The following is a 56,352-nucleotide window of genomic DNA, read 5'->3' on the forward strand; positions in this document are numbered from 1 at the left end:
GAGGACGACTGATCGAATGTATCGCCGGTCTCGTAGGTCGCAAGATTGAAGTCGTACAGTGAGGACTCGGAGCGGCGACCGTTGACGGTCGCACGACCACCGTGCAGCACCATGCGGATGTCGCCGGAGACATATTCCTGCGTGTGCTCGATGAACGCATCCATCGACTTCTTCAGCGGGGAGTACCACTGGGCCTCGTACACGAGCTCGCCCCAGGTCTGCTCCAGCTGACGCTTGTAGCGGCGCTGCATGCGCTCCAGCGTCACCGACTCGAGGGCCTGGTGGGCCTCGATGAGCGCGACGGCACCGGGAGCCTCGTAAATCTCGCGAGACTTGATACCGACGAGTCGGTCCTCGACCATGTCGATACGACCGATGCCCTGAGCGCCGGCGCGGCGGTTCATCTCCTGGATGGCCTCGAGCGGCGTGACGGGACGGCCGTCGATAGCAACCGGGATGCCCTTATCGAAGGTGATGACGACCTCGTCAGGCAGCGGCGGGTAGGTCGGGTCGTCGGTGTAGTTGTAGACGTCCTTCGTCGGGGCGTTCCACAGATCTTCGAGGAAGCCGGTCTCAATGGCGCGGCCCCACACGTTCTGGTCGATCGAGAAGGGATTGTGCTTTGTCGTTTCGATCGGCAGGTTGTGCTTCTCGGCGTAGTCGATCGCGACGTCACGCGTCAGAGCGAGGTCACGGACAGGGGAAATGCAGTCCATGTCGGGCGCCATCGAGGTAATCGAGACCTCGAAACGGACCTGGTCATTGCCCTTGCCCGTGCAGCCGTGGGCGACTGTCGACGCACCAAACTCGCGAGCCGCCTTCACCAGGTGCTTGGTGATGACGGGACGCGACAGTGCCGACACGAGGGGGTACTTGCCTTCGTACAGAGCGTTAGCCTTGAGCGCGGGCATGCAGTATTCTTCTGCGAACTCGTCGCGGGCGTCCGCCACGTACGCTTCCACGGCGCCACAGTCGAGGGCGCGCTGGCGAATGACCTCAAGATCTTCTCCGCCCTGGCCGACGTCAACGGCGACGGCGACGACCTCGCGGCCGGTCTGCTCGCCGATCCATCCGATGGCGACAGAGGTGTCCAGGCCGCCTGAATACGCCAGGACGACGCGATCTTTGCTCGACATGTGGGTTCCTTCCAATTGTTGGGTTCGTGGTGCCCGGGCAGTGTTCGTACGAACGAGGCCGGAGCTAGTTTTCGGGGAGTGCGCCGGGTTCGGCGAGGGCCAGCAAGGATCGTTCAACCTCAGCCGCGCCTTCTTCGCTGCGGCAGATCACGAGGATTGTGTCGTCGCCAGCGATTGTTCCGGCGATCTCGTCGCGCCTCACCGCGTCGATCGACGACGCAAGGAGGTTAGCTGCACCCACCTGGGTACGCAGGACGAGCTGGTTTCCCACCTTCACGGAGGTGACAAGGAGGAGCTGGCACCAGCGCGCCAGACGGACGTTCGCGGCTTCAGCGTCGTGGGTAAGACCGCCGTCGTGGTCGGGCACCGTGTAGATGAGCGCACCGGATACATCGCGGATCTTCGTCGCGCGCAGGTCCATCAGATCGCGAGAGAGGGTCGTCTGGGTGACGTCAATCCCCCGCTCGGCCAGGCGAGCACGCAGTCCTTCCTGGCTACCGATCGACTCGGACGCCAGAAGATCACGGATCATCTCATGACGCGCACTCTTGGTGCTCGGAAACGCGGGTGTTGCACTCATATGCATGATTATACACACGAACGCATATAAATAAGCAAGCGGGCGAGGGATGTCCCTCACCCGCTTGCTCTCACAACTCTCAGGCCTTCAACGCAGCCGCGATATCGTCGGCCCACGCCTCGATCGCGTCCCAGTCGCGGAAGTCGCCCTCAACGACACCGGCGAGGCGCGCAACCGAGCGCTCGCGCAGCGACAGAAGCTCCGGCTTGTAGCGACCCGGGAAGGTACGCAGCTCACGGCAGTTGACGTGGGTGAGCAGCGGACCGACACGATTACCATCCTGCTCCGAGTGCTTCGGCACGCCATTCATGCCGACGGAGAAGGCCCACACCGGCTTGTCGCGCAGATCATCCTTGAAGCGCTCCATGAAGTCGTGCGCCTCGGGCATCCACTGGAGAATGTAGACGGCAGAGCCAACGATCACAGCGTCGTAGGGTTCAACCGTGGTCACGTCAGCAGGCGCGACACGATCGACAGTGAAACCCGCCGCTTCGAGGCGCTTAGCGATGGCGTCGGCGACCTCATCCGTCGCCCCGTGCTTTGATGATGCAGTAACAAGGATGTGCATGTATCCATCGTAAAGCGAAGACCGGTCGAATCGATGGGCACAACGCCCCAAATGAGTGGGGTGCCACACCGCCGATTCGACCGGCCTGTCGCTTCGTGGGCCTTATGCGCGCAACGACGCCCCCAGGACCTTGGATGCCTTCGCGACGACCTGCTCGCGTACCTGCGAGGATTCCTTCGCGGTCAGCGTGTGGTCAGCCGCGCGCAGACGCAACGCAAAGGCGAGAGAACGGTAGCCCTCGGGCACCTGATCGCCCTCATAGATGTCGAAAAGCGTCACGGACTCGGCAAGCTGGCCGGCCCCCTGGCGCACAATCTGCTCGACGCGCGACGCGGGGATATCGGAGGGCACGACGAGAGCAATGTCTTCCTTGGCCAGTGGGAACGTCGAGACACCCTTGACCTGGATGGGCGCCTCGCTCATCTGAGAGATCAGCGCATCCATGTCGATCTCGAATGCGCACGAACGGGACGGCAGGCCGAAGGCGCGGCAGGCCGCGGGCGACAGCTCGCCAGCAAGAGCAACATCGACGAGGTCACGACCAGCGCGCACGAAGACGCGTGCGACGCGGCCGGGGTGGAACGGTGCGACCGCTGCGGGATCCGTCGCCGGAGCAGGCATCGGAGCACCCTTGTGCGCGGGCACCTCGTCCATCCAAGCGCGGGTCACCTCAACGCGTACGCCGAGCCCCGAGGCCACACGACGCACGTACTCGAGGGCGTCGGCCCAGTCGTAAGCGCGGGCGTTCGCCAGGACACCGGCCGGAACAGCCTGTCCGGTCAGGACACCGCCAATGCGCCAGGGCTGCGCGGGAATACCAGCTTCAAGCGCCGCGATCACCTCGTCGGAGGGACGTTCCTGAGCGCTGGGCAGGTCCGCCGGGACAGTGCCCGCGGGACGGGCAACCTTGGCGACCTCGAAGATCGCGACGTCTGCGTTGGAGCGCGACACGTTACGGCCGGCGACGTCGAGAAGGGTATCGAGCACCGTGGTGCGCAGCCAGGGGGCGTCATCCGCCATCGGGTTGCGCAGGCGCAGGGCCTCGCGACGCGGATCGTCGGCGGGAACACCCTGACGATCCCAGGTGTCGGACACGAACGGGTAGGACTCGACCTCGACCAATCCGCCATCGGCCAGCGTAGCGGCGGCCAGACGGCGCGCCTTCTGCGCGACAGTCAGACCGTGGCCAGCCGGAGCAGTCGGCATCACAACGGGGATATTGTCGTAGCCGTCGAGACGCGCGACTTCCTCGACCAGGTCTGCCGGGAGCGTGAGATCGGGACGCCACGAGGGAGCCGTCACCGTGAACGCGCCATTATCGGGGCCTTCGACGACGCAGCCGACCGTGCGCAGTAGCTCGGCGATGCGCTCGGGGGCGTGGGCCACGCCGGTCAGGCGTTCCACCTCACCGACGGGCAGCGAAATGACGACAGCCTCGCCGCGCTGATCTACATCCGTGACGCCCGGATCGAGCGTGCCGCCACCGTATTCGACGAGGAGCTCAACGGCACGCTGGGCAGCCACCGCGGGAAGCTGCGGGTCCGTGCCGCGCTCGAAGCGCTTCGCGGCCTCCGAGTGCAGCTTGTGTCGGCGCGAGCTGCGGGCGACGGACACCGAATCGAAGTGTGCAGCCTCGAACAGCACGTCAGTCGTTCCTTCGCCAACCTCGGAGTAGGCACCACCCATGACACCGGCGATACCGATGATGCGTGATCCCTCTCCCTCGGGAGAGTCGGTGATGAGCAGATCCTGCGGGTCGAGCTCGCGCTTTTCCTCGTCCAGGGTCACCAGCGTCTCGCCCGCGCGAGCGCGGCGCACGACGATCGGGGCGGCCAGGTCGCCCAGGTCGTAGGCGTGCATCGGCTGACCGAGGTCAAGCATGACGTAGTTAGTAATGTCAACGGCCAAAGACAGCGAGCGCATGCCTGCGGCTTCGAGACGCTCGACCATCCAGCGCGGAGTCGCAGCGTTGGGGTTCGTGCCGCGCACGACGCGAGCAACGAAACGGTCCACACCGACGCGGCCGCGGATCGGGGCGTCGTCGGAGAATACGACCGGGAAACCGTCGGCGTTCGCAGCAGGCGGCTCAGCCGCGATCACGCCGGGCAGCCCCGGATCGCGGAACGCGGCGCCCGTCGAGTGCGAGTACTCGCGAGCAATGCCGCGCATCGAGAAGCAGTAGCCGCGGTCCGGGGTCACGTTGATCTCGAGGACCTCTTCGCCCAGCCCCAGCCAGGAAACAATGTCCGTACCGACGGCAGGAATCTCGCGGTCCGGGAAGTACTTCGGCAGCACGATGATGCCGTCATGGTCCTCCCCCAGTCCGAGTTCGCGCGCGGAACAGATCATGCCGTCAGAGACGTGACCGTAGGTCTTGCGCGCGGCGATCTGGAAGTCTCCGGGCAGAATTGCCCCGGGCAAAGACACGACGACCAGGTCGTCGACGTCGAAGTTGTGGGCACCGCAGATGATGCCGCGGCTCGGCAGCTCCGAGGGCTCCTTGCCGGTGCCGGGAGCATCGTTGTGCTCGCCGACATCCACGCGGCAGTAGTTCACGATCTTGCCGTTCGAGGCGGTCTCCTCCACACGGGTGAGGACGCGACCCACCACGAGCGGGCCGGTGACTCGCGCCGGGTGAATCTCTTCCTCTTCAAGGCCGACCTTCACGAGGGCGGCGGCAAGCGCCTCGGCATCCGTGCCCTCGGGAACATCAACGTGGTCGGACAGCCAGCTCAGCGGAACCATAGGCATGTCAGTTACCCCTTCCATTCACTCCGAACTGCTGGGAGAAACGAACGTCTCCCTCAACGATGTCATGCATGTCGGCGATGCCGTGACGCAGCATCAGCGTGCGCTCGATACCCATGCCGAACGCGAAGCCCGAGTAAACCTCGGGGTCGACGCCGTTGGCGCGCAGCACGTTCGGGTTGACCATGCCGCAGCCGCCCCACTCGATCCAGCCGGGGCCGCCCTTCTTCTGCGGAAACCATAGATCCATCTCGGCGCTGGGCTCCGTGAACGGGAAGTACGAGGGACGCAGACGGGTCTTCGCCTCGGGGCCGAACATGGCCTTGGCGAAGTGGTCGAGGACGCCCTTCAGGTGAGCCATCGTCAGGCCCTTATCGACGGCGAGGCCCTCCACCTGGTGGAACACCGGCGTGTGCGTCGCATCAAGAGCGTCGGAGCGGAACACCTTGCCGGGGCACGCCACGTAGAGAGGCACGCCACGCGACAGCATCGCATGCGACTGGACCGGAGAGGTGTGCGTGCGCATCACCAGGTGTGCACCATCCTCGGTCTCGGCGCCCACACTACGGCCGTCGATGTAGAGCGTGTCCTGCATCTGGCGAGCGGGGTGATCGATGTCGAAGTTCAGCGAGTCGAAGTTGAACCACTCGTGCTCGATCTCCGGCCCCTCGGCGATATCCCAGCCCATCGCCACGAAGAAGTCGGCAACCTCTTCCATCAGGGTCTCGAGGGGGTGGCGAGCTCCCACCGCGCGACGCGCAGTCGGCAGCGTCACGTCCACGGACTCCTCGACCAGCATACGAGCCTCATGCTCAGCGGCGAGAACGGCCTTGCGCGCCTCGAGCGCGTCAGTCAAAGCCTTGCGCGCCTGTCCAAGGTTCTTACCGGCGAGACCGCGCTGCGCGGGTTCGAGTGAGCCGATCGTGCGATTCGCCGTGACAAGGGGTGCCTGATCACCGAGGATCGCAGCTCGGACGGCCTTGAGAGCGTCGAGTGAATCCGCGGCTTCGATATCGGCGAGGCCGGCCTCGCAAACGGCGTTGACGGCTGCCTCGTCAAGAGGATCAAGGTCAGGGGCATTGCCAGCCATGTCCTGCTTCCTTCTTCTTTCCATCTGGGGTCATTACTGCGCGCATGACGCGCACCGCCCACTATCCTACCCGTTCACCTATCCTCACAGCTCACCGGATCCACGGGCGCGCTACCCTGTAAGACGTGAATGCGCTCTCGCGCGCTCCAACAGCTCACCGAAGGAATCCCGTGTCTCACATCACGCAACCGGAGAACGCGGCCACGGCCTCGTCCCAGGCGCCCGCCCTCTTTTCTGCCAAGCGTGTGCGTATCCAGCACATCGCGCGCGCCAAGGCCGAGGGCATTCCCCTCACGATGCTCACCGCCTACGATGCGCTCACTGCGCCCATTCTCGAGGCAGCGGGCGTTGACATGCTGCTCGTTGGCGATTCGCTCGGCAACGTGATTCTCGGCCACTCTTCGACACTGCCCGTGACCCTGGAGGACATGGAGCGCGCCACCGCCGCCGTCGCTCGCTCGACCTCGCGCGCCATGATCGTCGCCGATCTGCCCTTCGGCACCTACGAGGACACGGTCGAGCACGCTTTTGCCTCCGCAACTCGCCTCATGAAGGCCGGGGCACACGCGGTGAAGCTTGAGGGCGGGCAGAGCCGCGCTCATATTATTGCTGGCCTCGTCTCGGCCGGTATCCCCGTGTGCGCACACCTGGGCTACACGCCCCAGTCGGAAAACACCTTGGGCGGGCCCCGCATGCAGGGCCGTGGAGCCGGCGCCGATGCGCTTCGCCAAGACGCCGAGGCCGTCGAGAAGGCCGGCGCCTTCGCCGTCGTCTTCGAGATGGTGCCCGCTTCTATCGCCACGGAACTCACTCAGACGCTCTCAATCGCAACGATCGGTATTGGCGCTGGTCCCAACACGGACGGCCAGGTTCTCGTCTGGTCCGACATGGCGGGCTACTCCGACTGGACGCCGTCGTTCGTGCGCACGTTCGGCCAGCTCGGAGCGGCCCTCCGCGAGGCTGCGTCCGACTACGTGGAGGCCGTGCGCGAGCGTTCCTTCCCCGGACCCGACAACTACAAGAACGACTGACGCTACCCGCTGAGAAGAGGAATACACATGGAAGCATCCGCACTCGCTCGTCGTGCACCCCTCGGCACGCTAAAGCCGGGACGCGTCTCACCAATGCGCGCGGTCCCCGAGCACATCGAGCGCCCCGAATACATGTTCCACGACGGCCCCGAGCGCGTCACTGCCTCGGAGATCAAGAGCCCCGAGACTATCGCGAAGATCCGCGAGGCCGGACGTATCGCGGCGGGCGCCATCGAGGCCGTCGGCGCGGCCATCGCACCGGGCGTCACCACCGAGGAACTCGACCGCATCGGCCACGAGTTCCTCATCGCGCACGACGCCTACCCCTCATGCCTGGGCTACATGGGCTTCCCCAAGTCCATCTGCACCTCCATCAATGAGGTCATCTGCCACGGCATTCCCGACGACCGTCCGCTCGAAGACGGCGACATCATCAACATCGACATCACCGCCTACAAGGACGGCGTGCACGGCGACACGTGCGCGATGTTCGAGGTTGGCACCGTCGACGAGGAGTCACACCTGCTCATCGAGCGCACGAAGAACGCCATGATGCGCGGCATCAAGGCCGTCGGCCCCGGCCGCGAGATCAACGTGATCGGTCGCGTCATCGAGGCCTACGCGAAGCGCTTCGACTACGGCGTGGTGCGCGACTACACCGGACACGGCGTCGGCGAAGCCTTCCACTCCGGTCTGATCATCCCCCACTACGACGCAGCTCCGGCGTACGACACGGTCATGGAGCCCGGCATGGTCTTCACGATCGAGCCGATGCTGACCCTCGGCACGGTCGAGTGGGAGCAGTGGGACGACGACTGGACGATCGTCACCGCCGATCGTTCGCGCACGGCCCAGTTCGAGCACACGATCGTCGTCACCGAGGATGGGGCTGAAATTCTCACCCTTCCGTGACGCTGATTCTTCGAGGCCCGCCTTCGACTCTCACAGTCTGAGGCGGGTTTCGCTATTAGTCGTGACATCCCATACAATTCGGGTACGGCGGGCTTCAGGGGCCCGCCGACAACAGGATTTCATTACCCGAGGAGGGGTCATGGCTCAGGTCGCATGCGGCATCGATATCGGCGGATCGGGCGTCAAGGGCGCGCTCGTTGATCTGGAAACCGGCGAGTACATCGGCGATCAGGTTCGAATTCCCACCCCCACCCCCGCGACGCCCGACGCTGTCGCAGCGGTGTGCCGCGAGGTCATCGATCAGCTCGGCGTCACAATCGGCGTTCCGATCGGCGTCACCTTCCCCGCCCCCGTCTTTGACGGCGTCATCCCCTACATGGCGAATCTCGACCAGTCGTGGGTCAACGTCAATGTCGACGAGCTGATGGAGCGCTACCTGGGACGCGCTGTCGTCGCACTAAACGACGCGGACGCGGCGGGTATCGCCGAGGTCGCATTCGGCGCAGCCAAGGGCCGCGACGGCGTCATCGTGTTCACCACCCAGGGCACCGGAATCGGCTCGGCGATTATCGTCAACGGCACTCTCCTCACCAACACCGAGCTCGGCCACCTCGAGATCGACGGCACCGATGCGGAGAAGAACGCCTCCTCGGGCCAGAAGACCCTCCAGGGCCTGAACTGGGAGCAGTGGGCGCAGCGCCTCCAGCGCTACTACAGCCACGTCGAGTTCCTGCTCAACCCCGACCTCTTCGTGGTCGGTGGCGGCGTGTCTGAGAACCACGAGAAGTTCATGCCGCTCCTGGATCTGAAGACCCCGATGATCCCCGCGAAGCTTCTCAACACCGCCGGCATCGTCGGTGCCGCCTACTACGCGGCGCAGCACAGCGCCTGATCGCGGACGCACCGAGCACGCAGAAGGACCCCGACGCGAGTCGGGGTCCTTCTGGCATCTGTCGGCCTATACGCCGGGTTCTGTCACGCACGCCGTTACCGGTCGTGCGGTGGCGACCATCTATCTAGGACCGTCGTTACCGACGGCCTCCAGCAACCTACCCGCAGGCATTGGACGGGCCGCCCTGCCTGCTGCTCGGTCTTGCTCCGGGTGGGGTTTACCTAGCCGACGCAGTCACCTGCGCCGCTGGTGAGCTCTTACCTCGCCTTTTCACCCTTACCGCCGCATACGCGCCGGTGGTTTGTTTTCTGTGGCACTGTCCCGCGGGTTACCCCGGGTGGCTGTTAGCCATCACCCTGCCCTGTGGAGCCCGGACGTTCCTCGAGCGTTTCCGCGCGCGGCCGCCCAGCCGGCAGATCCGCATCGATCATAGCGCGCATGTCCGCGCCCCCGCGATAGGGTGGTCACCATGCTGATCTGGTTGCCCCCGTCGGAGGGAAAGAACGCGCCTGCGCAGGGCCCGTCTTTGGACGTCAACGCACTGTCCCGCGCTAGCCTCGCGACAAGCCGTCGCACCGTCTGCAACGCGCTCGCGGCTCTCGGAGACGGCCCCGAAGCGGCTGCCGTCCTGAAGGTCGGCGCACGCATCGACCTCTCCGTGAACACCGCACTCGATTCTGCTCCCTGCGCCCCGGCCTCGTCCCTGTTTACCGGAGTGCTGTACGAGGCGATTGAGGAGTGCGCACCGAACGCCTGGACAAGCGCAGGTGCGGCGAACGTATCGATCTTCTCTGGACTCTTTGGAGTCCTCTCCCCTAGTGACTTCATTCCGGACCATCGTCTTGCGATGGGTGTATCCCTGCCTGACCTCGGCGTCCTGTCGACCTGGTGGGCGCCGCGACTCGACGAGACTCTGTCCGCTGAGGCATCGGAGCGCATCATTATCGATGGACGATCCGGACCCTATCGCGCCGCGTGCAAAGCACCGTGGGCGCGCGTCTGGGAGCTGCGCGTCGAGCGCGAGGCGGACGGCAAGCGCTCGGTCATCTCCCATGATGCGAAGCGTTGGCGCGGCGCCATCACCGGGCTGCTGCTGGCCTCTGACGGCTATCGCGCCGAGGAAACCTCGGCAGCGGAAAAGGCCCTGGAGGAGGCCGCGTACTCGCTGTCACTGGGTGACGCGAAGGGACACGAACACCGCGTGACTGGCGTGGAATATGGCCCTGAAAAGCAGACGAAAAAGGGCGGATCAACACGCACAGTCACGTTGGTTACGCACTGATAGGTAGGCTATCCTTTTTCCGGAACCTGCAGGGTGCAGGACCGGCCGACACATCGGCCATCAAGCGGAAACCATAGGCATGATCAACGAGGACTACCTGGCCAATATTCGGCCCACCCACCGTCAGCTCCAGTGGCAGAAAATGGAGATGTACGCGTTCATCCACTTCGGTATGAACACGATGACGGACCGCGAGTGGGGCGAGGGCCACGAGGATCCCGCCCTGTTCAATCCGGGCAACGTCGATGTCGATCAGTGGATGCGCGCCCTCGTCAGCGCCGGCATGACCGGCGTAATCCTGACCTGCAAGCACCACGACGGGTTCTGCCTGTGGCCGTCGGCTTACACGAAGCACTCGGTGGAGTCTTCGCCGTGGAAGGGCGGGCGCGGTGACCTCGTGCGCGAGGTGTCCGACGCGGCCGCGCGTCACGGTCTCAAGTTCGGCATCTACCTCTCCCCCTGGGACATGACCGAGCCGACCTACGGCCAGGGCGAGGCCTACAACGACTTCTACATCAACCAGCTCATCGAGCTGCTCACCCACTACGGCCCGGTCTTTTCCGTGTGGCTGGACGGCGCGTGCGGCGAGGGCCCCAACGGCAAGGTGCAGGTCTACGACTGGCAGCGTATCTACGACACGGTCCGCGCGCTGGCCCCCGAGGCCGTCATCTCGGTGTGCGGCCCGGATGTGCGCTGGTGCGGCAACGAGGCCGGCTCCGTTCGAGCCAACGAGTGGTCGGTCGTTCCGGCATCCCTGCGCGAGGCCGAGCGCACCGCAGAGAAGTCCCAGAAGGCCGACGACGGCGAGTTCTCTCGTCAGGTGGCTTCCGGGGACGAGGATCTGGGCTCGCGCGAGGCGTTGGCCGACTATTCCGGTCCCCTCGCCTGGTACCCGGCCGAGGTCAATACCTCAACGCGCAAGGGCTGGTTCCACCACGACGTCGAGGACTCGCAGGTGCGCAGCGTCGAGGAGCTGTTCTCGATCTGGAAGGGCTCGGTCGGCGGGAATGCCACCTTCCTCCTGAATGTTCCGCCGAACCGCGACGGCCTGATCGCAGACGCTGACGTCGAGGTCCTGGCGCGCCTGGGCGAGAAGATCGCTGACTTCCGCTCGCGTCGCATCACAGCATCCCGCGAGGACGACGGCGACGTCGTGACCCTGCGCTTTGATGAGCCTCACGCGCTTGGCGCGATCGTCCTCGAGGAGGACATCTCCCAGGGGCAGCGCATCGACGAGGCCGTGGTGACCGCGTACGTCGACGGCGACGTTGAGCGGGAGATTGCTCGTGTCCAGTGCGTCGGCTACCGCCGCATCGTCACCCTGGAAAAGCCCGTGACCGCCACCCGGGTGCGGGTGACGGTCACGAAGAGCAGGCAGGGCTTCTACCTGGCGGACGCCTACGTTATCGAGGCCTGAGCCTCAGCGCGGCGTGTTCGCCGCCGTGCGCACGACGATCTGTGCCGTGTCCTCGGTCAGGTAGAGCTCGTCGGCGGGCGTCAGGCGAATACGCTCGAGTTCCATCGGGCTCAGGTCGGCGGCGACACCGATTCCGTAGCCATCGCGGACCTCAATGACGGCGAGAGCGCCGTTGCGGCGGCGCGCGTCCTCGTACTCCTCGAGAAGGTCCGCGGGCAGACGATCGGCGAGTTCACGACGTTTTGCGATGATGCGACGCAGTTCCTCATCGGAATCGGCGACGTCGGCCTCGAACTGGGCCTTGAGCGCCTCGATGTCGGCGGCGATAGCCTGAGCCTCGGCCTTCATCTTGTCCTGGGCCGCACGGGCGGCCTCGACGCGTTCCTCGGCCTCCACCTGATCGTCCTCGAGCTTGGCGAGGCGGCGGTCCATCTGGGCGATCTCGTGTTCCATGGCCGAAATGTCCCGCAGCGGCACCTGGTTGTTGTCGATGCGGCTCTGCTGGCGCTTGCGACGCTCAGTGACCTTCGCAATCTCATCTTCGATGCGGGTCACCTCACGCATCGTGTCCGCGATAACGGCACTCTGGCTGATCGCGGCGCGCTGGAGGTCAGCAACGCGTCCGGCGAACTCGCGAACCGTCGCGTGCGCGGGGTGAGAATCGCGCTTGTGGCGCAGCGCCGACTCCTTCTGGTCGAGCTTCTGAAGCTCGAGAAGTTCGAGCTGGTCGGTGTGCGATGCTTTCACGCTAGTTCTCCCTGGGTGACTCGGTGGCTGGTCCATGGCTCGGTGACAATCGTAGAGACTTCCACGCGAAGTTCCACATCGGCGGTGCGAGCGGCCTCGCGCAGCTTTCGTGCGAGGACGGGAAGCCACGGGGACTCTGTCGCCCAGTGGGATCCGCACAGCAGCGCGGGGGCGCCGCCCTCGAGGTGCTCGGAGGCGGGGTGATGGCGCAGGTCCGCCGTGAGGTACACGTCAACTCCGGCGGCGCGCGCCGCTTCGAGCGCGCTATCCCCAGCGCCGCCCAGAACGGCTACACGCTGCACCGGGGCAGTTTCGTCGCCACCGACGAAGAGACCGGAGGGGCCCGCAGGCAGCACGGATGCGACGTGGTCAGCGAAGGCGCCGAGCGTGGTCTCGTCGACGGTGCCGACGCGTCCCAGGCCGATCTCGTGTCCCTCGGCGTCGGTGCCACACGGCTCCAGGGGCGCGGTATCGCGCAGGCCGATCAGATCGGCGAGCGCCGTCGCGACGCCGTCGCAGGCCACATCCGCGTTGGTGTGCGCGTTAAACAGCGCGATACCGGAGCGGATCAGGGTCGTGACGACGCCGCCCTTCGGGTCGGTCACCGGCAGGAAGGACGCGCCGCGCAGGAGCAGCGGGTGGTGCGTGATCACCATGTCGTAGGATTCCCCGTCACCGGACGGACCGGCGACAGCCTGAGCGGCAATAGCCGCGGTGGGATCAAGCGCGAGGAGAATCGACCGAACGGGAGCGAAGGGGTCGCCAACGATAAGCCCGACGCGGTCCCACGGCTGGGCCGAAGCCGCCGGATACCAGGACTCCATGAGGGCCATGACGTCGCCGACAGTCCACGTCGATGCGGACGTATCGGCCGTGATAGAAGGGCCATTGAGTTGAGACGAAGACTGCATGCGTCAAGCATACCGGACCCCCATCTGGCAAGGGACCATGCCCGCGACTATGATCACAACGTGCAGATTTTGAGTCTACTCGACCAGGGGTTGGTCGAATACACGCAGGTTGACGCGCTCCAGCGCTCCCTGCACGAGGAGGTCCTCGCCGGCGGCGAGGACACGCTCATCGTTTCTCAATTTACGCCCACGTGGACGGCGGGTCGCCACACGAAACCCGAGGATATTCCCTCCACGACCGTACCCGTAATCCGTACCGATCGAGCGGGCTCCGCCACGTGGCACGGCCCCGGCCAGGTCGTCGTCTACCCCGTCGTTCGCCTGCGCGAGCCCGTCGACCTCGTGCAGTGGATCCGCGCGGTCGAGGCCTCGGTCATCGACACCGTCCGCGAGGTCTGGGGCCTGCCCGTGCACCGCGTCGAGGGCCGCGCGGGTGTGTGGCTGACCGAAGAGGGTCGCCGCGACCGCAAGATCTGCGCGATCGGCCTGAAGGTGGCGCGCGGCGCGACCCTGCACGGCATTGCCCTGAACGTCGACATCGACCCGGCGCACGCTTTCGAGGGCATCATCCCCTGCGGCCTCACGGACGCCGACGTGACCTCCCTGTCGTGGGAGGGCATCCACACGACGGTTTCCGACGCCGCATCCGAACTTCTCCCGCGCATGGTGGAGCACATCTCCCCCTGCCTGGCGACCACTCCCACTTCCGTTTCCTACACGATGAGGTCAACGCTATGAGTACCCTGCCCGATCCCGAAGGACGCAAGCTCCTGCGCATCGAGGTGCGTAACTCGCAAACTCCGATTGAGAAGAAGCCCGAGTGGATCCGCACGACCGCCAAGGCCGGCGAGAACTACCAGGACATGCGCTCCCTGTCGCATGCCAAGGGTCTGCACACGGTGTGCGCCGAGGCCGGCTGCCCCAACATCTACGAGTGCTGGCAGGACCGCGAGGCGACCTTCCTGCTCGGCGGTGCCCTGTGCACGCGCCGCTGCGACTTCTGCGACATCGCGACGGGCCGTCCCACGGAGTACGACAAGGATGAGCCGCGTCGTATCGCCGAGTCCGTGCGCGACCTCGACCTGCGCTACGTGACGATCACGGGCGTGACCCGAGACGATCTGCCCGACGGCGCGGCGTGGCTCTATGCCGAGACGTGCCGCCTCATCCACGAGCTCAACCCGGGCACGGGCGTGGAGCTCCTCGTGGACGACTTCCGTGGTCAGGCCGAGTCGATTGACATGGTCATCGAGGCGGGTCCGCAGGTCTTCGCGCACAACCTCGAAACGGTGCCGCGAATCTTCAAGAAGATCCGCCCCGCCTTCAACTACGACCGCTCGCTCGCCATGATCAAGCGCGCCCACGACGGCGGCATGGTCACCAAGTCGAACCTGATTCTGGGCATGGGCGAGACGCGTGAGGAAATCAGCGCCGCCATGCGCGACCTGCATGCGTCGGGCTGCGACCTGCTGACCCTCACGCAGTACCTGCGCCCCTCTCCACTCCACCACCCGATCGACCGCTGGGTCCACCCCGAAGAGTTCGTCGAGCTGGCAGCGGAGGCCGAGGAGCTTGGCTTCGCGGGCGTCATGGCCGGCCCCCTCGTGCGTTCCTCGTACCGCGCGGGCCTGCTGTGGGCCAAGGGCATGCGTGCCCGTGGCTTCGAGATCCCCGAGCAGCTGCGCCACATTGAGAACTCCGGGTCGACGCTGCAGGAGGCCGGCTCCGTCCTGGCACGCCTGAAGGAGCGCTCGGAGCGTCACGCGGCGATGGCCGCGACGGCCGCCTCGGCCTCGTGATCCCCGACTATTCTCCCGCGCGGGCGCTCCTCGCGGCGGCGCGTCGCCATCCGAACCGGCTGTCCCTGGTGGACGCGGCGACCGGCGAGGAGTGGCGCGTGCGCGAGGCGGCCGACACTGTGGCTCGCCTCGCCGCCGCCTTTGAGGATGCCGGTATCGGCGAGGGGACACGCATCGGAGTCATCGGGGCGAACTCGCCGTGGCACTACATCGCGTTCGTCGCGGCCTCGTGGCTGCGCGCGGTGACGGTCCCGCTGTCCCCGCGTATGCCCTCGGCTGCGCTCGCCTCGATGTGCGAGCAGGCGGGCGTCTCGTGGGTGTTTCTCGACGGACCCTCTTCCACCCACGCTCCCGCTCTGTCCGGGGTGGGCGCGCAGGTCGCGTCCTTTGCGGACTTGGCGGCCTGGGTGGATCGCACCACACCCATCGGCAGGGCCCCCGCGCGCTGCGGGACCGAGCTCGCCGCCATCTTGTTCACGTCGGGTTCCACGGGCACTCCTCGTCCCGTCGAGCTCACGCACGAGGTCATGTGGTGGGGATCGACGAACTTCCGCGAGGGCTTCGATTACGCGCCGACGTCGTCCGTCGTGGGTGTGTGCGCGCCCGCGAGCCACATAGGAGGCTTCAACGGCACTTCGATGGACGTGTGGACGCACGGCGGAACCCTCGTGACGCTCGGTTTTCCGGGCTCCTTCGACGCGCGCGGCGTCATCGACGCGATCGAGCGCTACGGGATCACGATGATGTTCGCCGTACCCGCGATCGTCCGTGCAATCCTCGACGAGCATGAGCGCGCCGGCGGCGACCTGTCGTCGTGGATCCGTCCCCTCATCGGCGGCGACGCGATGACGGCGGACCTCGCGGATGCAATGCGAGCGGTCGGCCTGTCCCCCATTCACGTGTGGGGCATGACCGAGACCTCCGGTGCGGGCACGGTCGCGACTCCTGATTCCTTGGCGCCAGCCGGATCGCTGGGGGTTCCTTTCCCCTACGTGGACCTGCGCGTCATGGCCACCGACGAGCGCGAAGCAGCCGTCGATGAGATGGGCGAGATCTGGGTGCGCGGTCCGGGTGTCGTGAGCGGCGAGGAGTGGCTGCGCACCGGCGACCTGGCGACGCGAGACACGGACGGCTGGCTGCACATGGTGGGACGCGCCCACCGCATGATCAACACGGCCGGAGAGCTCGTCGCTCCCCCGACGGTCGAACGCGCCCTGCGCTCCCTCGACGAGGTGTCGGATGCGCTCGTCGTGGGACTGCCGGATGGGCGCTGGGGGCAGATCGTCGCGGCGCTTATCGTGCCTTCTGTGCAGGGCCGGGCCCAGGCCTCGTCCATAAGTGCTGATTCACTGTCCAATGCCCTGCGAGATTCCCTCGCTCCGTGGGAGAAGGTGCGTCGAGCCCTGGTCGTCGACGCGCTGCCGACCACGACGACGGGCAAGCCGGATCCGGTCGCGGCAGCACGCCTCTTCGACGCGTGAGGACATTGGGCCCTAGTGCGCCAGACCTCACAAAGTGCAAGCACCATATTTAGGTAAGATTAGCCTTGCTTAATTGAAGGAGAGTCTTATGTCCCGCCACCGCATTGTCATCATCGGTTCCGGCTTCGCAGGCCTGACAGCAGCTCGTCGACTGAAGAACGCCGACGCCGACATCACCATCCTGGCCCGTACTTCGCATCATCTCTTCCAGCCTCTGCTGTACCAGGTGGCCACGGGCATTCTCTCCGAGGGCGACATCGCCCCGACCACGCGCGAGATCCTGCGCGGCCAGAAGAACGTGACCGTCCTGCAGGCCCTCGTCGAGGAAATCGACGTCAAGACTCGCACTGTCAAGTGGCGCAACCACAACAAGCACGAGCGCACCGAATACGACACGCTGATCGTCGCGGCGGGTGCGGGCCAGTCCTACTTCGGCAACGACCACTTCGCGGTGTTCGCCCCCGGCATGAAGACCATCGACGACGCCCTCGAGCTGCGCGCGCGTATTTTCGGCGCCTTCGAGCTGGCCGAGATCGAGACCGACCCGACTGCGGTCGACAAGCTCCTGACCTTCGTCGTCGTGGGCGCCGGACCGACCGGCGTGGAGATGGCCGGACAGATCCGCGAGCTCGCCTCGCACACGCTCAAGGGCGAGTTCCGCAACATCGACCCGACCAAGGCGCGCGTCATCCTGGTGGACGGCGCAGAGCACCCCCTCCCCCCGTTCGGCGAGGAGCTCGGCCTCAAGACCGAAGAGGCCCTGGCCAAGCTTGGCGTCGAGATGAAGATGAACGCCTTCGTCACCGGCGTGGACTCCGAGGGAGTCACCCTCAAGTACAAGTCGGGCGAGGAAGAGCGGATCGAGTCCGTGTGCAAGGTGTGGGCCGCTGGCGTCGCGGCGAGCCCGCTGGGCCGCGCGCTGGGTGAGGCGACGGGTGCCGAGGTGGACCGTGCGGGGCGCGTCACCGTCAACAAGGACCTCACACTGCCGGGCCACCCCGAGATCTTCGTGCTCGGCGACATGATGGCCTTCCCGGGCGTCCCCGGCGTCGCACAGGGCGCGATCCAGTCCGCGCGCTTCGCCGCCGACACGATCGCCGCTCGCCTAGCGGGCCGCGCCCCCAAGACCACCGAGTTCGTCTACAACGACAAGGGCTCGATGGCGACCATCTCTCGTTTCCAGGCCGTCGTGAAGATGGGCAACAAGAAGCTGACCGGCTTCGTCGCCTGGGTGGCCTGGTGCTTCCTGCACCTGCTCTACATCGTCGGCTTCAAGTCCCAGGTGGGCACACTGGTCAGCTGGTTCTTCAGCTTCCTGTCCGGCGCACGCCCCCAGCGCACGACCACGAACCAGCAGCTGGTGGGCCGCCTGGCCCTGGAGCAGCTCGGCGCTGGCGCATCCGGCAAGCTTGTCGTCGGTGAAGACGTCGCCGAGGAGCGCGCTCAGGAGGACTGACGCGCGTCGCGCACACTGCTCGAAGCAAACACTGAGGGGCCGGAAGCTGCTGCTTCCGGCCCCCGAGCGTTTTGTGGGCCCTACCGGGCTCGAACCGATGACCTTCTGGGTGTAAACCAGACGCTCTAGCCAACTGAGCTAAAGGCCCCACGCACGCGCCAATCTACCAGAAGCGACGCCTACGGTCACGTTCGAGGCAGAGCGTCACAGCACAGAACAGCGCTGGCCCGCCCATGCCTCGTCGAAACACTAGCGGCGCGAACGCGGACGCGCGGTCAGGCGCACGCCCGCCCAGTTGTCCCCGAGCGCCGTCGACGTCGTCGCGTGCAGGCCTGCGATCTCCGCGGACTCCTCTACATCGCCCACGCGCACGGAGTTGGGGCGTCCCGGCTTGGGGATCAGCACCCAAATCAGGCCGCCGTCGTCCAGGTTCGACATCGCGTCCACGAGCACGTCCGCGAGGTCCTCTTCCTCGGCGTCGTCTGCGCGCCACCAGACGATCGCGCCGTCCACGACGTCCGCGTAATCGACGTCGACGAGCGGATGCCCCGTCTCCCCTTCAATCGCATCGCGCACGGCCTGATCGACGTCATCATCGACGTAGAACTCCTGCACGATCGCATCGGACGCAAAACCCAGGCTCACTGCCATCACGCAGCACCGCCCATCAACGAGCTGGCGCTCAGTGTCTTATCAACGTTCACGCCTTCATCCTAGGGCATTGGAGCTACTCGAATGCAAGGGATGGACCACGATAGAAGACTCCTACGAACACTGCCCCGTCTGAACAGGGGAATTACCCGACGGTACCCGCCCGCAGTCCGGTGATACGCACCTCATAGTGGATACGCAAGGCAAACACTCGCAAAGACACCCCAATAGTGGGACAATGGTCCCGATATGTGCGGTGTCGCTAGAGGACACCGCTCACGCACGCTGCGCAAGCAGCACTGAGTCAAGCGAGAAGGTACACCGTGAGCCAACTCCACGAGTCCCACCCCGTCGTCAACGGCCTGATTCCTCAGGTTCCCGACAACGACCCCCAGGAGACCGCCGAATGGGTTGAGTCCCTGTCCGGGCTCATCAACGAAAAGGGCGGCCCCCGCGCACGCTACATCCTGCTGCACATGCTGGACGAAGCGCGCCGCAACGGCGTTCAGCTCCCCCAGGAATACACGACCCCCTACGTCAACACCATCCCCGTTGACCAGGAGCCGTACTTCCCCGGCGACGAAGCCATGGAGCGCGAATACCGCCGCTGGATCCGCTGGAACGCCGCCGTTCAGGTGACGCGCGCCCAGCGCCCCGGCGTCAAGGTGGGCGGACACATCTCGTCCTACGCCTCGGTTGCCACCCTCTACGAGGTCGGCCTCAACCACTTCTTCCGCGGCAAGGACCACCCCGGCGGCGGCGACCACGTCTTCTTCCAGGGTCACGCCTCCCCCGGCCCCTACGCCCGTGCCTTCCTCGAGGGTCGTCTCTCCGAAGAGGAGATGGACGGCTTCCGTCAGCAGGTCTCCACGGAGCACGGCCTGCCCTCGTACCCGCACCCGCGCCAGCTCGATCACTTCTGGGAGTTCCCCACGGTCTCGCTTGGCCTGGGGCCCGCCGAGGCCATCTACCAGGCCTGGTTCGACCGCTACCTGCACATGAACGGCATCAAGGACACGTCGCAGCAGCACACGTGGGCCTTCATCGGCGACGGTGAGATGGACGAGCCTGAGTCCCGCGGCATGCTCCAGCTCGCCGCTCAGCAGCGCCTGGACAACCTGACCTTCGTCATCAACTGCAACCTGCAGCGTCTCGACGGCCCGGTGCGCGGCAACGGCAAGATCATCCAGGAACTCGAGGCTTTCTTCAAGGGCGCCGGCTGGAACGTCATCAAGGTCATCTGGGGCCGCGGCTGGGATCAGCTGCTGGCCGCCGACAAGGACGACGCCCTCGTCCACGTCATGAACGAGACCCTGGACGGCGACTACCAGACCTTCCGTGCGAACGACGGCGCCTACGTGCGTGAGCACTTCTTCGGGCGTGACCCGCGCACCAAGGAAATGGTCAAGAACTGGACCGACGAGCAGCTTTGGGAGCTCAAGCGCGGCGGCCACGACTACCGCAAGGTCTACGCCGCCTACAAGGCCGCCATGGACCACACCGGCCAGCCCACGGTCGTCCTCGCGCACACCATTAAGGGCTACGCGCTGGGCACGCACTTCGCGGGCCGTAACTCGACGCACCAGATGAAGAAGCTGACGCTCGAGGACGCCAAGCAGCTGCGCGATCGCCTGCAGATCCCGATCACTGACGAGGAACTCGAGCGCGATCCCTACATGCCCCCGTACTACATGCCGCCGGCCGATCACCCGGCCCTGCAGTACATGAAGGAGCGCCGCGAGATCCTCGGCGGTTGGGTGCCCGAGCGCCGCGCCGACCGTCAGCCCAAGCTCCCCGCCCTGCCCACGCGTCCCTTCGAGGCGCTGTCCAAGGGCTCCGGCAAGCTCGAGGTCGCCACGACCATGGCTCTCGTGCGCCTCATCAAGGACCTCCTCAAGGACAAGGAGGTCGGCAAGTACTTCGTGCCAATCATCCCCGACGAGGCCCGTACCTTCGGCCTGGACGCGATCTTCCCTTCGGCGAAGATCTTCAACACGACCGGCCAGTCCTACACGCCCGTCGACGCGGACATGATGCTGTCCTACCGTGAGTCCGAGCAGGGCCGTATCCTGCACACGGGCATCACCGAGGCCGGCTCCTCCGCCGCCTTCCAGGTCGTCGGCACAGCGTACGCCACGCACGACCTGCCGATGGTGCCGATCTACATCTTCTACTCGATGTTCGGCTTCCAGCGCACGGGCGACCAGTTCTGGGCCGCGGGCGACCAGCTGACCAAGGGCTTCGTCATCGGCGCGACCGCCGGCCGCACGACGCTTGCGGGTGAGGGCCTGCAGCACATGGACGGCCACTCGCACGTCCTGGCTGCCACCAACCACGCGTTCGTCTCCTACGACCCGGCCTACGCGTACGAAATCCGCCATATCATGGCGGACGGTCTGGAGCGCATGTACGGCGACGCGGGCGACCGCGACCCGAACGTCATGTACTACATCACCGTGTACAACGAGCCGATCCACCAGCCGGCCGAGCCCGAGAACGTGGACGTCGAGGGCATCATCAAGGGCATCTACAACCTCGATGAGCACCAGAACTTCGGCGGCCCCAAGGCTCAGCTGCTCGCCTCCGGCGTCGGCGTGCCGTGGGCGCGCGAGGCCCGCGAGCTGCTCGCCCGCGACTGGGGCGTGGACGCCGCCGTGTGGTCCGTGACCTCGTGGAACGAGCTGCGTCGCGACGGCCTGGATGCCGAGGAGCACAACTTCCTGCACCCGTCCGAGCCCCGCCGCACGCCCTACGTGTCGACGAAGCTCGCGGGTCGCGAGGGTCCGTTCGTGGCTTCCTCCGACTTCGACCGTATGCTGCCCGACCAGATCCGTCAGTGGGTCCCCGGCGACTACCACGTGCTCGGAGCGGATGGCTTCGGCTTCTCCGACACCCGTCGCGCTGCCCGTCGCTGGTACCACATCGATGCCGAGTCGATGGTCGTGCGCACGCTCGCTGCCCTGGCCGACAAGGGTCAGGTTGACCCGTCCGTCGTCCAGCAGGCGATCGAGAAGTACGACCTGTTCAACTACTCGATCCAGGGCAACGACCACGCTGGCGAGGAGTGATCGTCGCTAGGCCCGCGCTCCTCCATCGCGGTGCCCAGCGGTCATGAGAACGAGGCCGGGGATCCCCACGCGGGGTCCCCGGCCTCGTCGTTTGGGCCAAGCAATGGGATCGGCACTGCCTGCCCGCCGTATCCGGCAGACAATAGACGCATGCACGTTCCCTACGAAACCGAGAAGTTCTACTACGGCTTCCCCGTCTACATCCTGGCCTATCCGGACGAGACCGTCGGCGTCGGTATCACGACGGGTTCCTCCTCATACTCGCTGGGGCAGATGGTCATGATCGGCTGCGACTCCACCACGCATGCCGCCCGCTCGATCAAGCGCTTCGGCGTCTGTTCCCTCAATCTGTTCGGCGCCGAGGCCATGGGACTCTTTGAATACGCGGGAACAGTCTCGGGCGGCGACAAGCTCCGCGACGCGCACGTGCCGTCAAGCGATCACGATGGCATCCCCGTACTCGACGGCTCCCAGATGAGCCTGCTGTGCCGTGTCCTGGAGGCCACGGACGACGGCACTTACACACACTTCCGCTGCGAGATCACTCAGCGTCTGGTCGACTCCGCGCTCATCGATGACCGCGGTCGCTTCCGCTACGAGGACCTGCGCACCGTGGAGTACGTGGGCGACGCTCGCAGGCGCATCTACCGATATTTCTCGGACAGGGTGGAGCGTTTTGGCACTTTCGTGCGCTCCTTCAAGGAGTCTCTACTCCCCTAGCGGAGCCAGCCCACAACGAAGGCCGGGGCCCCACGCGGGGTCCCCGGCCTCGTCGTTAGCGAGCTTCAGGCGCTCAGTCTTCCTCGGTGCCCGCGTACTTCGGGTTCGCGAGGTTCTCGGGCGAGAGGATGCGCTCGACCTCTTCCTCAGACAGAAGCTCCATGTCGTGGATGACCTCGCGGACCGTCTTGCCCTCGGCCGCGGCGCGCTTACCCACGACGTCGCCCAGGTGGTGACCAATGACGTCGTTGAAGTACGTGACGATGCCGATCGAGTTCTCCACGTAGCCGCGGCACACCTCTTCGTTGGCGGTGATGCCGGTGATGCAGCGCTCACGCAGCGTATCGCAGGCATTCACGAGGAGGTTGATGGACTCGATGAGCGCCTGCGCGATCACGGGCTCCATGACGTTGAGCTGAAGCTGGCCCGCCTCGGCCGCCATGGTGACGGTCTGGTCGTTGCCGATGACCTTGAAGCACACCTGGTTGACGACCTCGGGGATGACGGGGTTGACCTTGGCAGGCATGATCGAGGAACCCGCGGCCATCTTCGGCAGGTTGATCTCATTGAGGCCGGCGCGGGGGCCCGAGGCCAGCAGACGCAGGTCGTTGCAGACCTTGGAGAGCTTGACGGCGCTGCGCTTGATCGTGGCGTGCATGGACACGTACGCGCCCGTATCGGACGTGGCCTCGAGGAGGTTCGGCGAGCCGACGACGCGGGCACCCGTGATGCGGCGCAGGTGGCGCACGACGACCTGCTGGTAGCCGTCCGGGGTGTTCAGGCCGGTGCCGATCGCGGTCGCACCGAGGTTCGTCTCCAGGAGCAGCTCGGCGTTGTTGACGAGGCGCTCATCCTCCTCGCGCAGCGTGTGCGCGAAGGCGGAGAACTCGCTGCCCAGCGACATCGGAACGGCATCCTGCAGCTGCGTGCGGCCCATCGTCAGAATGTGGCGGAACTCGGCGCCCTTCTCATCGAAAGAGTCGGCGAGCTCGTCGATGGCCTTGCGCAGCCGGTTAACCTTGCGCCACAGGGCGATGCGGAACGCCGTCGGGTAGGCGTCGTTCGTCGACTGGGAGCGGTTGACGTGATCGTTGGGGTTGATGATGTCGTAGCGGCCCTTCTCCTCCCCCAGGATCTCGAGCGCCAGGTTCGCGATGACCTCGTTCGCATTCATGTTGACGGAGGTGCCGGCACCGCCCTGGAACTGGTCCACGGGGAACTGGTCCATGCAACGGCCGTTTTCGATGATCTCGTCGCAGGCTGCGATGATCGCCTCGGCCTTGGCCGGCTTCATGGCCTTCAGCTGCATGTTCGCCATGGCGCACGCCTTCTTCACCTGCGCGAACGCGCGGATGAGTTCGGGTGCTTCATTGATCGTGCGACCCGAGATCTGATAGTTCTCGATTGCTCGCAGCGTATGAATGCCCCAGTACGCATCCTCGGGTACTTCGCGGGTGCCGAGCAGATCTTCTTCGGTGCGGGTCAACGTTGTTCCTTCCGTCTGTTCGCCCGCCGGTTCATTCCGGCAGGTGCGCCTCCATGGTAGGCCCTGTAGGCCCGAAATTCCGGCACTTTACGAACATTGGAAGCGTCGTTGAAGCTCCGCTGAGAAGGTCTTTCGCTAGTGATTGGACGCGGCGTCAGAAACGGCGTCAAGCAGGTCCGCGAGCGTCACCCATTCCTGGACCTGAGCGTCATTCAGCGTCACCTTCGCCTCGCGTTCCACGCGCGCGACGACGGCGTAGAGGGACACGTCGTCCATATCCAGATCGCCGCGCAGCGTGAGCTCTCCGCGCGCATCGGCGGGATCGAGCTCCGCCTCGTCGAGCACGGCCTCCATCGCGGCCTCCCGGGCGCGGTCCTGGGCGGTCTCAGCGACACTTTCGGACGAGGCAGGGGCCGCGTCGGGCGCCTCGTCGGACGCATCGGAGTCGACCAGCTGCGCTAAGCCTGCACGCAGCTGGTCACCGAGCAGGTCGGCGATGGAGCCCATCAGCCAACCCGATTGTTGAGCCAACGCACGGGCGCACCGGCACCGGCGTGGCGGAAGGACTCAAGTTCATCATCCCAGGCCTGGCCGAGAGCCAGGTCGAGACCCTCGCGCAGCTCCTCGTACGTCGTGGCGGACTCCAGGGCCGCACGGATGCGGTCCTCGGGCACAACGACGTTGCCGATGGTGTCCATCTGGGAGTGGAAGATACCGAGGGAGGGCGTGTGGCACCAGCGGCCACCGTCGCTCGAGGCCGTTGCCTCCTCCGTCACCTCGTAACGCAGGTGCTCCCAACCGCGCAGAGCGGACGCCAAACGGGCGCCCGAGCCGATCGGTCCGACCCACGAGAACTCGCAGCGAACCATGCCCGGCGCCGCTTCCTGGTCCGACCACTGGAGGTGAACCTCCTGGCCGAGCGCGGTGCCCAGCGCCCACTCGATGTGCGGGCACAGAGCGGGCGGTGTTGAGTGCACGAAAAGTACACCGCGGGTGTATGACCCTCTCATTGTTCCTCCTGTTGGCTTTGTCAGGATCGTCTTCCCCTACGCCCTAAACTGCCGTGAGTCGCAATGATCTGCGCCGAGACGGCGCACACGATGTGGTTACAGGATAGTCGAACGCGCCTGGGAATGCACTCCATTCCCCGGCGCGTCCACGCCTGCATGTGGCCAGATGCTCAGAAGCCAGCGTTGCGGATGTCGCGCAGCGCCTTCTTGCGGGTCGGGCGATCAAGACGGTCGATGTAGATGTGGCCGTCAAGGTGGTCGCACTCGTGCTGGATGCAGCGCGCCATGAGCTCCTCGCCCTCGACGACGACCTTCTTGCCGTCCAGGTCCGTGCCCTCGCAGCGCGCGTACCAGGCGCGCTCGGTCGGATACCACAGCTCGGGCACCGACAGGCACCCCTCGTCGCCGTCCTGGTACTCGTCTTCGCTCAGCGCGACGATGCGGGGGTTCAGCACGTAGCCGATCTCGCCGTCGATGTTCCAGGAGAACGCGCGCAGGCTGACGCCGATCTGGTTGGCGGCCAGGCCGGCACGGCCGTCCATGTCGACGCCCTCGAGCAGGTCCTCCACGAGTGCCTTCACGTTCGGCGTGATCTCCGTGATGGGATCGCAGACGGTACGCAGGACGGGGTCACCGATGATGCGGATGGGACGAATAGCCATGTCACTCCCCCTTCAGGGCTGCAGCGTGGAGCTCGCGCAGGCGCGCGACGGCTTCCTCAACGGGCACGACGATGGTCTCACCGGTGGCACGCACGCGGATCTCCACCTCGCCGTCGGCCAGCGAACGACCGACAACCAGGCCGAAGGGCACGCCCACGAGCTCGTAGTCCTTGAACTTCACGCCGGCGCTCACCTTACGGCGATCGTCGACGAGAACGTCCAGGCCGACCGCGTCGAGCTGCTCGCCCAGTGACTGCGCGGTCTCGAAGACCTCGTCGCCCTTGCCGGTGGCCAGGACGTGCACATCGAAGGGAGCGATCTGTGCGGGCCAGCTCAGGCCCTTGTCGTCGCAGTTGGCCTCGGCCAGCGCTGCCATCACGCGGGTAACACCGATGCCGTACGAGCCCATGGTGACGACCTGGGTCTTGCCGTTCTCGTCGAGGACGGTGAGGCCCAGGGCCTTGGCGTACTTGCGGCCCAGCTGGAAGATGTGGCCGATCTCAATGCCGCGCTCCAGGTGGAGGGGGCCCGAGCCGTCGGGCGCCAGGTCGCCCTCGCGCACCTCTGCGGCCTCGATCGTGCCGTCGGCGGTGAAGTCGCGACCCATGACGAGGTTGAGGACGTGACGCTGCTCGGCGTTCGCGCCTGTCACCCAGGCGGTACCCTCGACGACACGCGGGTCCACCAGGTAGCGCACGGAACCGGAGGCGTTGCCGTCCTCGTCCACGACGCGCTTGGGCGAGTTCGGTCCGAGAACCGTGGGGCCGATGTAGCCGCGCACCAGCTCGGGGTGCGGCTCAAAGTCGGAATCCGACGCCATCTCGACCTCGGCGGGGGCCACGGAGGCCTCGAGACGCTTCATGTCGATATCGCGGTCGCCGGGGATGCCCACCACGAGGAGCTCGCGCTCGCCATCCGGGTGCGTCAGTGTGACGACGACGTTCTTCAGCGTGTCGGCGGCGGTCCAGGGGCGGTCCTCGCGCGGGTACTGCTCGTTGAGCAGGTCAACGAGCGACTCGATCGTCGGAGCGTCGGGGGTGGGCACCTCGAGGGGCGCGGGCACGCCGGACGCATCCTGAGCCTCGGGCACGGGGGTGGTCACAGCCTCGGCGTTGGCGGCGTAGCCACCCGGGGACGCCACGAAGGTGTCCTCGCCGATCGGTGAGGGGTGCAGGAACTCCTCGGAGCGCGAGCCGCCCATCGCGCCGCTCATCGCGGAGACGATGACGTAGCGCAGGCCCAGGCGCTGGAAGATGCGCTCGTAGGTGTCACGCTCGGCCTGGTAGGAGGCGTTCAGGCCCTCGTCGTCAATGTCGAAGGAGTAGGCGTCCTTCATCACGAACTCGCGGCCGCGGATCAGGCCGGCGCGCGGACGAGCCTCGTCGCGGTACTTCGTCTGAATCTGATACAGCGTGGCGGGCAGGTCCTTGTACGAGGAGTACATGTCCTTCACCAGCAGGGTGAACATTTCCTCGTGCGTGGGGGCCAGAAGGTAGTCGCCGCCCTTACGGTCGTTGAGCTTGAACAGCGTCGGGCCGTACTCTTCCCAGCGGTTCGTGGCCTTGTAGGGTTCTGCGGGGATTAGGCCCGGGAAGTGAACTTCCTGAGCGCCCATCGCGTCCATCTCCTCGCGGACGATGTCCTCGATCTTGCGCAGGGTCCGCAGACCGAGGGGCAGCCACGTGTAGATGCCGGGTGCGGAGCGGCGGATATAGCCGGCACGCACCAGAAGCTTGTGCGAATTGACCTCGGCGTCGGCCGGGTCTTCACGCAGGGTTCGCAGGAAGAAAGTCGAGAGATTTCGAAGCATGCTCCAAGAGTACGGCACGCACAGGGCCCGGGGCCACCGGCACAGCCGCGTAGCCCCTCATCGGCACGTCAGCGAAACTCTCAGATAACCGCGCGGGTGCCGAGCTCGCGTTCACGGGCACCCGGGTGCGACGCGTAGTAGCGGCGGGCCATCCAACCCGGGTATGCCCACGCGGGCAGACCACCGAAGTAGAGGGCCTGAACAGCGGCAGCACCCATCAGGGCGAGCACACCGATGACGAGGCCGAGCGAACCAAGCGTGTCGAGGCCGCGTGCCTCGCGCGCCATCAGATCCGCGGTCAGGAACCACAGGAGAGACAGGAGCGGCATCAGGGGCCACACGACGCGCCCCATCTCACCGGCCGCGTGTCCGGCACCGAGCTCGAGACGCACCGAGACACGGCGCGCGCTGGCGCCAATGCCGAACCAGGCCCACGCCCACACGAGAGCGATAGCGAGACCGACGAGTGCGATCAGAGCGGTGGAGTTGGACACAGCGTCCCCCTTCGGACAAAGCAACATCCCCGTTGGCGTTGCGTACTAGGTGATACTACAACATCAACGGGGATTGCTGTCCAACCGAAAAGGCGGGAACGAGACTAATCAGGCATCAACGAGGCCACCGACGCACGCATCGCGCAGATCGCGCAGCATGGACAGCGACGACAGCGACTCGGCGGCGACGCCCGCCCACGCGAGCGCACGGTCGCGCCCCTCGGCCACGTGACGCTCGCGGATATGCAGAAGCGTGCGCGAGGGCGAGAGCGGCAGGAGGGCAATGACGCAGGTGCCCGAGGCCTCGGCCCCTTCCGGGGCGGCCGGAGGTGCGACGCGCATCAGGATGTGGTCCTCATCCTCGATGTCGATGATCGTGGACTCGTCCTCGGGCTCAAAGACGTGGCCAAGCACATCCCAGACGACCGACGCGGGTGCGTCGATCGCGATACCGCGGTCGACCACAACGTTGGCTCCGGGGAGAATCAGGTCGCCGGGCAGCGACACGTCCGCCTGCGAAGCCGTCAGGCCGATACGACGAGGAAAACCAGTGGCCGCGACGGCGCACACGCCAGCAACCAGGGACAGGCACGCGAGAGTACGAATACGCATGGATTGCTCCTCAAAAAGCTCAGAAGTCGATGCCCGGGAGCTTGACGTCCGGGGCGGTAATCGGGGCGACCTCGACGCTGCCGGAACCCGGCTCGAGGCCAAGCTCCTCGGCGAGGGCGTTTGCGCGGCGGATCAGGGTCTCAACGATCTGATCCTCGGGAACGGTCTCGACGACCTCGCCGCGGATGAAGATCTGGCCCTTGCCGTTGCCCGATGCGACACCCAGGTCGGCCTCGCGCGCTTCACCCGGGCCGTTGACAACGCAGCCCATGACGGCGACGCGCAGCGGAACGGTCAGGTCCTTGAGGCCCTCAGTCACGTCTTCGGCAAGCGTCCACACGTCCACCTGCGCGCGACCACAGGACGGGCACGAGACAATCTCGAGCGTCTTCTCGCGCAGGCCCATGAACTCCAGCATCTTCGTGCCCACCTTGATCTCCTCGACGGGAGGAGCGGACAGCGAGACACGGATCGTGTCGCCGATGCCCTCAGCCAGCAGAACGGAGAAGGCGGACACGGACTTGATGGTGCCCTGGAACGCGGGGCCGGCCTCGGTCACGCCGAGGTGCAGGGGCCAATCCCCCGCCTCGGACAGCATGCGGTAGGCCTGAATCATCGTCAGCACATCGTGGTGCTTGACGGAGATCTTGAAATCGTGGAAGTCATTCTCCTCGAACAGCGAGGCCTCCCAGATCGCGGACTCGACGAGGGCCTCGGGTGTCGCGCGACCGTACTTCTTGAGCAGTCGCGGATCCAGAGAACCGGCGTTGACGCCAATGCGCAGCGACACTCCGTGGTCAGAGGCGGCCTTGCAGATGTCCTTCACCTGGTCATCGAACTTGCGGATGTTGCCCGGGTTCACGCGAACCGCACCACAGCCGGCCTCGATCGCCTGGAACACGTACTTCGGCTTGAAGTGGATGTCAGCGATCACCGGGATCCGCGATTGCTTGGCGATGATCGGCAGCGCGTCCGCGTCTTTATCCGTCGGGCACGCCACACGCACAATGTCGCAGCCAGCGGCCGTCAGCTCTGCGATCTGCTGCAGCGTCGCACCAATATCGTGCGTCTTCGTGGTCGTCATGGACTGAACGGATACGCGGGCGCCCCCGCCCACGGGCACGTCACCGACCATGATCCGACGCGTCTGCTTGCGCGGGAACGGCGACGCCGCGACTTCGGGCATACCAAGGTTGATTTCACTCACCGATTCATTATCGCGCACTGTGCGCATCCTTCCCACACGGACCACGCACGCGTGGTCAGGCTCGCTTTCGTCGGCGGCTCCTCCGCCCACCTCACTACCGGGTCGTCAGCCCAGCGACACCGGCTTGACGATATCCGCCACGATCAAAATGACACTCATAGCGACCAGCAGACCGCCCACCGCCCACGTCAGGGGTACCAGGCGAGCGGTATCCGCCGGACCGGGATCCTCTGCCCCGCGCACACGAGCAATCATGCGTCGCACCCCCTCATACACGGCACCGAGAATGTGCCCGCCGTCCAGGGGCGGCAGCGGAATGAGGTTGAAAACAAACAGGGCCATGTTGAGCGATGCCAGCAGGCTCAGCAACACCGCAACAACCTGACGAGTATCCTGCAGGCCCAACGCCTGAGAATCGCCCGTGACCTCCCCAGCCAGGCGGCCGACGCCTACCACGGACACAACACCCGAAGAGTCCCGCTTTTCGTCGGTAAACACCGAGCGGCCCACCTGCCACACCGCCTGCGGCAGCCGCGTCACGACCGCCGTCGTCCCGGTAAACATCTGCCAGTTGGCGGCGGCCACGTCAGACAGTGAGGCCGACACATACTCGTAACCGGCGGTCACGCCGACAATGCGCGCCCCCTGAGATCCCGTCACCGGAGACACCCTCAGGTCGACGGTGCCACCGTCGCGCTCGACCGTCAGTACAGCGGACTCACCCTCCTGGGTGGCTCCCACAGCGCGCTGCAGGTCAGCGAAAGTGGCCACAGGCTGCCCGTTCCACGCGACGACCGTATCCCCGGGACGAACCCCGGCCTCGTACGCGGGAGAGGACACCTCCCCCGACGCGCTCGTCACCGTCGTCGGCACCTCCGCGATGGTGCGTGACGCCGTCGGGGCACCAATACCCATCATGGCGATGGCGGAGAGCACGAAGCAGATGAGCAGGTTCATCAATGGACCACCGAGCATGACGGTGATCTTCTTCGGAGCGCTCAAGTGATAGAACGCGCGGTGCTCCTGCCCTTCTGGGATCTCCTCGGCCGAGGCCTCGCGCGCCTCTTGGGCGAGAGTCGGCTTACCGCCGCGGCCCACGAGCCGCGTGCCCGGGCGCGCGGGTGCGTACATGCCGACGATCTTCACGTAGCCGCCCAGCAAAATTGCGCGCAGGGCATACGTCGTGTCGCCGATCTTCTTCTTCCACAGCGCAGGCCCAAAGCCCACCGCGTAATCGGGAACGAGGACACCGAACTTCTTCGCGGGGACCATGTGCCCCACCTCGTGAAGGGCGACAGACGCCAAAATTCCGATGACGACAACGACGATACCGACGAGAGAGCCCACGCTCACATATCCTTCCACTGGCCGACGCGAACAATCTCGCGTGCGCGCTGATCAGCCCAGCGCTGCGCGGCCACAATATCTTCCAACGAGGGATCGGCAACACCCTCGTGCTCGTGCACGACCGTCGAGACCGTGTCGACAATCGCCAGCCACGGGACGTCCCCAGCGATGAAGGCATCAACCAGCACCTCGTTCGCGGCGTTGAGCACCGCGGGGTGTGTCGCCGACGCGGCGACCGCGAAGCGCGCGAGGTCGATGGCGGGGAACGTCTCGTTATCAACCGGCTCGAACGTCCATTCGGAGGCCGCTGACCAAGTCAGAGGCTTCTCCACGCCCTCCAGGCGCTCGGGCCACGCCAGCCCGAGCGCGATCGGCAGACGCATATCCGGGGGCGACGCCTGAAGCGTCGTCGCGCCATCGCACCACGTCACCATCGAGTGCACGATGGACTGGGGGTGAACAGTTGCGACAATGTGTTCGGGTGCCACATCAAAGAGCAGGTGTGCTTCGATGAGTTCCAGTCCCTTGTTGATGAGCGTCGACGAATTAATCGTGACGACGGGACCCATCTGCCACGTCGGGTGCGCGAGCGCCTGCTCTGCACGCACACCCCGCAGCTGGTCGCGCGTTCGACCACGGAACGGACCCCCCGACGCTGTCAGCACGAGGTCGGCAACCTCGGAACGCCCCGACACAACAGGAGAGGTCAGACCACGCTCGTGCACGCCCGAGGCCAGGGCCTGAGCGATCGCCGAATGCTCGGAGTCCACGGGGACGATCTGCCCCGGGAAACGCATGGCGTTCTTCACAAGGGCGCCACCAACGACGAGAGACTCCTTGTTCGCCAACGCCAAACGAGCACCGCACTGCAGAGCCGCAAGCGTCGACGATAGGCCCACTCCCCCAGTGATGCCGTTGAGCACCACCGGCGTCGCGCTCGGGTACAACTGCGTTGCACGTTCCACCGACGCACACACGACCTCAACCGACGCATCGTCACCGACGAATACCTCGGGGCATGTACCGCCCAACGACGCGACGGCAGCCGACAGCTCCTCGCGCACGTCGCGAGCCACACCCACGTACGTGGGATTCAAAGCGACGATCTGCGCGGCAAGCTCAGTAATTGATGCACCGCCCGCGCTCACACCGATCACATCGAAACGCCCGCTGTGCGCTTCGATCACCTCACGCGCCTGGGTACCGATCGATCCCGTCGACCCCAGCAGGACAACGGGAATTGTGGTCGCGTATTCCTCCACCGACACGGGCATCAGTCAACCGCGAGCAGGATCTCGACCGCACGGCCCAAATACGCGTCGACCGGGCCTTCCGCGTAGGCCTTCTTGCCTCGCTTGGGCCGGAAAGTCGCCGTACGGATTTCCTCGGCGGTCAGCTCCCCCGCCTCGTCGAAGTACGCGGCGATACGATCCAGAAGATCATCAACCTCGTCGCAGGCGTAACCGCGGCCCGAGGTCGGGTGCGAGAAGCGCTCACCGCGCGGACGCTGGAGGCGCGGGTACAGCGTCGTCGCGCGGTCCGCCACGCGGTCGTACCACGCGGCCTCCCCCTCGGCGGCGACGGAATCCGCGCGATCACGGTTGACGAACGCTGCTTCCAGACGGTTCATCGCCCCATCGACGGCTTCGATGTCGTAACCGCGGCTCTTCAGCTCGAACGTCGCCAGACGCACCTGCTCAGAGCTGAACTGCTCCGGAGGGACGCCACCCTCGTAGGCGCGACGCGCATCCTCAAAGAAAGCATCGACCTGTGCGCAGTCGTAGCCCTTCGAGAAGAGACCAACCCTAGGAAACTCAGTCATGACTACTCCTTCTCCTGTGTCATGGAACGAAGAATCTGATCGACGGCCTCAGGCGTGCCGAAATCAGCATACTCAGAGGAAGCGGGAGTCGGCTCCACACCTGGAAGCCTCGCAGCGTGAACGTCACTGCCAGCACTATTCTCATCCTGCGTCACCCGCCTGCGCTCGGCATGACGCAGCATCTCAATGAGACGGTCGATCTCCGCGTCGACCTCCTCGTCATTGAAACCGCGCAGCTTCACAGAAAACTCCACATCCAGAGCCTTCTGAGCCGTCACGACCCTGTCTGGGTCCGTCTCCTCGCCCATCAGTGTGCGTTCAACGTCCGCGAGAAACGTCAGGACCTCGTTCGCGTCGTAACCCATGCGCAAGAAACTGCGAGAAAACTCTGTCCTGATCACGCGCGCGCCTCCCTGACCGGTCGCTTGCCCTCAGCAACCGCTGTGGCCAGCTGCCCGCACGCCCCATCGATATCCGAACCGCGCGTATCGCGAATCGACGTCGCAATGCCGTTGTCACGCAGGCGCTTGACGAATGCCTCCTGAGCGCTGCGCGTCGACGCCGTCCAAATAGAACCCGGCGTGGGGTTGAGAGGAATCGGATTGACGTGCACCCAGCCGTGGCCTCGTTTATTCAGCTCGTCGGCCAACAGCTGCGCGCGCCATTCCTGATCGTTCATGTCCTTGATCAGTGCGTATTCGATCGACACACGTCGCCCCGTGGCCAGGAAGTAGGCACGAGCAGCATCCAGGAGTTCGCCGACTTTCCATCGCGAGTTGATCGGGATCAGTTCGTCACGCAGATCATCGTCGGGGGCGTGCAGCGAGACCGCGAGGGTCACAGGCATGCCCTCCCCCGCCAACTTCTTGATCGCCGGAACCAGGCCAACAGTAGAGACGGTGATGTTGCGAGCGCTCATGCCGAAGCCCTCGGGCGCCGGATCGATCAGGCGATGCAGGGCAGCGACAACGGTCTTGTAGTTGGCGAGAGGCTCACCCATGCCCATAAAAACAACGTTCGACAGGGTCGTCGGCCCGCCCGCCAGCTTACCGTCACGGCACGAGGCCTGGGCCTCGCGCACCTGATCGACGATCTCGGCGGTCGACAGGTTACGCGTCAGGCCCATCTGGCCCGTCGCGCAGAACGGACACGCCATACCGCAGCCCGCCTGCGAGGACACGCACAGGGTGGTGCGCTGCGGGTAGCGCATGAGAACAGACTCAACCTGCGCGCCGTCGTACAGCCGCCACAGATCCTTAATCGTGCGACCGCCGTCAGCCTCGAGAGAGACCACCTTCGTCACGAGGCCGGGAAGGAGCGCCTCCGACACCGCGTCGCGCATTCCCACTGGGATATCGCTCATCTTCGCGGGATCCGCTTCGAAATGCGTGAAGTAGTGACGCGAAAGCTGATCGGCGCGGAAACCCGGCAGGCCAAGATCCTTCAGCACCTGCTTGCGGCCTGCCGCATCCAGGTCGGCGAGGTGCGACGGCGCCTTACCCCGCCGCTTCGCAGTGAACGACAGAACCGGCTTTGCGTCCTTGTGCGTCGCGCCCTCCGGCGGCTGGTCCGTCGGGCGCACCTCACGGCGCGAGCTACGGCGCTGAAGGTCAGCCAGGCTCGTCGCCATACGTTCGTGAGACCCGCGAGGTTCCTTCGTCGATTGACTCAATGGCTAGACTCCCAAGAAATACCCGGCAGCGCCCACGCGAAAATAAAGTAGGCAACCGGCGCGCTCATGAGCAGCGCGTCCACTCGGTCGAGAACGCCGCCGTGCCCAGGCAGGATCTGCGACATGTCTTTCAGACCTGCCTCACGCTTGATCAGCGACTCTGTCAGGTCCCCCATCGTCCCCACGAAAGCAATGGCGATACCGGCGATGAGGCCCCACCACCAGGCGGCGCCGAGTAGCCACAGACCCACCGAGCCGACAGCCATCGCGGTAATCGCGGAACCGGCGAAGCCCTCCCACGACTTCTTCGGAGACAGAGCGGGAGCCATCGGGTGCTTGCCGAACATGACGCCGGCAGCCCAGCCACCCGTGTCGTTGGCAATCACCATCAGCTCGAAGACAACGAACACCCACGGGTTATGCCATGCCGCGAGCATCAGGACAACGAAAGACGCGAGGAAGGGAACGTACACGGCCGCAAACGTCGAGGATACGACGTCACTCATGCGCGATTCCTGACGATGATCGAGCAAACGCCACGCCGCACACACAAACACCGTGATGTACAGAGCGAAGAGCATACCTTCGCTGCCAAGCCACCACGCGCAGGTCACCATGCCGATGGAGCCGACGTACAGCGGCGTGACCGTCAGGGTGACGCCCATGCGCGCAAACGCACCCGCCAGCTCCCAAATACCAACGAGGCACACAAAAGCGATGACGCCAACGAACGCAGGCAGCGACGTAAACAGCGGTACCGCAACTGCGGCAATCAGGACAACCGCAGTGGTAATTGCCTGCGGCAGGTTACGCCCGGCCTTCCCCGTCGACCCACTCGCGGGATGATTGTCGCGAGTGGGCCCCGGGGAAAAGACTCGGGCAAGAATCGAACGATCAGTTGATGCCATCAGATCGTCAGCAGTTCGCTTTCTTTCGTGGCGAGCATCTTGTCGATCTGCTCGGTGTGAGCCTTGGTCATGGCGTCCAGCGACTTTTCAGCGCGATCGACGTCGTCCTCGGAGGCCTCGCCATCCTTCTTCAGGCGGTCGAGCTGATCCTTGGCCTTACGGCGCACGCCACGCACGGACACGCGACCGTCCTCAGCCTTGCTCTTGGCCTGCTTGACGTATTCCTTGCGGCGTTCCTCCGTCAGGGCGGGCAGAACGACGCGCACAACGTTGCCATCGTCGGTCGGGTTGACGCCGAGGTCGGACTCGCGCAGCGTGCGGATGATCTCCTGCGTCGCGGTGCGGTCGAAGGGCGAGATGAGAACAGTACGGGCCTCGGGAATCTGGAAGCTCGCAAGCTGCTGCATCGGCGTGGGGGCGCCGTAGTAGTCAACCATCAGCTGCTCGAACATCGAGGAGGTCGCACGTCCGGTGCGAATATTCGCAAACTCGTGGCTGGCCGCGTCCACGGCCTTGTCCATCTTTTCCTCGGCTTCGAGGAGAATATCGTCGATCACTATGTGCTCCTTATAAGTCAGTGGTCTGTGAAGGTTATATCACGCCGTCACTAGGGTACCGATTTCATCGCCCATCAGCGCGCGGGTGACCGCACCGTCGCCGCCCATGCCGAAGATGCGGGTGGTCAGCCCGTTGTCGCGGCACAGCGCCAGCGCAGATCCGTCGATCACCTTCAGATCGCGGCGCAGAGCCTCCGAGTACGTCAGCGTGTCGAATCGGTGGGCATCGGGGTTCTTGTTCGGATCGTCGTCGTACACGCCATCCACGCCGTTCTTGGCAACGAGGAGTTCGTCGCAGTGAATCTCAAGGGCGCGCTGTGCTGAAACGGTGTCCGTGGAGAAGTATGGGAGGCCGGCACCTGCGCCGAAGACGACCACGCGGCCCTTTTCCAGGTGACGAATCGCTCGAAGCGGCAGGTAGGGCTCGGCAACCTGCGCCATCGTGATCGCGGTCTGCACGCGGGCGGGGACACCCGACTGGTCGATGAAGTCCTGGAGTGCCAGAGCGTTCATCACGGTACCGAGCATGCCCATGTAGTCTGCTCGCGAACGCTCGAGGCCCTCTCGCGCAAGCTGAGCGCCACGGAAGAAGTTACCGCCGCCCACGACGATCGCAACCTGCACGCCCTCGCGCACTGCCGTCGCGACCTGCTCCGCAATGTTGCGGACGACCTTGGGGTCCAGGCCAATCGATCCACCTCCGAATGCCTCTCCGGACAGCTTGAGCAAAACGCGGCGGTTCGTCGACATGACGCTTCTCCTTTGTAACGGCCCGGGAAGGGCGGAACGGTTAAGAACCATACTACCTGGTAAAAGGGAAGCGGCCCCGCCGTTCGGCGGGACCGCTCCCATTTGTCAGCAAGCTGACGACGTGGCCAGATCAGGCACCGACGTGCACGCGCACGAAGTTGGTGACCGTGGCGCCGGCCTCCTTGAGGACCTGAGCAACGGACTTCGAGGGGTCACGCGCGAAGGCCTGGTCAACGAGGCAGTTGTCCTTGTAGAACGCGTTCAGGCGGCCCTCAACGATCTTGGGAACGATGTTGGCGGGCTTGCCTTCCTCAAGCGTGATCTTCTCGAGGGTAGCGCGCTCCTTCTCGAGCACGTCGGCCGGAACCGAATCGCGATCGAGGTAGGCGGGCATGTAGGCGGCAACGTGCATCGCGATGTCGTGGGCAACGGACTTGCCGGCGGCATCGGTGACGACGAAGACGCCAACCTGCGGGGGCAGGTCGGGGTTGGTCTGGTGCAGGTAGAGGTCGACGTTCTCGCCCTCAACGCGCACGATGCGGCCAACCTGCAGCTTCTCGCCAATGATGGCGGCGAAAGCGTCCAGGCGGTCCTTGACGGTGCCCTCGCCCATGGGGGAGGCGAGCAGCGCGTCCAGGTCGGAGGCACCAGAAGCGACGGCGGCGGCCAGGACCTCGTTGGAGAAGTCGATGAACTTCTGGTTCTTGGCAACGAAGTCCGTCTCGGAGTTGACCTCGACCAGCACGCCGACGGTGCCGTCGGTCTGCGCGGCCAGCAGGCCGGCGGAGGCCTGGCGGCCCTCGCGCTTGGACAGGGACTTCAGGCCCTTCAGGCGGATGATCTCGAGAGCCTTCTCGGCGTCGCCGTCGGCCTCGGTCAGAGCCTTCTTGACATCCATCATGCCGGCGCCGGTCTGCTCACGCAGCGCCTTCACATCTGCAGCGGTGAAATTCGCCATCGGATGATTCCTCTCAGTTAAAAGTTCAGTCCTGCTTGGTGGTCGACTCTTCGGCGACCTCAGCGGCGGCAGCTTCGTCAGCCTTGACCTCGCCCTCGAGGAGCTCGCGCTCCCACTCAGCCAGCGGCTCAGCAGCGGCTTCTTCGCCCTTCCCCTTGCGGACGTCGGAGCGAGCGATCAGGCCCTCGGCGACGGCGTCGGCGATCACGCGGGTCAGCAGCGCGACGGCGCGGATGGCGTCATCGTTGCCGGGGATGCGGTAGTCGACCTCGTCGGGATCAGCGTTGGTGTCGAGGATGGCGACGATCGGGATGCGCAGCTTGCGAGCCTCGGAGACCGCGAGGTGCTCCTTCTTGGGGTCGACGATCCACACGGCCGAGGGAACCTTGGTCATGTCGCGGATGCCGCCCAGGGTGCGCGAGAGCTTGTCCTTCTCGCGGCGCATCATGAGCAGTTCCTTCTTGGTGTGACCGGAGGAGGCCACGTCGTCGAAGTCGATCTGCTCGAGTTCCTTCAGGCGCTGCAGACGGGTGGCAACGGTCGAGAAGTTGGTGAGCATGCCGCCGAGCCAACGGTGGTTCACGTAGGGCATGCCGACGCGCTGGGCCTGCTCGGCCACGGCTTCCTGAGCCTGCTTCTTGGTGCCAACGAAGAGCAGGGTGCCACCGTGGGCGACGGTCTGCTTCACGAAGTCGAAAGCGATGTCGATGTCAGCAATGGTCTGCTGCAGGTCGATGATGTAGATGCCGTTGCGCTCGGTGAGGATGAAGCGCTTCATCTTCGGGTTCCAACGGCGAGTCTGGTGGCCGAAGTGGACACCGGACTCGAGGAGCTGACGCATGGTAACGATTGCCATGGTTCGTCCTTTCCCCGCAAGTCGCGAGTGATCAGTGGGGTTTCCCCCGGGGTTATCGGTTTGCTGTGCGCGTTACGCACCCTGGTGCCATGACCGGCGACCATCCCCGAAGGGACCGAAGCCGCCGCGCCTCGCTCCCCTGGCGGTTTCCCGTGGGTCGCGATAATGGCACGCGAAGTCACCTGCACAGAGCAAGTGCCCGGCTATCTTACCTCACAAGTGCACACATGTCCGACACCAGGCGGATGAGACGTTGCCTACTGGATTAATCTTCGACGAGGCCGGGGCCACCTGTCGCGTCCGCGTACCGACCACTCGTTATCCACAGGACCAATTCCGAAGTCACCCATATCCACAGGTGCCTCACAACAGCTGGACGAACAGTGCTGCAGCTCCCAGTCTGTAGTCATGACTCCACCACAGCCGTCACGCACCCGTTTCTTCGCGGCGTCACTCATCTTCTTCGTCGTTCTCGCACTGCTTGTCCCTGATGCAGCGTACGCAGATGCAACGCCACGCGACGAGCGGTGGCAGTGGCCCACGGGCACACCGGTGCCCGTCGTCGCAGGATTCGCACCACCTGCCCACGATTGGCTGCCCGGGCGTCGTGGAGTCACACTGCAGTATCCGGCAGGCTCCCCGGTCTACGCCTGCTCCGCGGGAACGGTCACCGTCGCTGGACCGGTTGCGGGCCGCAGTGTTGTCTCAATCCTTCACAGCGTCGGAGGGCGGGACATCTGGTCGACGTACCTTCCCATCACCCCCACCGTTGTCGTCGGTGAGCACGTGGAGAAAGGTGACATGATCGGGGTCATCGAAGGGGACTCCCAGACACTGCACTGGGGGGCGAAAACTGGGCGACGAACGTACATCAACCCGATACGCATGACGCTCGGGCATCCGCGGCTGTTGCCATGGGATGACGCGCCATAACGAATGCCCAACCGCAGGAGGTGCTAGTAGTGATACAAGAATCATCGGAAGCAGTGCCAACACCTCCAGATCAGAGCGCTTACGCGCGCGGGTGTGCCCGCTGGTAGATCGCGCTGAGCCGGGCGGTATCCACGTGGGTGTAGCGCTGGGTAGTTGACAGCGACGAATGCCCCAGCATTTCTTGCACCGCGCGAAGGTCGGCACCTCCCTGCAGCAGGTGCGTCGCCGTCGAGTGCCTCAGCCCGTGGGGCGCAACGTCGTGCACACCGGCGTGTGCCGCCATCTTGTGCACCATCGAACGCACAATGCGCGGATCGATGCGTCCACCCTTATCTCCGAGGAAGAGAGCCTGTCCGCTCCGTTCTCCGGCCAACTGGGGACGGCCTCGCACGAGCCAATGATCGAGCGCATCGGCTGCGGGAGGCCCGAAGGGAACCACCCTCTCTTTGTTGCCTTTACCGACGACCCTCACGGTGAGGGCCTCACGGTTCAGGGACGAGATGTCGAGGCCGCACACCTCGGAGACGCGCAGTCCGCAGGCGTACGTCAGCTCGAGGATCGCCCAATTGCGGATCTGGGACGCGCCACCCATCGCTGCCTCATCCCGAGCGGCGTTGAGAAGCACCCTCGCATCGGATTCGTCGAGTGGAGACGGCAGACGCTGATCGGCACGTGGAGATGACAGGAGCGCCGCGGGGTCGCTCACCAGGATTCCTTCACGCATTGCCCAGGAGGTGAAGTTGCGAATCGCGGCGGTGTGGCGCGCGATAGTCGAGCGCGCTCCCCCATCCGCGAGGGAGCGAGCCAGCCAGGAACGCACTGCGCGCTGCGTGAGCGCCTCTCGCAACTGCTCAGGGGTCGCGTCCGCGTCGAGCGAGAGGAACTCCATGAGCGAGTGAAGATCCCCGAGGTACGCGGAAACTGTGTGGGGGCTCATCCGCCGCCCAAGGCGCAGGTACTCTTCCCAGCGCTCCCCCACGTTGCCTGTCATATCGATATCCTATGGCCTGCCTCCGCCTGTTCGCGTCCAGCCACGCGTCGTTCCGGCCACTAGGCCCGCAACCGAGAGCTCCATGAGCGCGTAGTTCACTTCTTCGCGCGACAGGGCCGCGGCGACACAGATCGCTTCGACCGACGCGGGAGCACTCCGGGGAAGTGCCTCCCACACCCGACGTTGAGTCGGCTCCAGGGCATCAACCCCGTGATCGTCGTCGACGGGCATACCGAACAGAGGCTGGGTGGCGTCAACGCTCACCGGGCGCACGAGTTCGAGGGCGTCGCGCCCATCGCGGATGATCGTCGCTCCGTTGCGCGCAAGCTCGAGGCACCCCACCGACATCGGCGCGTCGACCGCGCCGGGGACTGCGCCTAGCTCACGCCCGTATTCCATGGCACGACGCGCCGTCGCAAGGGCACCGGAGCGCGCTCCGGCCTCGACAACCACGGTTGCTCCGCTCCACGCAGCGATCAGCCTATTCCGTGTCAGGAACCGCCATTTCGCTGGCCTGGCGGTTGGCGCAACCTCGGAGATCAGGGCGCCACCGCCATCAAGGACGGCGCGAAAGTCGCCACCGTGGCACGCGGGGTAGGGATTGCACACGCCCCCTGCGAGGATGCAGATCGTGCGCCCACGCGCGGACAGTGCACCCCGGTGAGCTTCTATGTCAATGCCTATCGCACCCCCAGACACCACCGTCACCCCTGCCGTAGCAACGAGTGCCGCCATGTTGCGTGCGCACCTGTTTCCCGCGCCGGTGGAAGCGCGAGCTCCCACGATAGACAGATGATGATCCGCCTGCGGAGCCTCGGGCAGGTCGCCGAGGAACCACAATCCCATTGGCTCCTCCTCCCCCAGGCATGCAAGGTGCTCTGGCCAGCGTGGATCGCCGGGTGTCATGAATCCGCCGCCCGCACGAGCGACGCGTGTCAGCTCACTGTCGATGTCAACCGAGAGGGCGCGCTGCCTCCACCGATTCCACTGCGTGTGCCAGTCAATCCTCGAGTGACGGGCAAGCGCCAACGGCGGTGCCGACCAGCTCCCGATCAGCCACGCGCGCGCATCTCGATCCCCTAAGGACTGACGAAGAATGCGTGCGCACGGATCAGCCGGCTCAGCGACGGCAGACCACCAGGCGGCCTCCCACAGTTCAGTGTCATTCATAGTGATCCGCTCCGTTCCGCAGCTGCTGCGCTGCAACAATGTGGTCAAAGGTGGGCCGAGGCGCAGCCTCGAGATCGGCGAGCGTCCATGCCAGGCGTAGCATCCGGTCGATTCCGCGCATAGACGAGTGACCGGAATCGACGAGCCGATCAAGTTGATGAATGAGAGAAGCATCGATGCCTGAGTGGTGTCGCAGCCACGCTCCCGGAAGCTGCGCGTTCATGGTCCACGGTGTGTCCTTAAGACGCGTGCGTGCCCGCGAGCGAGCCTCGATAACACGCCCACGTATCGACGCGGAATCACGTGTCTGTGTCGACGCCAGGTCCGCCCGGCTGGGGGTATGCACGTCAATGCGGATGTCCATTCGATCCAGCAACGGCCCGGACAAACGCGCGAGATACCTGCGTCGATTCATCGACGAACAGGTGCACCGACGTCCTCCGTATCCGCCTCCGCACGGGCAGGGATTTGACGCCATCACCAGTTGGAATGCGGCGGGATATCGCGCCTGAACACCGGAGCGGTGCACATGGATGACGCCCGATTCAAGGGGTTCACGCAGCGAGTCAAGGACGGAGGGAGCAAACTCGGCAGCCTCGTCCAGAAAGAGGATCCCCCCATGCGCCAGCGAGGCTGCCCCGGGGACGAGCGTGCGTGTGCCGCCACCGATCAGTGCCGGCATGGTCACCGAGTGGTGTGGGGCTTGGAATGGAGGCCGCGTCATCAGCGATATCGAGGAGGGCAACAGGCCCGCCACCGAATGCAACGAGGTGGTGACGAGAGCGGTGTCGGCGTCGAGATCTGGAAGTATCGTCGGGAGTCGGGAGGCGAGCATCGTCTTGCCGGATCCGGGCTCTCCCAGAAGAAACACGTGGTGCCCACCGGCAGCGGCAACTTCCAGAGCCGCAATTGCTTCCGGCTGACCGCGCACGTCGGCCATGTCTGCGAGGGTCGTATCACCGTCACGTTCCCCCTCGCGGTGCACACCCATCCTCCCGTGGAACGGAGCCTTCACAGCCTCTCCCCCGGCCCACGCGATCAGGTCAGCCAGATGCGCGAAGTCCAGGACATCAATGCCGCTGACCAGACGCGCTTCCTGGGCGCATGCCGACGGCACAATCACCCGGCGAACGCCCCGCGAACGCGCCGCGAGGACAGCCGGCAGCACCCCGCGCACCGGCTGAATACTTCCATCCAACGCAAGCTCACCAACGAGGACCGCATCCTCAAAAGCCACCGGTGAGACAAGGCCCGTGGCCAGAGCAATGGACGCCGCGATCGAGAGGTCAAAAGCCGACCCCGACTTCGGAATGCCCGCAGGGGACAGATTCACGGTGATGCGTTGGTCCAAGACGTCCAGGCCGCACGACTCGAACGCAGCGCGCACGCGATCGCGTGCCTCGCGCACGGAGGTGTCGAGCAGGCCGACGAGCGTGAACGCCACGAGGCCCGACCCCGCGTATGTCTCCACGTCGACAAGGTGCCCCTCGATACCGACGATGCTCATGGAATACGTGCGCGCAAGCCCCGGCCCTCTCATTGCACACCCCGCAACCACACGACCTCTGCCCCCAGAGCGCGAAGATCCACGGCCTCGTCCATGGGAGCCGGCCACGATTCCAGCATCCGCGCGTCCACGGTGATGGCGACGACGTCGATACGCACACGCGAAGCAAGATGACCGTGGGCCCTGCACCACGCACCCGTCAGCGCTCGAAGCCGCGCCACCTTGCGATGGTCGACCGACGCAAGCGCACTCCCCTTCCTGCGCCCGACCCTGGTGCGCACCTCCACGATCACGGTCCACGAACGCGACGGATCGGTCTCGTCACGCGCGATGATATCGAGCTCGCCCCGGCGACCATCACGCCAGTTAGTGTCAAGAAGGCGCAGACCAGCCTCTTCGAGCGCCAGTCGAGCGGTGTATTCGCCCGCAGCGCCAATGGCCCGACGATCGGGCCGTGTTGAGCATTCCATCATGGATCACCTCCACACCCACAGTGCGCCAACCAAGGACAGCGGCACAACGCGAAAACCGCCCCCTGTGGATAGGGAGCGGCTCGCACTATGGCCTGTGGATAACCGCGCGCGGCGGTGTCACTGAAAGTTTAGGGGATGTCGAGCTCAGGCTTGGAGAGCTCCTCGACGTTCACATCCTTGTAGGTGATGACGCGCACCGAGCGCACGAAGCGCGACGAGCGGTAGATGTCCCACACCCACGCGTCACTGAGCGTCAGTTCGAAGAACACGTCGCCGCCGACCGGGCGTGCCTGCACATCAACGTGGTTGCACAGGTAGAAACGCCTTTCGGTTTCCACGACGTACTTGAACAACCCGATGACGTCGCGGTACTCCTTGAAGAGTTCCAGCTCCAGATTGTTTTCGTATCCTTCGATTTCTTCGCTCACGCAACCATCATGCCGGGCCGCGCGCCCAGCCGAGCCACGCCACCCCGGCGCGCCCTACTTTGTGGCCTGCGTCGGCATCTTCCACGACCGACGATGCTGATCCGACACGCCGAGCTCCGCGATGGCTCGGGTATGCGCGGCCGAGCCATACCCCTTGTTCGACGCCCATCCGTATCCGGGATCGTCAATCTCTTGCATGAGGTGATCGCGTGCGACCTTCGCAAGGACCGACGCGGCAGCGACGACTGCGCACGACGCATCGGCCTTGACCTGCATATGAACGGGGAGCTCACGCCCGAAGGGATCCTCCGGTCCATCAACCAAGCCGAATAGATCATCGGGAGCGGACAGCCAGTTGTGCGAGCCATCCAGGAGCACACCACCGGGCACGAGGCCATCGCTGGCAACGTCGGCAAGTGCGCGGCGCCCGGCCAGACGCAGGGCCGCGATAATACCCCACTGATCAATTTCCTGCGGCGAGGCGTAACCGACGGATGAGGCGAGCGTCCACGAGCGGACGGGCTCGACGAGTGCCTCGCGTCGACGCGCCGTCAGCGCCTTGGAGTCGGTGAGTCCTTCCGGGACGGGAGGCGCATCGATACCGATCACAGCGACACCGACCGCGACGGGACCCGCGAGAGCCCCGCGGCCCACCTCGTCCATGCCGGCGACGGTGCCCCAGCGCTGTGCCAAGGAGACCTCAAGATCACGCGACGCGGTCGTCATGAGGCGGCGGGAACGGAGGCAAAAACTTCGTGGTGCGCGATGTCGGTCGTCCACCGGGAAGTCGGCCAGATGACGGCCTGAACGGTGCCCACAACCGACGACACCGGGACGTAGGGCGACTGCCCAGAACCCATGTGATAGCGCGAATCAGCGGAATTCGAACGATTGTCACCCATCACCCACAGGTGTCCCTCGGGAACGACCACGTCGAAGGTACGTTCACCGCAGGGCACCTGGCCGTCGGGAACGTATGTTTCGTCGAGTTCAACCCCGTTGACGTTCACCTTTCCGTTCGCGCTCGTGCAGGTCACGTGGTCGCCACCGACGCCGATGACACGCTTGACGAGTGTCTGTTCGCCGCCACCCGGAATGAAGCCGGTGAACTCGCCGAGCTGGCGCAGAATCGAGGGCGATGTCGTTTGCGAGCCGCCGAGCCAGCCGAGCGTGTCGTCAAAAACAACGACGTCGCCGCGCTGAACGTTCGATGTCAAGGCATCGATGCGCGACACAGCGATGCGGTCATCTTCGACGAGCGTGTTGTGCATCGACGGGGATGGGATCCAGAAGACCTGAACGATGAATGCGCGCAGCAGCGAGGAAATGACAAGAGCCACAACGATGATGATGAGGATCTCGCGCAGCCACACAAGCGGGTTACGCCGTGCCCGAGCCTCCGCGCGGTCACGATCCCGAAGCGACGGCGAGTGCAGCGGTCCGAGCGTCGAACCTGCAGTCGGGGGCATGCAATCTCCTTGTCGTTGTGTCAACCATCCAAGGATACGGCGAGGCCCGACACCGGCGCGCGGTGTCGGGCCTTTCCGTGAAAAATGCCAAGGCTTGCGCCCGGCTGGCCTCACTCGGCCTTGCCGGAACGGTGCTCCTTGATCTTCGCGGCCTTGCCGTGACGCTCACGCAGGTAGTAGAGCTTGGCGCGGCGCACGTCGCCCTTGGTGACGACCTCGATGTGGTCGATCGTGGGGGCGTGCACAGGGAAGGTACGCTCGACGCCCACACCGAAGGAGACCTTGCGGATGGTGAACGTGGAGGACACACCGTGGCCGCGACGCGCGATCACGACGCCCTGGAAGACCTGGATACGAGAGCGGTTGCCTTCGATGACCTTGACGTGCACCTTGAGGGTGTCGCCGGCTCGGAACGAGGGGATGTCATCGCGCAGCGAAGCCGCATCAACGGCGTCCAGCTTCTGCATTTCTTCTCCTTGACGCATCTGCCGCAGGTCGGAAGCGCCTGGTTGGGCGGGTCGAACCCGCTCATTTGACGTGTGATTGTGCGCCTTGGTGTCCCCCTGCGGCAGGATGAACCGCGCACAATCTCGGCTATTATCCCACAACAAAGTACGCTGGGGCTAGTGTGAGCGCGCCTTATGCGGTGAGATCACGCACCATAACGACGTCATAGTTGGTCACTCCACCGACGTCGAAGGTTCGCGTCGAACGCTTGCGGAAGCCGTGGCGCTTATAGAAAGCCTGCGCGTTCTTATTGCCTCGGTTTGTGCCCAAGACAACGGCCTCATGCCCCATGTCGCGGGCATCGGCAACAGCACGCTCGATCAGCGCATCCGCAACACCGCTTCCCCGCCACGCCTCGTCCACGTAGCACTTCGACAGGTACGCGCTCCCCTCATCGACGCGTCCGGGACGTACGAGGTCGCTCGGCAGCGCATCGGGTCCGACGTGGGTGAGTACGTAACCGACGAGCCCGCCCGGGACCTCGGCAACGAACAGGCGGTGACGCTTGGGATCGGAAATAAGAGCGTCAAACACGTCGGCGCTGAGCTGCGTGGCGACATGCTCCACAATCGCTTCCTGGGACAGGTTCTCCGGACAAGCATCCGGGAACGTGCGCGCCGCAAGCTCACAGACTGCGACGACGTCCTCAAGCTCAGCCTGTCGTACGTTGAGGCGTTCCGCCGCGCCAGCTCGCGGGTAGGCAACACCGCAGCGAGCCAGCATCGCGCGGTCCTCGCCCGACAGGGAAGCGGCGTCCAGCGACAGCGCGAGATCGGGGCGAACGCGAGCTGTCTTCTCGATCGCTCGGTCACGACGCCAGCGTTCAATCGCCGCATGATTGCCGCCAAGGAGCACCTCGGGGATTTCGAGCGAGCGAAACTCTCGCGGCTTGGTGTACACGGGGTACTCAAGAAGTCCCGCGCCCGAGTGCGACTCTTCAACAAGAGAGTCCGGGTTGCCCATAAAACCCTCGAGGAGACGCGCGACGGCCTCGGTCAGAACCATCGCGGCAACCTCACCGCCGTTGAGGACGTAGTCGCCGATAGAGAACTCGACGACCTCAACCCCGGCGCCACGGTAGTGCTCAGCGACGCGCGCATCGATACCCTCGTAGCGCCCGCAAGCGACGACGATCTGATCGGCGTGCGCGAGTTCCTCCACTCGTGCCTGAGTCAGCGGTGTTCCCGAGGGTGTCGGAATCGCGAGAATACGACGTGACGAGGCCTGGGCCCCGCCTCCCTCACGCTTGGTGAGTGGCATGGCGAGGACCTCGTCGAGGGCACGCGCCCACACATCCGCGCGCATCACCATGCCTGCGCCACCACCGTAAGGGGTGTCATCGACGCTGCGATGCTTGCCGGTCGCCCACTCTCGCAGGTCGTGCGCCTGCAGCTGCACAAGCCCGGCGTCCTCCGCTTTGCCCATGAGGGACAGCCGCAGTGGCGCGAAATAGTCAGGGAAAATAGAGATGAGATCGAAACGCACGAGCTTAGTGATCCTCGCGCTCCGAGACGGCCTCGTCGTCAAAAAGCCCCGGAGGGGCGTCAATGATGACGACACCGCCCTCAACGTCGACTGTCGGGACGAGCGCCGTCACGAAAGGAACCATGACGGTGCCTCGATCAGTAGCGACGAGCAGGAGATCCTGTGCCGCCCCAGGCGTCAGCCCACTCACCGTTCCAAGGACGTCACCGGAAGGCGTACGCGCCTCAAGTCCCTTGAGTTCGTGGGGATACCAGGCGTCCTCTTCGGGATGGGCGTCGACGAGCAGACGCGCACCGCGCAGAGCCTCGGCCTCCTCGCGCGTACCGCACTCGTCAAACGAGGCCAGCACGCGATCCTTGTGTACCCGCACGGAACGCACCGTGAGCTGACGCTTCTGTCCTGCAACATCCAAGCGCGCGCCCGGTGCCAGGACCTCCGGGTCGTCGCTGCGCACGTCCACGATGACCTCTCCACGCAATCCGTGGGCGGGTCCGACGATAGCGGCTGTGAGCTGCATGTGTTCTCCTGACGATAAACGGGGACTCCCCCGAAGGATACAACGAAGGGGCCCGGCGATGCCGGACCCCTTCGCGACGTGTGCGAGTCTTACTCGCGATCCGTGTCGACGACGTCAACTCGGACAGTGCCACGCGTGGACAGCGCACCCATGACGGTGCGCAGCGCGCGAGCCGTCCGACCGCCGCGTCCGATGACGCGACCCAGATCCTCGGGGTTCACACGAACCTCAAGAAGCTGGCCACGTCGCATGGAACGAGGCGTCACCTCGACATCTTCGGGGTGGTCAACGATGCCGCTGACCAGGTGCTCCAACGCGTCGGCGAGCATGCTCAGGCATCCTCTCCGGCGGCCTCTTCGGAAGCCTGCTCGCCGGCCTCGGCCTCAGCAGCGGCTGCGGCAGCGGCGGCCTCTTCCTCGGCCTTCTTGGCGGAAGCAGCGGCCTTGGACTTCTCGGCTGCAGCCTCGGCATCCTTGATGGCCTGCTCGGCCTGGGCGGCCTTGTCAGCCTCGGAGACGACGACGCGGGAAACCGCGTCGGCCTTGCCGTTGAACTTGGCGATGTCACCGGTCAGGACCAGCAGGTTGCGGACCTGGTCGGAGGGCTGAGCGCCAACGCCGAGCCAGTACTGGGCGCGCTCGGAGTCAATGCGGATGATCGACGGGTTGGGCTGAGGATCGTAGTAGCCGACCTCTTCGATGACGCGGCCGTCACGCTTCTTGCGCGAATCGACAACGACAACACGGTACTGGGCGGCGTGGATCTTACCCACGCGCTTCAGGCGAATTCGAACTGCCACTTGAGTGGTCTCTCCATTTCAGATTGGTGTGGACCTTTGCGTCCCAAGGTGGGAAACACAGGGGTCGCATTGGACCGGGACACGACGGCACGCAGTGAGAGGGTCTACGAACCGCCGGGTACAGCTAGCGATTATGCCATATTTCGCGCCTGAATCCCAAGTCAGGGACGTGCGCTGTGTCGCTCGAATCGGTTAAATCGATCACTGCGAACACGTCAGGCGGAAGGACGCTCCCACGCGCTCACTCCATCGAGGAATACCCGCACGGGCTTGGACAGCGCCAGTGGGTCTTTTCTCGGATCCTCGTCCAGGATCAGGAAGTCGGCGCTCCCGCCGTCGACGAGGCCGGGGTAGCCGAGGTAGCGCTGGCTCACCCACGTGGCTGCATCGATGGTGAACTCGCGGGGCGCACCCCACTGGAGCCACAGGTCGATCTCACCGCCGATAGTTCCATGATCTTGGTAGCCACCCGAGTCAGTGCCCATCAGGAGCTGGACGCCGGAGTCAACGAGCATCTGGAAGTGTTCGCGCCGCATGTCGTACATCCCTTGCATGGTGGCCGCGTAGACGGGGTACTTCTCCCCCGCCTGAGCCGCAAACTCCTTGAAGAGCTCAACCTGTCGCAGCGTCGGCGTCACCGCGATACCGCGAGCGGCGATCTCGCTGGCTTGATCCGCATCGATACCGCTACCGTGCTCGATGTCGTCGACGCCGGCCTCGATGAGCGAGTCAATGACACCATGCGAGAAGGCGTGAACGGCGATCCGTGCCCCGGCCTCGTGCACGGCGGCAACCGCATCGTTCAGGACGGCGGGGTCCCACAGGGGCATGAGGTCCGAGTCTGCACCGCCGCTGCGGTCGATCCAGTCTCCGACAATCTTGACCCACCCGTCGGAGGAGTGAGCCATCGACGCGAGGACCGCGGGCAGCTCGCGCTGATCGCCGACATCCAGCGGTAGGTCGCGCATGTAGCGCTTCGGGCGCGCAACATGGCGACCACAGCGGATCAGGTGCAGGCCGGTCGCGCGAGCGGCAGGCGAGTTATCGACCGGCACGCCACAGTCACGTACGACGGTCACGCCGCTCGCGAGCGTCGCGCGCGCCTGCTCGACCATCTCGGCCTCGTCTACCGAACCGGTGTCCGAGTACCCGATGTGGCAATGCGTATCCACCAAGCCGGGGACAATAAATCCCACCGACGGCGCGCTTTGCTCCTCGCTGACACGACGGATAACTCCCCCGTCGACACGCCAAGTGCCACGCACCCACGACGGGCGCTCGGCTGCGCTATCCGCCCACAGGGCGAGGCCGGAGAACTCCATGCCTCAGAGCTGGCCAAGCATGCGCTTGACGTCATCCGGCAGATCGTCGATCGTCGGACGCGGAGCGGGGGCCTCCTGGGCAACACCGAAGGAGGAACCCTGGGGCGCGCTGCGCTCAGACGGAGGCAGCATGGCCTCCAGCTCCTGCTGCCGGCGCTTCGCGGGGTTACCGGAGCGTGCGCTCTTCTTCATGCGAGCACGCTGGGCCTGAGCCTTGCGGGCGTTGGCCTTCTGCTTCGCCTTGCCGCCGCGGCCGGGCAGTGCGCCCATACCGGGCACGCCACCGCCCATCTGGCCCATCTGCGCCATCATTTCGCGCGCAGCCTCGAAGCGCTGGACGAGCTGGTTCACCTCGGTGACAGTCGTGCCGGAACCGCGTGCGATACGCGCTCGACGCGAGCCGTTAAGGATCGACACGTCCTCGCGCTCGGCCGGGGTCATCGAGCGGACGATAGCCTCCACACGATCGACCTCGCGCTCATCGAAGTTCTCGATCTGCTCGCGCATCTGGGCGGCGCCCGGGATCATGCCGAGCATCTTCTTCATCGAGCCGAGCTTCTTGATCTGCTGCAGCTGGCTCAGGAAGTCGCCAAGGGTGAGCTGGCCGGCCATCGCCTTGGCCGCAACCTTCTCCGCCTCCTCGGCATCCATCTTCTTTTCGGCCTGCTCAATGAGGGTGAGGATGTCACCCATGTCGAGGATGCGACCGGCCATACGGTCGGCGTGGAAGCGCTCAAAGTCGTCGAGGCCCTCGCCCGTCGAGGCAAACAGAATCGGCGCGCCGGTCACGCCGCGAACGGACAGTGCGGCACCACCGCGCGCATCGCCATCAAGCTTGGACAGGACGACGCCCGTGAAGCCGACGCCATCGCGGAAGGCCGTGGAGGTGGAGACCGCGTCCTGACCGACCATGGCGTCGAGGACGAACATGATCTCGTGGGGGTTCACGGCATCGCGGATGGCGATCGCCTGCTCCATCATCTCCTGGTCGACGCCCAGGCGGCCGGCCGTATCGACGATGACCACGTTGATGCCGCTCTGGCGGGCGAACTCGACGCCACTACGCGCGACCTCGACGGGATTACCCACGCCGTTACCGGGCTCGGGTGCCCACACCTTGACGCCGGCTCGCTCACCGACAACCTGGAGCTGCTGGACGGCGTTGGGGCGCTGGAGGTCGGAGGCGACGAGGAGGACGGTCTTGCCTTCCTCGCGCAGCCACTTACCCAGCTTTCCGGCGAGCGTGGTCTTACCGGCGCCCTGGAGGCCGGCGAGCATGAAGACGGTCGGGCCGGACTCTGCGAAGTTCAGCTCACGCGTGGCACCACCGAGGATCTCGACGAGTTCCTCGTGCACGATGGAGACGACCTGCTGGCCCGGGTTGAGCGCCTTGGAGCGGGCTGCGCCGTAGGCCTTTTCGCGCACCTGCGTGGTGAACTGGCGAACGACGGGGAGCGCAACGTCCGCGTCGATGAGGGCGCGACGAATGTCGGAAATCGCGTGATCGACGTCCGACTCGGTCAGGACGCCGCGGCTGCGCAGGCTACGGAACGACTGGCTCAGACGATCTGACAGGTTTCCAAACACGTGTTTACTCCCAAGATGGCGGCTGTACTAGGCACAGGTTAGCGCACCTCGGCCCCGGGAGTCGTCTCACCGGGGCCGAGGTACGCGTCATGGTGGCGGGGTTCAGCCCTGCGCGGAACCCACGATCGCGTCGACGAAGCCCTGCGGATCGAAGGGGGCCAGATCGTCGGCACCCTCGCCGAGGCCGACGAACTTCACGGGAACGCCCAGCGCACGCTGGACGGACACAACGATGCCGCCCTTGGCGGAACCGTCGAGCTTCGTCAGAACGATGCCGGTCACGCCGGTAGCTTCCGCGAAGACCTCGGCCTGCTTCATGCCGTTCTGGCCGGTGGTCGCGTCGAGCACCAGGAGGACCTCGGAGACCGGGGCCTGCTTGGTCATGACGCGCTTGATCTTGCCGAGCTCGTCCATCAGCGTGGACTTGTTCTGCAGGCGTCCCGCGGTGTCGACGAGAACGACGTCGACGTCACGCTCAACACCTTCGCGCACGGCTTCGAAAGCAACAGAGGCAGGGTCTGCACCCTCGCGGTCGCTGCGCACGACATCGACACCAACTCGCTCGCCCCACGTCGCCAGCTGATCGGCGGCGGCCGCGCGGAAGGTATCGGCGGCACCCAGAATCACGGACTTGTCTTCCGCGACGAGGATGCGCGCGAGCTTGCCAACGGTCGTGGTCTTTCCGGTACCGTTCACACCGACCATCAGGACGACCGCGGGCTTGACGGAGCCGTCGACCTCGGGGCGTTCGAGGTTGAGAGAGCGATCCATGGAGGGATCGACAAGGGCCAGGAGCTCCTCGCGAAGGATTTCGCGGATGCGCGCTTCGTCAGTCACGGACTCGACCGCGACGCGACGCTTGAGGGCGTCCATCAGCGTGTCAGTGGCCTCGAGGCCAAGGTCAGCGATGAGGAGGGATTCCTCGATCTCCTCCCAGTCGGCGGCACCGAGCTGGCCGCGGCTGAGAACGCCGAGGATCGCACGCCCAAGCGAGCCGGAAGACGCGAGGCGTTCGCGCAGGCGCTCCATGCGGCCGCGCACGGGTTCGGGGCGCTCGATGGACGAGGCCGGGGTTGCGGGAGCCTCAGGGCTCTGCTCGGGGGTGGGCTCGAGCTCATCTACCGGACCCGCACGAGGCTGGTCCGTGTCATCACTCGGTGTCTCGGCGGGAGCCTCAGACGGAGCACCAGCCGGGGCCTGAACCTGTGGCTGAAGGGTCACGTCATCGGAAGAACGGCGCCGTGACGTCACGGCGACGCGAATAAGCACACCGATGAGCACGGCGACCGCCAGGGCGATAACAACCGCCCACGGCGACTGAAGGGAGGAAATAAAAGCGTCCATAGGGCCATTATCCCCTATGGACGCTCTTCACAGAAAACCTGAGTGCGGCATCACGAACTTAGGCCTGCGCTGACTCCTGTGTCGCCTGTGCGCCGCCATCAGCATGGCGACGTCCGCGGTCAAGACGCTCGCTGACACGGTCGGTCACAGTTTCGAGGCGGTCGATGCCGGGTAGGCGGTCAGCGTCAAAGTAGGCGCTCTTCGAGTCAGCGCTTTGCAGGAGCGAGTGCAGGGACGCCGTACGCGGTACCACGGGTCCGTCTGGTGAGGAGGAGGCACGCTTGGGTAGCGAGTGATGGGTCTTCACCTCATCGGCGATCTCTTCGCTCTCTCGCTTGATGACGCCCTTCCACTCGTCCGCGCTACGGCGCGACAACGCCAGGACAGCGACAACGCCGCCAGCGACGACGAGTACCAGAACGACGGTCAAAACGAGAATCAGTGCACCCTCAAGCATGTGATTATCCTGCCCTACTAAAGCCTCACTACGCGACGATGCCACCCGCACATGCACGCATTGTGACGATGTTGTCACGAGGGCCGGGAACGTTTGTTCCCGGCCCTCGAATGTGTCAATAGCGCGTCAGTCGAGGTAGTCGCGCAGAACCTGCGAACGCGAGGGGTGGCGCAGCTTCGACATGGTCTTGGATTCAATCTGACGGATACGCTCGCGCGTCACGCCGTAGACCTTGCCGATCTCATCGAGAGTCTTCGGTTGGCCGTCGCCCAGGCCGAAGCGCATCGACACAACGCCGGCTTCACGCTCGGACAGCGTGTCCAGGACGTGGTGGAGCTGCTCCTGCAGCAGGGTAAAGGACACGGCGTCCGCAGGCACGATGGCCTCGGAGTCCTCGATGAGGTCACCGAACTCCGAGTCGCCGTCCTCGCCGAGAGGCGTGTGCAGCGAAATCGGCTCGCGACCATACTTCTGAACTTCGACAACCTTCTCGGCGGTCATGTCGAGTTCCTTTGCCAGTTCCTCGGGAGTGGGTTCGCGACCCAGATCCTGGAGCATCTGGCGCTGGACGCGCGCAAGCTTGTTGATAACCTCGACCATGTGCACAGGGATGCGGATCGTGCGAGCCTGGTCCGCCATCGCGCGGGTGATTGCCTGACGAATCCACCACGTGGCGTAGGTCGAGAACTTGTAGCCCTTCGTGTAATCGAACTTTTCGACAGCGCGAATAAGGCCCAGGTTACCTTCCTGGATCAGGTCCAGGAACTGCATACCGCGACCGGTGTAGCGCTTGGCAAGCGAAACAACGAGTCGAAGGTTCGCCTCGAGCAGGTGGTTCTTCGCCTGCTGACCGTCCTGCGCCAGGAAGTGCAGTTCACGTCGCTCGCGGCTGGTCATCTCATCGGCCTGGTTCTTCAGCTTGTACTCGGCGTATAGACCAGCCTCAATACGGCGCGCCAGGTCAACTTCCTGCTCGGCGTTTAGCAGCGAGACCTTGCCGATCTGCTTGAGATAGTCCTTGACCGGGTCCGCGGTCGCACCGGCAACCGTCACCTGCTGGATAGGCTCGTCGGTCTCGTCAGAGTCGGAGACGACGAAGCCGCCCTTCACGTGAATGCCGGCGTTGGTCCGCTCGCGCAGAGCAGCGCCCTCGGAGACCTTGGCGTCTTCGTCCTCGGAATCTTCCTCAGCGTCAGCCGTTTCCTCGTCGTCGGTGTCAGCCTCAAGCTCCGGATCCTCAAGGTCTTCACCCGTGGGTTCGAAGTCCACGCCCTCGGTGTCCTCGATCTCAGGAACGACCTCTTCGACGACCTCTTCTTCCTTCTTCTTGCGTCCGCGAGGCTTCTTGGCAGCCTTCTCCTCGGTGTCGGCCTTCTTCGTCGTCTTCTTCGCAGCTGCCTTCTTGGCCGGGGCCTTCTTCGCGGGAGCCTTCTCCTCAACGACCTCGGCGGCGGCGTCCTTCTTCGTCGTCTTCTTGGCAGCTGCCTTCTTAGCCGGGGCCTTCTTCGCGGGAGCCTTCTCCTCGGCGACCTCGGCGGCGGCGTCCTTCTGGGTTGTCTTCTTCGCGGGAGCCTTCTTCGCGGCAGACTTCTTCGCGGCAGACTTCTTCTCGGCGGGGGCGCTAGCCGCGTCCGCCGTGGCCTTCTTGGCGCGCGTCGTCTTCTTCGCGGGGGTCGTCACCTCCGTGGTTTCCTCAGTCGTCGCGGAGTCCTTTGCCGAAGCGCGAGATGCACTCACACGGGTCCCTTTCATTGATGGGCATGCACAACAGAGCCGATTGCAAATCGGCATACCATCGCCAGTCTAGTGCCTTACCACGTAGTTTTCCTGGCGGTAGGTGTGAGGATGCCCCACCTTGAGACCACGCTGCCCCCGGCTCCTCGGTTAGAGTGGCCTCATGACTCTGAGCGACAGTTTCGCAACACTGCGTCCCCATATCGACGAGGCGACGGCCACAAGCCTCGCCACCCTCCTCGCTCGCGCCGGCGCTTCAGGTAGATCCGAAGAGTTTTCGCGCGCTGTTCTCGCTTCCGTCTCCGGCGGCAAGCGCTTCCGCGCTCTGATGGCGCACGTCGGCTACGCGCTCAGCTCCGGCATCGCGCTCGACCAGGTGTCACTCCCCCACCTCAGTGCGGCTCTCGAGCTCTACCAGGCCAGTGCCCTCGTCCACGACGACATCATTGACAAGGCAGACGAGCGACGCGGGATGCCCACCCCGCACAGGACGCTTGCCCATCATCACGCATCCTCGTCGTGGATCGGGTCATCAACAGACTTCGGCCGTCACGCCGCCATCTTGGTCGGGGATTTCCTCTTTTCAGCGGCGACTGCCGCGGCGGATGAACAGGCGCTCACCCTGCGGCAGGACTGCGCGCGCGCCTTCGCGAGGCGCTTCGCGGACATGCACGCGGAAGTGGCGCTCGGCCAGTACCTAGATATCACCGCCGAACAAAGCCCGCTGGACCCGCAGCGCACGGACGCGTTGAGCACGAGCGATTCCCTCGAGGTCGCACTGCACAAGTCGGCACGCTACTCGGTCGTTCACCCCGCCATTCTTGGCGCGATCTGCGGAGCGCCCTCGATTGACGGTGTCGCCGAGCTATTGAATGTCCTCGAGACGATCCTCACCCCGTGGGGCCTTGCGTTCCAGCTGCGCGACGACGACCTGGGCGTCTTCGGAGATCCGGCCGTAACCGGCAAACCCGCAGGCGATGACCTGCGCG

At 65.1% G+C, this 56,352-nt stretch carries 56 protein-coding genes, 1 tRNA gene and 1 other RNA gene (1 of these 58 running past the window's edge); 13 read left to right on the plus strand and 45 right to left on the minus strand.

Annotated features, from left to right (window positions below; all coding sequences use genetic code 11):
• The 5 genes from CYJ22_RS04085 to pheS all read right to left on the minus strand — a co-directional run.
• A partial coding sequence (locus CYJ22_RS04085) for an argininosuccinate synthase (RefSeq protein WP_101601551.1) occupies positions 1-1,136 on the minus strand: 1,136 nt, incomplete at its 3' end.
• Positions 1,137-1,200: 64 nt separating this feature from the next.
• On the minus strand, positions 1,201-1,722 hold the full coding sequence (gene argR, locus CYJ22_RS04090; RefSeq protein WP_034496546.1) for an arginine repressor: 522 nt from the start codon (positions 1,720-1,722) through the stop codon (positions 1,201-1,203).
• A gap of 73 nt (positions 1,723-1,795) precedes the next feature.
• The gene (locus tag CYJ22_RS04095) at positions 1,796-2,284 is read right to left on the minus strand and encodes a flavodoxin domain-containing protein (RefSeq protein ID WP_101601338.1); all 489 of its coding nucleotides are present in this window, start codon (positions 2,282-2,284) and stop codon (positions 1,796-1,798) included.
• A gap of 102 nt (positions 2,285-2,386) precedes the next feature.
• Complete coding sequence (gene pheT, locus CYJ22_RS04100; RefSeq protein ID WP_101601340.1) at positions 2,387-5,035, minus strand: phenylalanine--tRNA ligase subunit beta; 2,649 nt, start codon at positions 5,033-5,035, stop codon at positions 2,387-2,389.
• A 1-nt stretch (position 5,036) separates the two neighbouring features.
• Positions 5,037-6,122: a phenylalanine--tRNA ligase subunit alpha gene (gene pheS / locus CYJ22_RS04105; protein WP_101601342.1), complete on the minus strand. Its 1,086-nt coding sequence runs from the start codon at positions 6,120-6,122 to the stop codon at positions 5,037-5,039.
• A gap of 170 nt (positions 6,123-6,292) precedes the next feature.
• On the opposite strand from pheS, the gene panB reads away from it, so the two are divergent.
• From panB to ppgK, 3 genes are all read left to right on the plus strand, one after another.
• Positions 6,293-7,153: a 3-methyl-2-oxobutanoate hydroxymethyltransferase gene (gene panB / locus CYJ22_RS04110; protein WP_007588727.1), complete on the plus strand. Its 861-nt coding sequence runs from the start codon at positions 6,293-6,295 to the stop codon at positions 7,151-7,153.
• A gap of 27 nt (positions 7,154-7,180) precedes the next feature.
• Complete coding sequence (gene map, locus CYJ22_RS04115; RefSeq protein WP_193390525.1) at positions 7,181-8,065, plus strand: type I methionyl aminopeptidase; 885 nt, start codon at positions 7,181-7,183, stop codon at positions 8,063-8,065.
• Positions 8,066-8,204: 139 nt separating this feature from the next.
• Positions 8,205-8,957 (plus strand): polyphosphate--glucose phosphotransferase, encoded by a 753-nt coding sequence (ppgK, locus tag CYJ22_RS04120; protein WP_007588696.1) that lies wholly within the window; start codon positions 8,205-8,207, stop codon positions 8,955-8,957.
• A 53-nt stretch (positions 8,958-9,010) separates the two neighbouring features.
• On the opposite strand, the gene rnpB is transcribed toward ppgK, so the two are convergent.
• Positions 9,011-9,374: RNase P RNA component class A (gene rnpB / locus CYJ22_RS04125), an RNA gene on the minus strand.
• Between the two features lie 52 nt (positions 9,375-9,426).
• On the opposite strand from rnpB, the gene CYJ22_RS04130 reads away from it, so the two are divergent.
• Positions 9,427-10,239 carry a YaaA family protein gene (locus CYJ22_RS04130; protein ID WP_101601345.1) on the plus strand — a complete coding sequence of 271 codons (813 nt, stop codon included), beginning with the start codon at positions 9,427-9,429 and terminating at the stop codon, positions 10,237-10,239.
• Between the two features lie 79 nt (positions 10,240-10,318).
• Complete coding sequence (locus tag CYJ22_RS04135) at positions 10,319-11,656, plus strand: alpha-L-fucosidase (protein WP_101601347.1); 1,338 nt, start codon at positions 10,319-10,321, stop codon at positions 11,654-11,656.
• A gap of 3 nt (positions 11,657-11,659) precedes the next feature.
• On the opposite strand, the gene CYJ22_RS04140 is transcribed toward CYJ22_RS04135, so the two are convergent.
• Both CYJ22_RS04140 and CYJ22_RS04145 read right to left on the minus strand, forming a co-directional pair.
• Entirely contained in the window at positions 11,660-12,403 is a 744-nt protein-coding gene (locus tag CYJ22_RS04140) for a zinc ribbon domain-containing protein (protein WP_101601350.1), read from the minus strand.
• On the minus strand, positions 12,400-13,314 hold the full coding sequence (locus CYJ22_RS04145) for a Nif3-like dinuclear metal center hexameric protein (protein WP_101601352.1): 915 nt from the start codon (positions 13,312-13,314) through the stop codon (positions 12,400-12,402). The genes CYJ22_RS04140 and CYJ22_RS04145 overlap by 4 nt, the downstream gene beginning before the upstream one ends.
• Positions 13,315-13,374: 60 nt before the next feature.
• On the opposite strand from CYJ22_RS04145, the gene lipB reads away from it, so the two are divergent.
• The 4 genes from lipB (at position 13,375) to CYJ22_RS04165 (ending at position 18,050) form a co-directional block, all read left to right on the plus strand.
• The gene (lipB, locus tag CYJ22_RS04150; RefSeq protein WP_101601354.1) at positions 13,375-14,052 is read left to right on the plus strand and encodes a lipoyl(octanoyl) transferase LipB; all 678 of its coding nucleotides are present in this window, start codon (positions 13,375-13,377) and stop codon (positions 14,050-14,052) included.
• Complete coding sequence (gene lipA, locus CYJ22_RS04155) at positions 14,049-15,113, plus strand: lipoyl synthase (RefSeq protein WP_003795375.1); 1,065 nt, start codon at positions 14,049-14,051, stop codon at positions 15,111-15,113. The genes lipB and lipA overlap by 4 nt, the downstream gene beginning before the upstream one ends.
• The gene (locus CYJ22_RS04160) at positions 15,110-16,594 is read left to right on the plus strand and encodes a class I adenylate-forming enzyme family protein (RefSeq protein ID WP_101601357.1); all 1,485 of its coding nucleotides are present in this window, start codon (positions 15,110-15,112) and stop codon (positions 16,592-16,594) included. The genes lipA and CYJ22_RS04160 overlap by 4 nt, the downstream gene beginning before the upstream one ends.
• 88 nt (positions 16,595-16,682) lie before the next feature.
• Positions 16,683-18,050: an NAD(P)/FAD-dependent oxidoreductase gene (locus tag CYJ22_RS04165; RefSeq protein ID WP_060567123.1), complete on the plus strand. Its 1,368-nt coding sequence runs from the start codon at positions 16,683-16,685 to the stop codon at positions 18,048-18,050.
• A gap of 74 nt (positions 18,051-18,124) precedes the next feature.
• Here the strand turns inward: CYJ22_RS04165 and CYJ22_RS04170 are convergent.
• Positions 18,125-18,198: transfer RNA gene (locus CYJ22_RS04170), tRNA-Val, on the minus strand.
• Between the two features lie 101 nt (positions 18,199-18,299).
• A complete protein-coding gene (locus tag CYJ22_RS04175; RefSeq protein WP_101601360.1) occupies positions 18,300-18,701 on the minus strand; it encodes a DUF3052 domain-containing protein in 402 nt (133 codons plus the stop codon).
• Between the two features lie 323 nt (positions 18,702-19,024).
• Here CYJ22_RS04175 and aceE point away from each other — a divergent pair, with 323 nt between their 5' ends.
• Together aceE and CYJ22_RS04185 are read left to right on the plus strand one after the other, a co-directional pair.
• Positions 19,025-21,769 (plus strand): pyruvate dehydrogenase (acetyl-transferring), homodimeric type, encoded by a 2,745-nt coding sequence (gene aceE, locus CYJ22_RS04180; protein ID WP_101601362.1) that lies wholly within the window; start codon positions 19,025-19,027, stop codon positions 21,767-21,769.
• A 150-nt stretch (positions 21,770-21,919) separates the two neighbouring features.
• On the plus strand, positions 21,920-22,489 hold the full coding sequence (locus tag CYJ22_RS04185; RefSeq protein ID WP_101601364.1) for a flavin reductase: 570 nt from the start codon (positions 21,920-21,922) through the stop codon (positions 22,487-22,489).
• 73 nt (positions 22,490-22,562) lie between these two features.
• On the opposite strand, the gene aspA is transcribed toward CYJ22_RS04185, so the two are convergent.
• From aspA to rpsB, 18 genes are all read right to left on the minus strand, one after another.
• Positions 22,563-23,975: an aspartate ammonia-lyase gene (gene aspA / locus CYJ22_RS04190; RefSeq protein ID WP_101601366.1), complete on the minus strand. Its 1,413-nt coding sequence runs from the start codon at positions 23,973-23,975 to the stop codon at positions 22,563-22,565.
• 135 nt (positions 23,976-24,110) lie between these two features.
• Positions 24,111-24,482, minus strand: a complete 372-nt coding sequence (locus CYJ22_RS04195) for a phosphopantetheine-binding protein (protein ID WP_101601369.1) — start codon at positions 24,480-24,482, stop codon at positions 24,111-24,113.
• Entirely contained in the window at positions 24,482-24,985 is a 504-nt protein-coding gene (locus tag CYJ22_RS04200; protein WP_003792798.1) for a DUF3145 domain-containing protein, read from the minus strand. The genes CYJ22_RS04195 and CYJ22_RS04200 overlap by 1 nt, the downstream gene beginning before the upstream one ends.
• Positions 24,986-25,155: 170 nt before the next feature.
• Positions 25,156-25,647 (minus strand): peptide deformylase, encoded by a 492-nt coding sequence (gene def / locus CYJ22_RS04205; protein ID WP_007588752.1) that lies wholly within the window; start codon positions 25,645-25,647, stop codon positions 25,156-25,158.
• 1 nt (position 25,648) lies between these two features.
• Positions 25,649-27,457, minus strand: a complete 1,809-nt coding sequence (locus CYJ22_RS04210) for a proline--tRNA ligase (protein ID WP_007588791.1) — start codon at positions 27,455-27,457, stop codon at positions 25,649-25,651.
• Between the two features lie 80 nt (positions 27,458-27,537).
• Positions 27,538-27,978 carry a hypothetical protein gene (locus CYJ22_RS04215; RefSeq protein WP_034496531.1) on the minus strand — a complete coding sequence of 147 codons (441 nt, stop codon included), beginning with the start codon at positions 27,976-27,978 and terminating at the stop codon, positions 27,538-27,540.
• 81 nt (positions 27,979-28,059) lie between these two features.
• On the minus strand, positions 28,060-28,563 hold the full coding sequence (locus CYJ22_RS04220; protein ID WP_007588762.1) for a hypothetical protein: 504 nt from the start codon (positions 28,561-28,563) through the stop codon (positions 28,060-28,062).
• 19 nt (positions 28,564-28,582) lie between these two features.
• Positions 28,583-29,749, minus strand: a complete 1,167-nt coding sequence (gene ispG, locus CYJ22_RS04225; RefSeq protein WP_034496559.1) for a flavodoxin-dependent (E)-4-hydroxy-3-methylbut-2-enyl-diphosphate synthase — start codon at positions 29,747-29,749, stop codon at positions 28,583-28,585.
• Between the two features lie 126 nt (positions 29,750-29,875).
• Complete coding sequence (locus tag CYJ22_RS04230) at positions 29,876-31,117, minus strand: M50 family metallopeptidase (protein ID WP_007588715.1); 1,242 nt, start codon at positions 31,115-31,117, stop codon at positions 29,876-29,878.
• 2 nt (positions 31,118-31,119) lie between these two features.
• Positions 31,120-32,391, minus strand: coding sequence for a 1-deoxy-D-xylulose-5-phosphate reductoisomerase (gene dxr, locus CYJ22_RS04235; protein ID WP_101601371.1), 1,272 nt, complete (start codon positions 32,389-32,391; stop codon positions 31,120-31,122).
• Positions 32,391-32,939 carry a DivIVA domain-containing protein gene (locus CYJ22_RS04240; protein ID WP_101601374.1) on the minus strand — a complete coding sequence of 183 codons (549 nt, stop codon included), beginning with the start codon at positions 32,937-32,939 and terminating at the stop codon, positions 32,391-32,393. The genes dxr and CYJ22_RS04240 overlap by 1 nt, the downstream gene beginning before the upstream one ends.
• A gap of 2 nt (positions 32,940-32,941) precedes the next feature.
• Positions 32,942-33,304 carry a DivIVA domain-containing protein gene (locus CYJ22_RS04245; protein WP_101601553.1) on the minus strand — a complete coding sequence of 121 codons (363 nt, stop codon included), beginning with the start codon at positions 33,302-33,304 and terminating at the stop codon, positions 32,942-32,944.
• A 32-nt stretch (positions 33,305-33,336) separates the two neighbouring features.
• Positions 33,337-34,569: a 23S rRNA (adenine(2503)-C(2))-methyltransferase RlmN gene (gene rlmN, locus CYJ22_RS04250; protein ID WP_007588736.1), complete on the minus strand. Its 1,233-nt coding sequence runs from the start codon at positions 34,567-34,569 to the stop codon at positions 33,337-33,339.
• Between the two features lie 38 nt (positions 34,570-34,607).
• Positions 34,608-35,519, minus strand: coding sequence for a phosphatidate cytidylyltransferase (locus CYJ22_RS04255; protein ID WP_101601377.1), 912 nt, complete (start codon positions 35,517-35,519; stop codon positions 34,608-34,610).
• Positions 35,519-36,076 carry a ribosome recycling factor gene (gene frr / locus CYJ22_RS04260; RefSeq protein ID WP_007588703.1) on the minus strand — a complete coding sequence of 186 codons (558 nt, stop codon included), beginning with the start codon at positions 36,074-36,076 and terminating at the stop codon, positions 35,519-35,521. Before frr ends, CYJ22_RS04255 begins: the two co-directional genes overlap by 1 nt.
• A gap of 39 nt (positions 36,077-36,115) precedes the next feature.
• Positions 36,116-36,826: a UMP kinase gene (pyrH, locus tag CYJ22_RS04265; protein ID WP_003795332.1), complete on the minus strand. Its 711-nt coding sequence runs from the start codon at positions 36,824-36,826 to the stop codon at positions 36,116-36,118.
• A 130-nt stretch (positions 36,827-36,956) separates the two neighbouring features.
• Positions 36,957-37,784, minus strand: a complete 828-nt coding sequence (gene tsf / locus CYJ22_RS04270; RefSeq protein WP_101601379.1) for a translation elongation factor Ts — start codon at positions 37,782-37,784, stop codon at positions 36,957-36,959.
• A 25-nt stretch (positions 37,785-37,809) separates the two neighbouring features.
• Positions 37,810-38,640, minus strand: a complete 831-nt coding sequence (gene rpsB / locus CYJ22_RS04275; protein WP_034466423.1) for a 30S ribosomal protein S2 — start codon at positions 38,638-38,640, stop codon at positions 37,810-37,812.
• A 408-nt stretch (positions 38,641-39,048) separates the two neighbouring features.
• On the opposite strand from rpsB, the gene CYJ22_RS04280 reads away from it, so the two are divergent.
• Positions 39,049-39,573 (plus strand): M23 family metallopeptidase, encoded by a 525-nt coding sequence (locus tag CYJ22_RS04280; RefSeq protein WP_081493499.1) that lies wholly within the window; start codon positions 39,049-39,051, stop codon positions 39,571-39,573.
• 79 nt (positions 39,574-39,652) lie between these two features.
• On the opposite strand, the gene CYJ22_RS04285 is transcribed toward CYJ22_RS04280, so the two are convergent.
• The 17 genes from CYJ22_RS04285 to CYJ22_RS04365 form a co-directional block, all read right to left on the minus strand.
• A complete protein-coding gene (locus tag CYJ22_RS04285; RefSeq protein WP_101601381.1) occupies positions 39,653-40,564 on the minus strand; it encodes a tyrosine recombinase XerC in 912 nt (303 codons plus the stop codon).
• 9 nt (positions 40,565-40,573) lie between these two features.
• A complete protein-coding gene (gene dprA, locus CYJ22_RS04290) occupies positions 40,574-41,734 on the minus strand; it encodes a DNA-processing protein DprA (RefSeq protein ID WP_007588785.1) in 1,161 nt (386 codons plus the stop codon).
• Complete coding sequence (locus CYJ22_RS04295) at positions 41,727-43,241, minus strand: YifB family Mg chelatase-like AAA ATPase (protein WP_050980926.1); 1,515 nt, start codon at positions 43,239-43,241, stop codon at positions 41,727-41,729. Before CYJ22_RS04295 ends, dprA begins: the two co-directional genes overlap by 8 nt.
• Positions 43,242-43,270: 29 nt before the next feature.
• Positions 43,271-43,711 (minus strand): YraN family protein, encoded by a 441-nt coding sequence (locus CYJ22_RS04300; RefSeq protein ID WP_034496555.1) that lies wholly within the window; start codon positions 43,709-43,711, stop codon positions 43,271-43,273.
• Positions 43,712-43,842: 131 nt separating this feature from the next.
• A complete protein-coding gene (locus CYJ22_RS04305; RefSeq protein WP_003795316.1) occupies positions 43,843-44,142 on the minus strand; it encodes a DUF2469 domain-containing protein in 300 nt (99 codons plus the stop codon).
• Between the two features lie 54 nt (positions 44,143-44,196).
• The gene (locus CYJ22_RS04310) at positions 44,197-44,868 is read right to left on the minus strand and encodes a ribonuclease HII (protein ID WP_007588723.1); all 672 of its coding nucleotides are present in this window, start codon (positions 44,866-44,868) and stop codon (positions 44,197-44,199) included.
• On the minus strand, positions 44,865-45,611 hold the full coding sequence (gene lepB, locus CYJ22_RS04315; protein WP_007588707.1) for a signal peptidase I: 747 nt from the start codon (positions 45,609-45,611) through the stop codon (positions 44,865-44,867). Before lepB ends, CYJ22_RS04310 begins: the two co-directional genes overlap by 4 nt.
• A 110-nt stretch (positions 45,612-45,721) precedes the next feature.
• Positions 45,722-46,078 (minus strand): 50S ribosomal protein L19, encoded by a 357-nt coding sequence (gene rplS / locus CYJ22_RS04320; RefSeq protein WP_007588732.1) that lies wholly within the window; start codon positions 46,076-46,078, stop codon positions 45,722-45,724.
• Positions 46,079-46,250: 172 nt separating this feature from the next.
• On the minus strand, positions 46,251-47,603 hold the full coding sequence (gene trmD, locus CYJ22_RS04325; RefSeq protein WP_101601383.1) for a tRNA (guanosine(37)-N1)-methyltransferase TrmD: 1,353 nt from the start codon (positions 47,601-47,603) through the stop codon (positions 46,251-46,253).
• A gap of 4 nt (positions 47,604-47,607) precedes the next feature.
• Positions 47,608-48,120: a ribosome maturation factor RimM gene (gene rimM, locus CYJ22_RS04330; RefSeq protein ID WP_007588706.1), complete on the minus strand. Its 513-nt coding sequence runs from the start codon at positions 48,118-48,120 to the stop codon at positions 47,608-47,610.
• Between the two features lie 89 nt (positions 48,121-48,209).
• Entirely contained in the window at positions 48,210-48,449 is a 240-nt protein-coding gene (locus CYJ22_RS04335; RefSeq protein WP_003792828.1) for an RNA-binding protein, read from the minus strand.
• 2 nt (positions 48,450-48,451) lie between these two features.
• Positions 48,452-48,919: a 30S ribosomal protein S16 gene (gene rpsP, locus CYJ22_RS04340; RefSeq protein WP_101601385.1), complete on the minus strand. Its 468-nt coding sequence runs from the start codon at positions 48,917-48,919 to the stop codon at positions 48,452-48,454.
• A gap of 215 nt (positions 48,920-49,134) precedes the next feature.
• Entirely contained in the window at positions 49,135-50,241 is a 1,107-nt protein-coding gene (locus CYJ22_RS04345) for an amidohydrolase family protein (protein ID WP_101601388.1), read from the minus strand.
• Between the two features lie 3 nt (positions 50,242-50,244).
• Positions 50,245-51,828 carry a signal recognition particle protein gene (ffh, locus tag CYJ22_RS04350; protein WP_101601389.1) on the minus strand — a complete coding sequence of 528 codons (1,584 nt, stop codon included), beginning with the start codon at positions 51,826-51,828 and terminating at the stop codon, positions 50,245-50,247.
• A gap of 102 nt (positions 51,829-51,930) precedes the next feature.
• Positions 51,931-53,172, minus strand: a complete 1,242-nt coding sequence (gene ftsY / locus CYJ22_RS04355) for a signal recognition particle-docking protein FtsY (RefSeq protein WP_101601391.1) — start codon at positions 53,170-53,172, stop codon at positions 51,931-51,933.
• 58 nt (positions 53,173-53,230) lie between these two features.
• Positions 53,231-53,629 carry a hypothetical protein gene (locus CYJ22_RS04360; RefSeq protein ID WP_007588713.1) on the minus strand — a complete coding sequence of 133 codons (399 nt, stop codon included), beginning with the start codon at positions 53,627-53,629 and terminating at the stop codon, positions 53,231-53,233.
• 126 nt (positions 53,630-53,755) lie between these two features.
• Positions 53,756-55,381, minus strand: a complete 1,626-nt coding sequence (locus CYJ22_RS04365; protein WP_101601393.1) for an RNA polymerase sigma factor — start codon at positions 55,379-55,381, stop codon at positions 53,756-53,758.
• Positions 55,382-55,526: 145 nt separating this feature from the next.
• Between CYJ22_RS04365 and CYJ22_RS04370 the strand changes: the two genes are divergently transcribed.
• On the plus strand, positions 55,527-56,352 hold the 5' portion of the coding sequence (locus tag CYJ22_RS04370; RefSeq protein WP_007588726.1) for a polyprenyl synthetase family protein. Its footprint extends 278 nt past the window's final position; the window shows 826 of its 1,104 coding nt (coding positions 1-826); its start codon is at positions 55,527-55,529; the stop codon falls past the right edge of the window.

Origin of the sequence: Schaalia odontolytica (assembly GCF_002847525.1) — a bacterium.
GTDB lineage: Bacteria > Actinomycetota > Actinomycetes > Actinomycetales > Actinomycetaceae > Pauljensenia > Pauljensenia odontolytica_B.

What these genes read in the sequence shown, in the direction of transcription:
- argR (WP_034496546.1), bottom strand. Translation starts at nt 1,722, where the DNA reads ATGCATATGAGTGCAACACCCGCGTTTCCGAGCACCAAGAGTGCGCGT.
- CYJ22_RS04095 (WP_101601338.1), bottom strand. Translation starts at nt 2,284, where the DNA reads ATGCACATCCTTGTTACTGCATCATCAAAGCACGGGGCGACGGATGAG.
- pheT (WP_101601340.1), bottom strand. Translation starts at nt 5,035, where the DNA reads ATGCCTATGGTTCCGCTGAGCTGGCTGTCCGACCACGTTGATGTTCCC.
- pheS (WP_101601342.1), bottom strand. Translation starts at nt 6,122, where the DNA reads ATGGCTGGCAATGCCCCTGACCTTGATCCTCTTGACGAGGCAGCCGTC.
- map (WP_193390525.1), top strand. Translation starts at nt 7,181, where the DNA reads ATGGAAGCATCCGCACTCGCTCGTCGTGCACCCCTCGGCACGCTAAAG.
- ppgK (WP_007588696.1), top strand. Translation starts at nt 8,205, where the DNA reads ATGGCTCAGGTCGCATGCGGCATCGATATCGGCGGATCGGGCGTCAAG.
- CYJ22_RS04130 (WP_101601345.1), top strand. Translation starts at nt 9,427, where the DNA reads ATGCTGATCTGGTTGCCCCCGTCGGAGGGAAAGAACGCGCCTGCGCAG.
- CYJ22_RS04135 (WP_101601347.1), top strand. Translation starts at nt 10,319, where the DNA reads ATGATCAACGAGGACTACCTGGCCAATATTCGGCCCACCCACCGTCAG.
- CYJ22_RS04145 (WP_101601352.1), bottom strand. Translation starts at nt 13,314, where the DNA reads ATGCAGTCTTCGTCTCAACTCAATGGCCCTTCTATCACGGCCGATACG.
- lipA (WP_003795375.1), top strand. Translation starts at nt 14,049, where the DNA reads ATGAGTACCCTGCCCGATCCCGAAGGACGCAAGCTCCTGCGCATCGAG.
- CYJ22_RS04165 (WP_060567123.1), top strand. Translation starts at nt 16,683, where the DNA reads ATGTCCCGCCACCGCATTGTCATCATCGGTTCCGGCTTCGCAGGCCTG.
- CYJ22_RS04175 (WP_101601360.1), bottom strand. Translation starts at nt 18,701, where the DNA reads ATGGCAGTGAGCCTGGGTTTTGCGTCCGATGCGATCGTGCAGGAGTTC.
- CYJ22_RS04185 (WP_101601364.1), top strand. Translation starts at nt 21,920, where the DNA reads ATGCACGTTCCCTACGAAACCGAGAAGTTCTACTACGGCTTCCCCGTC.
- CYJ22_RS04195 (WP_101601369.1), bottom strand. Translation starts at nt 24,482, where the DNA reads ATGGGCTCCATCGCCGACCTGCTCGGTGACCAGCTGCGTGCAGGCTTA.
- CYJ22_RS04200 (WP_003792798.1), bottom strand. Translation starts at nt 24,985, where the DNA reads ATGAGAGGGTCATACACCCGCGGTGTACTTTTCGTGCACTCAACACCG.
- def (WP_007588752.1), bottom strand. Translation starts at nt 25,647, where the DNA reads ATGGCTATTCGTCCCATCCGCATCATCGGTGACCCCGTCCTGCGTACC.
- CYJ22_RS04210 (WP_007588791.1), bottom strand. Translation starts at nt 27,457, where the DNA reads ATGCTTCGAAATCTCTCGACTTTCTTCCTGCGAACCCTGCGTGAAGAC.
- CYJ22_RS04215 (WP_034496531.1), bottom strand. Translation starts at nt 27,978, where the DNA reads ATGTTGCTTTGTCCGAAGGGGGACGCTGTGTCCAACTCCACCGCTCTG.
- CYJ22_RS04220 (WP_007588762.1), bottom strand. Translation starts at nt 28,563, where the DNA reads ATGCGTATTCGTACTCTCGCGTGCCTGTCCCTGGTTGCTGGCGTGTGC.
- ispG (WP_034496559.1), bottom strand. Translation starts at nt 29,749, where the DNA reads ATGCCCGAAGTCGCGGCGTCGCCGTTCCCGCGCAAGCAGACGCGTCGG.
- dxr (WP_101601371.1), bottom strand. Translation starts at nt 32,391, where the DNA reads ATGCCCGTGTCGGTGGAGGAATACGCGACCACAATTCCCGTTGTCCTG.
- CYJ22_RS04240 (WP_101601374.1), bottom strand. Translation starts at nt 32,939, where the DNA reads ATGACTGAGTTTCCTAGGGTTGGTCTCTTCTCGAAGGGCTACGACTGC.
- CYJ22_RS04245 (WP_101601553.1), bottom strand. Translation starts at nt 33,304, where the DNA reads ATGGGTTACGACGCGAACGAGGTCCTGACGTTTCTCGCGGACGTTGAA.
- rlmN (WP_007588736.1), bottom strand. Translation starts at nt 34,569, where the DNA reads ATGGCGACGAGCCTGGCTGACCTTCAGCGCCGTAGCTCGCGCCGTGAG.
- CYJ22_RS04255 (WP_101601377.1), bottom strand. Translation starts at nt 35,519, where the DNA reads ATGGCATCAACTGATCGTTCGATTCTTGCCCGAGTCTTTTCCCCGGGG.
- pyrH (WP_003795332.1), bottom strand. Translation starts at nt 36,826, where the DNA reads ATGTCGACGAACCGCCGCGTTTTGCTCAAGCTGTCCGGAGAGGCATTC.
- tsf (WP_101601379.1), bottom strand. Translation starts at nt 37,784, where the DNA reads ATGGCGAATTTCACCGCTGCAGATGTGAAGGCGCTGCGTGAGCAGACC.
- rpsB (WP_034466423.1), bottom strand. Translation starts at nt 38,640, where the DNA reads ATGGCAATCGTTACCATGCGTCAGCTCCTCGAGTCCGGTGTCCACTTC.
- CYJ22_RS04280 (WP_081493499.1), top strand. Translation starts at nt 39,049, where the DNA reads ATGACTCCACCACAGCCGTCACGCACCCGTTTCTTCGCGGCGTCACTC.
- CYJ22_RS04285 (WP_101601381.1), bottom strand. Translation starts at nt 40,564, where the DNA reads ATGACAGGCAACGTGGGGGAGCGCTGGGAAGAGTACCTGCGCCTTGGG.
- dprA (WP_007588785.1), bottom strand. Translation starts at nt 41,734, where the DNA reads ATGAATGACACTGAACTGTGGGAGGCCGCCTGGTGGTCTGCCGTCGCT.
- CYJ22_RS04295 (WP_050980926.1), bottom strand. Translation starts at nt 43,241, where the DNA reads ATGAGCATCGTCGGTATCGAGGGGCACCTTGTCGACGTGGAGACATAC.
- CYJ22_RS04300 (WP_034496555.1), bottom strand. Translation starts at nt 43,711, where the DNA reads ATGGAATGCTCAACACGGCCCGATCGTCGGGCCATTGGCGCTGCGGGC.
- CYJ22_RS04310 (WP_007588723.1), bottom strand. Translation starts at nt 44,868, where the DNA reads ATGACGACCGCGTCGCGTGATCTTGAGGTCTCCTTGGCACAGCGCTGG.
- lepB (WP_007588707.1), bottom strand. Translation starts at nt 45,611, where the DNA reads ATGCCCCCGACTGCAGGTTCGACGCTCGGACCGCTGCACTCGCCGTCG.
- rplS (WP_007588732.1), bottom strand. Translation starts at nt 46,078, where the DNA reads ATGCAGAAGCTGGACGCCGTTGATGCGGCTTCGCTGCGCGATGACATC.
- rimM (WP_007588706.1), bottom strand. Translation starts at nt 48,120, where the DNA reads ATGCAGCTCACAGCCGCTATCGTCGGACCCGCCCACGGATTGCGTGGA.
- CYJ22_RS04335 (WP_003792828.1), bottom strand. Translation starts at nt 48,449, where the DNA reads ATGCTCGCCGACGCGTTGGAGCACCTGGTCAGCGGCATCGTTGACCAC.
- CYJ22_RS04345 (WP_101601388.1), bottom strand. Translation starts at nt 50,241, where the DNA reads ATGGAGTTCTCCGGCCTCGCCCTGTGGGCGGATAGCGCAGCCGAGCGC.
- ftsY (WP_101601391.1), bottom strand. Translation starts at nt 53,172, where the DNA reads ATGGACGCTTTTATTTCCTCCCTTCAGTCGCCGTGGGCGGTTGTTATC.
- CYJ22_RS04360 (WP_007588713.1), bottom strand. Translation starts at nt 53,629, where the DNA reads ATGCTTGAGGGTGCACTGATTCTCGTTTTGACCGTCGTTCTGGTACTC.
- CYJ22_RS04365 (WP_101601393.1), bottom strand. Translation starts at nt 55,381, where the DNA reads ATGAAAGGGACCCGTGTGAGTGCATCTCGCGCTTCGGCAAAGGACTCC.